Source organism: Campylobacter anatolicus (genome assembly GCF_018145655.1).
Lineage (GTDB): Bacteria > Campylobacterota > Campylobacteria > Campylobacterales > Campylobacteraceae > Campylobacter_A > Campylobacter_A anatolicus.
Genome location: NZ_JAGSSY010000003.1, coordinates 115343 through 173013, shown reverse-complemented (window position 1 = coordinate 173013; position 57671 = coordinate 115343). Strand labels below are relative to the sequence as shown.

The window sequence follows — 57671 nt, the reverse complement described above, 5'->3', positions numbered from 1 at the left end:
GTCTATGAAAAACGAGCAGATGAAGCGATAAATATTACAACCGAAGAGATAAAGTCGCAGTTTTTTAGTATGCTTACTATCGCGATCATTATACTTATAACTATCGCATTGACATTTTTTGCCAAATTTATAGCAAAACGAACGATAAGTGATAACGAGCGATTCTACACAGTTAATAAATTTTTAAATTTTTTAGATGTAACAATTATTATTTTGATACTACTTTTTGCATATATAGAAAATGTAACTTATGTTATAACCGTACTAGGCTTTGCCTCTGCTGGTATAGCTATTGCTATGAAAGATATGTTTATGAGTATACTTGGCTGGATGGTTATAATGTTTGGTGGATCGATACATGTCGGAGATCGCGTCAGAGTGCTGCATAATGGCTCTGAATTTGTAGGTGATGTTATAGATATATCAATGCTTAGAATGACTATATTTGAAGATGTTACTTATACAACATATAAGAGTAACAGGCGTGCAGGACGAATAGTTTTTGTTCCAAATAATTATATATTTACTAACCTTATTGCAAATTACTCACACTATGGTATGAAGACCGTATGGGACGGCATAGATGTTGTTATAAGCTTTGATAGCAATCATAAAAAGGCAGTCTATATAGCAAAAAACATAATCCGTAAATACTCAAAAGGCTACACCGATATTGCAAAGCGTCAGATGAATAAAATGCGAAGCCAATATAGTATAAAAAATCCAAATGTTGAGCCTAGAATTTTTACATTTTTTGAGCCTTATGGTATCAATATCTCAAGCTGGTATATGACAAATTCTTACGCAGCACTAATGCTTAGAAGCACTATAAGTGCAGAGCTTATAGATGCATTTAATGCCGAAGATGATATTAGGATAGCCTATCCAACGCAGACGATGTATCTTAGCAAAAAGCGTGATGCTGCAGAGCATAGTGAACACATTGAGATAAGCGAGAGTAGTAACTAGTGCAAAAAGTATTTTTTAAAACATTTGGTTGTCGCACAAATATCTACGACACCGAACTTATGAAACGTTATATCACAGATTATGAGATAACAAATGATGAAGAGAGTGCAGACATAGTCGTAATAAATTCCTGCACTGTTACAAATTCTGCCGATAGTGGGGTCAGAGCGTATATAAACGGTGTAAAAAAGCGTGGTGCAAGGGTTGTGCTTACTGGTTGCGGTGCAGTCAGTAAAGGCAGAGAGCTATTTAATAAAAGTGGGATATTTGGTGTATTGGGAGCTAGCCAGAAGGCAAATATTAATACGCTTTTAAACTCAAAAGAGCGGTTTTTTGAGCTTGGAAATTTAAATAGCATCGATAAGGATATCGTTACAAACTACGAAAATCACACAAAGGCTTTTATAAAAATTCAAGAGGGATGTAATTTTAATTGTAGTTATTGCATAATCCCATCTGTGCGTGGCAAAGCTCGCAGTATGAATGAGAATGCTATCATAAATGAAGCAAAAATTTTAGCCAGTAATGGCTATAACGAGCTTGTGCTAACTGGCACAAATATCGGTAGCTATGGCAAGGATAGCAATAGCTCACTTGGGCGACTTGTGGCAAATTTAGGTGCTATCTCTGGTATCCGTCGTATACGTCTTGGTAGCATCGAGCCAAGCCAGATAGATGAGAGCTTTCGTGAAATTTTAAAGGAGAGTTGGCTAGAACGACACCTACATATCGCACTTCAACATACAAGTGAGCGGATGTTACGCATTATGAGGCGACGAAACGAGGCGTATAAGGATATAGAGCTATTTAATGAGCTTAGTCAGATGGGCTTTGCACTTGGGACCGACTTTATCGTGGGACATCCGGGTGAGAGTAGCGAGATATGGGAGGAAGCATTAATAAATTTTAAAAAATTTCCACTTACGCATATACATGCATTTGTCTACTCGCCACGTCAAAATACTCACTCAGCCACACTAAAAGCTGATGTCAGCGGTAATGTAGCAAAAGCAAGATTGCATCAGATAAAAGAGATTGTCTCACAAAATAACTTTAAATTTAGAGAGAAAAATAGAGTTGAGCTAGAGATTTTAGTGGAGCAAAAACAAGGTGAGTACTACGAGGGATTTGATCAGTTTTATAATAAATTTAAGGTAAAATCAGCCCAAAATATAAGCAAAGAGTGGCTTAAGATAAGTGATTATGAGGTTAAATATGAAGGTAATTTTGCGAAAATTTAAATTTGATAAGAGAAATATCTTAATTATTGTAGCAGTTTTATTGATTTTAGTCGTTGGTTTTGCATTATCAAAAGAGCCAAAAAGTATCAGCTATGCAGAGTATGAGCAACTTTTAAATGGAAATTTTTTACAAAAGGCGGTAATAAATGAAGATGAGATCGTCTTTTACTCACAAAATAATCGCTATAAAATAATAAAAGATGTTGTAGATGTGAAAGAACTTATCAAAAAGATACCAGTTGAACGCACTCAAGGTTATGCCGCTATAAGCGATATAATGAGCTTTATCTTTATAATTTTTATGTTTGGCATACTTTTGTTTTTTGTAATTAAATTTAAAAAACGAGAGCAGGGTAGTAGCGAAAAAAATCCAGCCATTGATCTAGAGAGTATAGTTAGCTCATTTGCCACACCAGTTATATCAAATGTGCGATTTACAGATGTTGCAGGAATAGATGAAGTTAAGATAGAGCTTAGCGAGATAGTTGATTTTCTAAAAAATCCTATAAAATATAGAAATTTTGGTATAAAAATGCCAAAGGGTGTGCTGATGATAGGACCTCCAGGTGTTGGCAAGACACTTGTGGCAAAGGCGGTTGCCGGGGAGGCGAATGTGCCATTTTTTTACCAAAATGGTGCGAGTTTTGTTCAAATTTATGTCGGTGTGGGTGCAAAGCGTGTTCGTGAGCTATTTTCAAAAGCAAAAGCTTACGCTCCATCTATTATTTTTATTGATGAGATAGACGCCGTGGGTAAAAGTAGAGGTGGTGCACGAAATGATGAGCGAGAGGCGACTTTAAATCAACTACTGACCGAGATGGATGGCTTTGAAGATAATTCAGGTGTTATAGTTATCGCAGCCACTAATCGTATAGAGATGATAGATGAGGCATTGCTACGTTCTGGACGTTTTGATAGGCGGATATTTCTTTCTATGCCTGATTTTAAGGATAGAGTAGCGATACTAAAAACCTATCTAAGCGACAAAAAATGCAGTGCTGATGTAAATGATATAGCTAAGATGAGTGTTGGATTTTCAGGGGCAGCATTAAGCACGCTTGTTAACGAAGCGGCTATTAATGCACTAAGACGTGGAAGTGATATGCTTGATTTTAGCGATTTTGAAGATGTGTCAAATAAGGTCTTGCTTGGTAAGAAAAAAGTACTTAGCTACTCAGACGTTGAGCGAAAGATACAAGCAAAATATCAAGCCGCAAAGGCACTTTGTGCCTATTGGTTTGATGTAAAATTTGATAAAATTTCACTTGTTGAGGATCGCTTTGTAAGCGTTGAGCGTGAAATAGAGTCTAAGACGCAAATGATTTCACGCGTGAAGGTATTTTTAGCTGGTATGTGTATACTCGAACTTGAGCAAGGTGATATCTTTTCAAACTCAAGCGATGATCTAAACAGAGCTAAAGAGTTAGCTCAAAAGATGGTTTTTGAGTATACAATGGGCGACTCGTTTATCCCAAATCCAGTCGATGTGGAGCAAATTTTAGTACAAGCAAAAAATGAAATGATGAGCTTTTTAAAGGGTGTAAACGAGCAAATAAGCGTGATCGCTGAATATCTTTATGTCTATGAGAGTATTGATAAAGAGATGATAACAAATATCTTAAATAAATCTTACGAGTAGGAGCGACAATGAAGGCAAAGATAGGGATTTTAACACTTAGCGACAGAGCGAGTGATGGCACTTATGAAGATAAATCAGGCCCCGCGATAAAAGAGGTTTTAAATGAGTGGATAAAAAGCGAAGTTGAGTATTTTTATGAGGTTATACCTGATGAGTTTGAGCTGATAAAGCAACATTTGATACATATGAGTGATGTGCTAGAATGTGATCTTATACTCACAACTGGAGGCACTGGTCCAGCGGTGAGAGATGTAACACCAGAGGCTACTGAAGCGGTGTGTGAAAAGATGATGGCGGGATTTGGTGAGCTTATGCGAGCGGCAAGTTTAAAATACGTCCCAACAGCGATACTCTCACGTCAAACAGCAGGCATCCGCGGACACTCGCTTATTATAAATTTACCTGGTCAACCAAAGGCGATCAGAGAGTGTTTAGAGCCAGTTTTCCCAGCTGTGCCGTATTGTATTGACCTTATTGAAGGTGCTTTTATTGAGACTAATGAGAGCGTAATGAAAGTTTTTCGCCCAAAACAGAAGAAAATTTCATAAATTTTTATAAAGGTTGATATATGAAAGTTGCTTTAATTACCGGCATAACTGGGCAAGATGGTTCATATTTAGCAGAGTTATTATTAGAAAAAGGGTATGAAGTCCATGGAATAATAAGAAGAAGCTCTTCTTTTAATACAAAAAGGATAGAGCATTTGTATTTAGATGATTTTATACAAGATATGCATAATAACAAAAAAATTAATTTGCATTACGGTGATTTATGCGATTCTTTAAACTTAGTAAGGCTTATAAATGATATAAAGCCGATAGAAATTTATAACCTAGCCGCCCAATCTCACGTAAAGGTATCTTTTGAAGTTCCTGAATATACGGCAGATATAGATGCATTGGGAATTCTTAGGATATTAGAAGCGGTAAGATTTTTAGGTATGGAAAAAAGTTGCAAAATATATCAAGCTTCAACATCTGAACTATATGGAAAAGTGACAGAAGTGCCACAAAGTGAAACTACACCATTTTATCCAACATCACCTTACGCGATTGCCAAACAATATGGATATTGGATAACAAAAAATTACCGAGAGACATATGGTATATTTGCAATTAATGGAATTTTATTTAATCACGAATCAGAGAGACGTGGAGAAAGCTTTGTAACTCGTAAAATAACATTAGCTGCAGCCAGAATAGCAAAGGGATATCAAAAAAAATTATACTTAGGAAATTTAAATGCATTGCGAGATTGGGGATATGCTAAGGATTATGTCGAATGTATGTGGTTAATGATGCAGCAAGAAAAACCAGAAGATTATGTTATAGCTACTGGAGAGCAATATTCTGTAAGAGAATTTTGCGAGCTTGCATTTAAGGAGGTTGGAATAGATATAGAGTGGATGGGGGGGGGGTATAAGCGAAAAAGGAGTTGCTAAAAACAAAGATAGAGAAATTATAATTGAAGTAGATCCAAAATATTTTAGACCATCCGAAGTAGAAACATTGCTCGGTAACCCAGAAAAAGCCAAGACAAAATTGGGTTGGAATCCTAGAAAAACACCATTTGAAGAATTAGTAAAAATTATGATCAAACATGACTTAGAATATGTAGCAAAAAAGAATTAAAAATAAGAATTCAAAAATTTATATAGCTGGACATAATGGACTTGTAGGTTCTGCGATTTATAAAAATTTAAAGGATAAAGGTTATTTTAATTTTATATTAAAGTCTTCGAACGAGCTTGATTTGCGTAATCAACTTGATGTTTTTAATTTTTTTGAAAAAGAAAAACCAGAATATGTTTTTTTAGCTGCTGCTAAAGTAGGCGGTATTTATGCCAATAATACTTATAGGGCTGATTTTATATATGATAATCTAGCAATACAAAATAATATAATATATAGTGCTTATAAAAATAATATAAAAAAGATGTTATTTTTAGGTAGTACTTGCATATATCCTAAAAATGCAATACAGCCAATTAGCGAAAATGCTCTTCTTGCAAGTGAATTAGAATACACTAATGAGCCATATGCTATAGCCAAAATAGCTGGAATGAAAATGTGCGAAAGCTTTAATTTGCAATATGGAACAAATTTTATCTCCGTAATGCCAACAAATTTATATGGAGAAAATGATAATTTTGATCTAAATAACTCTCACGTGTTACCAGCTATGATAAGAAAAATGCATTTAGCTAAATTGGTAGAACAAGAGAGATTTAAAGATATTGTGAAAGATTTTAATAAAAATTCACAAAGTGATATAGTTAAAAATAAAACAAATGAAGAGATTATTTTTACATTGCAACAATATGGTATAGAGAAATATAAAAATGAAGTGGTTTTGAAGTTATGGGGATCTGGAGCTCCGATGAGAGAATTTTTATGGAGTGAAGATATGGCGGACGCTTGTGTGTTTATAATGGAAAATATTGATTTCAAAGATCTTATAGGTGATAAAAAAGAGATAAAAAATACACATATTAATATTGGAACTGGATTGGATATATCTATAAAAGATCTAGCATATATGATAAAAAAAGAGGTGGGTTTTAATGGAAAAATTTTATTTGATCGCACGAAACCAGATGGGACATTAAGAAAAAATATTGATATTTCTAAGTTAAGTAAGCTAGGTTGGAAGCATAAAGTCTCTTTAGATGAAGGAGTAGTAAAAATGTATAATATATATAAAAATATGACTGATAAATAAAATGAGAAAGATATTTAAAGAGATACGATATTTTCTATTTTGGATTATTAAAGAGGTAAGGCAAAATAATTATCACTCAGATATTAGTTATTGTAATTATTGGAAAATGAATAATCCTAAACAAGAGTGGTTTTATAAATTTTTAGAGCATAGGAATTTGCTAGGAAAAGGCAATAAAATAACATTTATCTCATCTTTTGGATATAGATTTGTGATACCTTTTTTATCTGATAAAAAAGTATTTTTTTCAGGTGAAAACTTAAGCAATAGCTGTATTGAGGATATACATAATAAATTTGCGGATTACTGTATTGATAAAGTTGATTTAGCTTTAGGATTTGATTTTATTGATGCCAAAAATTATTTAAGATTTCCTTTATGGATAAGATATCTCGTAAAACCACAAGATAGCTTTGAAGATATATCAGATAGAATAAAAAAGATAAATAGTTTTGAATACAGAAATAATAAAAGAGATAAATTTGCTGCCTTAGTAGCAAGCCATGACAAGGGAAATATTAGAAGAAAGATGTTAAATGAATTGCAAAAATTAGGTGCAATAGAATGTGCAGGAGCTTTTAATAAAAATACAAATTCTTTACAAGATGATTATTGCGATAATAAAATAGAGTACTTAAAACAATTTAAATTTAATATTTGTCCCGAAAATAGCGATAACAAAGGTTATGTTACCGAGAAAATATTTGAAAGTATAATGGCTGGATGTATACCACTGTATTGGGGTGGCGGTGGATATATAGAAAATGATATACTAAATCAAAAATGTTTTATATTATTTGATGAAAATAACTTAGAACAATTTAATCAAAGCGTAAATATGTTATTAAATAACGAAAGTTATTATTTGGATTTCATAAAACAATCACCATTTAAACCAGGGGCAGCAGAGTTAATATGGGATAAAATTACAAAACTAGAAAGTATGCTAAAAAGTTTAAAGCTAAATATTTGATTTATTGCATTTTACATAAACGATACTTATTAGAGCGACAGCTAGAAGTAGGGCAAACGTAATGTATGCGAGAAACTCTTTTGATGGATTTGAGCCCAAGAAATACCCAATAGTTAAAAGTATAGCCACCCAAATACTTGCACCAAACGTGGTGTAAAGACTAAATTTAAACAAATTCATCTTTGCTAAACCAGCTGGTAGGCTGATGTATTGACGGATACCAGGGATTAGCCGACAGTTAAAAGTTGAGATCTCTCCATGTTTATTGAAAAAGGCTTCAAATTTAGCCATCTTCTCTTCGTTTATGCCGACATATTTGCCATATTTTAAAATTATATTACGCCCTAAAAAGAAACATAGGTAATAGTTAAACACTGCCCCAGCCAAGCTTCCGCCAACACCAGCTAAAAATGCCACAACTAGGCTCATCTCACCCTTATGAGCTAAGTATCCAGCGGGTATCATTGCTACTTCGCTAGGAAAAGGAAAGAACGAGCTTTCTAAAAACATCATAATAAAAATGCCGAGATATCCCAACTCGCCAACGAGTGAAACGATCCAGTTTATAAAATCACTTAGCAAAAAATCTCTTTGTTTTAAATTTAAAAGCTGATTTTATAAAAATTACTCTTTAAATGTGCTTTTATATCGCTAAAAAATAGACAATAAGCTCGTAAAAAATGATAAGTGCAAACAAGCCAAATATCGCTGAGCAAATACCATCTAGTAAGTGCTGGTTGCTTAAAAATTTCTCTCTTGCTTTTTTAGTAGAAAAGAGCCAACCCATTGCGATAAAGATAAATACGCTTTCAATTGATATGACACTAACTAAAATCGTAACGTCCAAAAAGTTATTAGTTTTTTCAACGAAACGTGAGAAAATACTTGCAAAATACAAAATTGCTTTAGGATTTGAGAGATTTGTAAGTAGTCCGATGAGTAAAAATTGCTTTGCCGAAGTTGGACTTTTGTCGTTTTCATTTGTTTTGATTGCATTATTTGCTCTGTTTTTTGCAGATTTTGCAGACTTAAAGAGTAAAAAACTAAGATATGAAAGATAGCAAACACTAAATATCATCAGTATTATTTGTAATGATGGGAATAATGCAAAGAGTGTCTTTAATCCAAATGCAGTTAAGATGACCCAAAGGACTATACCTATACCAACACCAATACAGGCAAACACACTGTGTTTAAAGCCGTGTGCGAGTGATGTACGAAGCACTAAAAATACATCAGGACCGGGAGTGATGACTGCGACAAAATGTGTCGCCATAAGAATAAAGAGTGATGCCAAAGACATAAAATATCCATTACATAATATAAAAGTCGCAATTATATCAAAAAATATATTAAATTTGACAGGACAGGGCAGGAGTAGCTCCAAAAATGGAGCTAAATTTGATTAAAACGCTGGTATAGCAGCACCTTTGTATCTTGAGAGGATAAACTCTTTGACTTTTGAACTAAGTATGGCTTTATTCAAAGCTTGTATTTTTGGCAAGTTTTCATTGCCCTCCTTAACCGCAACATAATTTACATAGTTGCTTTCGCTACCTTCAAGCAGTAAAGAGTCGTTAGTAGGACTTAAGCCAACGTCGAGTGCGTAATTGACATTTATAAATGCTATCGTTACATCAGAGAGTGAACGTGGGGTTTGAGCTGATTCCATCTCTTTAAATTTAAGATTTTTTGGGTTTTCTATGATATCAAGTGGTGATTTGTATTCGCCATCTTTTGCCTTTACAAGACCAACCTTTTCAAGTAAATTTATAGATCGTGTTGAATCTGCTACGTTGTTTGAGATAGCTACTATATCGCCATTTTTAAGCTCATTAAGGCTCTTTATCTTTTTTGAGTAGATCCCAAGTGGCTCTATATGTACACCAACAGTTGGTACGATGTGTGTGCCTTTTTCTTTGTTAAAGGACTTCATATATGGTAGACCTTGAAAATAGTTTGCGTCTAGGTCGCCTTGTTCTACCGCTAAATTCGGTATAACGTAATCGTTAAATATTTTAATAATAAGTTTATAGCCATCTTCTGCAAGTAAAGGAGCGACTACTTCTTCTAAAATTTCAGCATGCGGAACAGGAGATGCACCTATTATTATGGTTTTCTCATCACCAGCGGCATTTAGCCAAAGTGTGAGTAAAGGTAGTAACAATACTTTTGAAATTTTCATTATTTTATCCTTTTTATCTTTAAATTTATTGATTAAAATGCTGGTATAACAGCACCTTTGTAACGATTTAGTATAAATTCTTTTACTTCCTGGCTAGTAACTGCTGCGTTAAGTGCCTTTATCTTTGGGCTGTTTTCATTTCCACTGCGAGTTACGATGATGTTTGCATATGGGCTTTGTGCGTCCTCAATGACTAAGGAGTCCTTTGCTGGATCAAGACCGATATCAAGGACAAAGTTTGTGCTGATTGCTGCTAGATCAACTTCATCAAGTGTGCGTGGGATTTGAGCACCTTCAAGCTCTATAAATTTTAGATTTTTCGGATTGCTTGTTATGTCGTGTGGAGTTGCGAATTTGACGTTTTTGTCAATGCTGATAAGCCCAGCTTTTTCAAGTATCCTAAGTCCTCTATTGCCATTTGATGGATCGTAAGCTATTGCCACTCTTGCCCCATCTTTAAGCTCATCTATACTTTTTACTTTTTTTGAGTAAAAACCAAGCGGTTCAACATGCACGGCTGTAGTTTTGACTAGAGTTAAATTTCTATTTTTGTTCTGCTCTTCAAGGTATGGCAGATGCTGAAAGAAATTCGCATCTAGATCGCCATTTTGCGTTGCGATATTGGGGATAGAGTAGTCATTTATCTCAGATATTATCAGCTCATAACCTTGTTCTTTTAGTTTTGGCTTTACAAACTCCAAGATCTCAGCGTGTGGGACAGGCGAGACGCCAACTATTATGGTTTTTTCATCACTTTTTGCATATAAATTTAAAGCTATAAAAATCCCCAATAAAATACTAGTAAATTTTTTCATAATAATTTTCCTTTTTAGTTAAAGATATGGATAAATTTAGCACAGAAGGGGAAAAGCCTTTGTGCTAAATGTGAATTAAGTGTTATTAAAACGCTGGGAGTATTGCACCTTCGTATTTTTTGTTGATAAACTCTTTCACTTCGTCTGAAGTTATAGCCTTGCTTAGTGCTTTTATTTTTGCACTATCTTCATTGCCAACTTTTACAACTACGTAATTGACATACGGACTGTCCTTACTCTCAAGAACGAGTGCATCTTTTGTTGGATTTAGACTAGCGTTTAATGCGTAATTTGTATTGATTATAGCGATAGTTACGTCATCAAGCGTTCTAGGAAGTTGAGCAGTTTCTATCTCGCTAAATTTTAAATTTTTTGAGTTTTCAACTATATCAAGTGGAGTTTTTAGTGGATTGTCGTTTAGCTTAATAAGTCCAGCGGTTGCCAAAACATCTAATGCACGGCTCTCGTTTGTAGGGTCGTTTGGTATCGCTACGCTATCGCCATTTTTAAGCTCATTTATACTCTTTATTTTCTTACTATAAACTCCCATTGGTTCAAGATGAACGCCGACTGATTTTATTAGCTTTGTGCCTTTATTTTTATTAAATTCATTTAGATACGGCAGGTGCTGAAAGAAATTCGCATCTAATTCACCATCGTCAGTAGCTAGGTTTGGTATAGAGTAGTCGTTAAACTCTTTTATCTCAAGTGTGTAACCATCTTTTGCAAGTATAGGCTTTATAACCTCTAAAATTTCAGCGTGTGGAACAGGGGTCGCACCGACAATGATAGTTTTTGATTTGTCAGCAGCATTTAAATTTAGTGATAGGCTTAGAGCAACTAATGAAGTTAGAAGTATGTTTTTCATTTTTTATCCTTTTTAAATTTAACTAACTCACCTAAAAAGGATAAATATCACATATGGTATTTAAATTTCTTTTTAAGTGTTTAGCAAACTAAGCACTTAAAAAGAAATTTTGTGCTTAGTAGTTAGTCCTTAGACAACTTAGAATTTAACCAACGACACATTTCGCACATATCTGATTTCATCTTTTTTCCTTTCAACTAAAATATTTGGACGCAATTGTAAAGAAAAAAAGATTAAAATCAGATTAAATTTCACTATTTTTTTGTGATTTTGTATAGATAATTACCAAAAATTTGAAAAATTTGTACCATAATTATCAAAATCACGACTGTATAAAACATAATATCAGGTCTAAAACGTTGGTAGCCATAGTTTATTGCAACTGCACCAAGCCCACCACCACCTACCGCTCCAGCCATCGCCGAAAAGCCTATATTTACGATAAGCGTGAGTGTAAAGGCTGCTATTATGCCAGGTAAAGCCTCAATAAACATTATGCGAAATATGATTTGAAAATTTGATGCTCCAAAGCTTTTTGCCGCTTCTATTATGCCACGGTCTATCTCTTTTAGTGAGTTTTCAATGAGTCTTGCGACAAATGGAGCAGCTCCTATAGTAAGTGGAACTATTGCAGCTGTCGTACCAATACTTGTGCCTACGATGAGTTTTGTGATAGGGAAAAGCACGATAATGAGTATGATAAATGGAAAACTTCTAAGCATATTTACCGCTACGTCAAGCACAAAGTAGCACTTTACATTTGGTTTTAGTCCATCTTTGCTCCAAAGTATGAGTAACACCGCAGGTATCATACCTATAACAAAAGCTAAGAATGTAGAAACTAAGCTCATATAAAGCGTCTCATTTATGGCTGGGAGCAGTATACGAGAAAAAATATCAGGAAATTTTGCCAAATCTATACCAAACATCACGCTACCTCCCATAAAACGCCACTTTTTGAGATAAAATCAATAATCTTTTCTCTATCGCTCTCATCTACGTTTATGACTAAATTTCCAAGTACATGCTCATTTAGTCGTTCCAGTTTTCCCCAAACGATGTTAAAATTTATATCAAGCTCCCTTGCCATCGTTGTTATTAGGCTATTTTGTGCGACCTCTTTTGGAAAATAAAGTCTTATATTTATGCCATTTTCAGGCAGAATCTCTTCTTCTCCTAAAAACTCTTTCATCTTTAAATCAGGCTTTAAAAATAGCTCTTCAATGCTACCACTACCAATTATCCTTCCGTGCTCTAGTAGTAAGGCACGAGAGGCGATGCTTTTAACTACGTCCATCTCGTGAGTAACTAAAACTACGCTTATACCAAGTTCTTTATTTATCTGTTTAAGTAGCTCTAAAATAGACTTTGTAGTATTTGGATCAAGTGCCGATGTTGCCTCGTCGCTAAGTAAAATTTTTGGACTTAATGCTAAGGCTCTAGCTATGGCTACACGCTGTTTTTGACCGCCACTTAGTGAGTTTGGATAGACATCTTTTTTGCTCTCAAGACCAACTAAATTTAAAAGCTCATTTACTCTTGATCGTATCTCGCTATCCTTTGCACCCCAAAATCTAAGCGGAGTAGCCACGTTTTCAAATACGCTTTTACGACTCATTAGTGCAAAATGCTGAAATATCATACCTATATTTTTACGAAAATGCCTAAGCTCATCGCCTTTTATATCTTTTATCTCCTTGCCAAAGACTTTAAGCGAACCATCTGAATAATCCTCCAAGCCGTTTATGCAACGAAGCAGAGTTGATTTGCCAGCACCACTGTGTCCGACTATGGCATAAATTTCACCACTACCTATCTCAAGGCTTACATTATCTATCGTAAGAACATCGCCGTAATATTTTTTTAAATTTGAAATTTTAATCATAATAAACTTGCCTTATTTAAGCTTTTTAAATCTGAAATTTTGTTTAAAATCATCTTTTTGTTTTTCCTTAACTCATCTATTCTTTTTAATGAAATCTCATAAAATTCTTGCTCTTTTTCAATCCCTACAAATTTTCTACCAAGTAAATTCGCAGCAATCCCAGTCGTGCTGCTACCACTAAAGGGGTCGCAAACTACACTATTTTCATTAGTTGTCATTAGGATTAGTCTAACTAAAAGTGATATAGGCTTTTGCGTTGGGTGTTTGCCGTTTAGCTTCTCCCAAGGGGCGATCGAATTAAATCGCCATACATCTTTCATCTGTTTGTTATTGTTTAGTTTTTTCATAAGTTCGTAGTTGAAAATATGCTTATATTTCTCACTTTTTCTAGCCCAGATGATTTGCTCTGTTGAGTGCGTTAGATATCTGCAGCTAAAATTTGGTGGCGGGTTTGTTTTTTCCAAAGTTATAATATTTAAAATTTTATAGCCTAAGTCCTGCAGCATTCGTCCGACTGAAAAGATGTTATGATAAGTTCCGCTAATCATAATGCTTCCAATATCAGTTGGGCTTCTTTTGTGATTTTTGGCCACTCATAATTAAAATTGTCAATCTTTTTAAAGTCAACACCCTTGTCCCATTCACCTTTATTTACACTTAAAATTTTGCCACTTTGTATGCTTAAGCCATCATTTGAGAGAAAATATGGAGGATCGGCAAATATAAGATCAAATTCTTTTTTAAATTTTGGTAGAATTTCAAAGCAATTACCGTTGATTAGTTTAAAATTCTCAATCATTTTTTATCTTTTCTATAAACTCGTTAATGTTGGTTAAATTATAAATTTCAACACTATTGTAAGCTTCTTTAAGCTTGTTTTTTGCTTCAAGCCAGCCACATCCATCTGTAATCCAAGCAAACTCAAATTCTTTAAAATATTTAATCTTATTAGAAATTTCTATATATGCTGTTGCTACTTCATTTAGTTTTGAGCCACCTGTGTTATAAAAATTTGTCTCTATTAGATAGGTTGTTGTGCGACTTTTTATCGTAAAATCAAATTTTTTCACATCCCTGCCAAGATCAATATGTAATTTTGAAGTTTTAACTTGCTCGGCAAAATCAATATTATTTTTTTTAAAAATTTCGGCGATATAACTCTCCATAATCTTGTCTCTACGATTTTTTCTAGCATTTGTATCAAGCCCAACTTCAATACCAAAAAAATAATCACATAAATTTCTTATCCTACCATTTTTAAAGAGTTGTTCGAGTCCAGTCTCTTTAAAAAAATAGTAAATTTTTTCTGGATCTTCAAAAAAAGTATCAAGCTCTGTGGAGCAAAAATTTTTATCTAAAACATTAGTTTTTTGATCTCTTACTGCAATCAATAAATTTAAAATACTAAAACACTTTTTATTTTCATTAAAAAGTGCCTCAATCGCACTTCTTAAATCTGATTTATTTAGTAAAAAATTTAATGAATTTAGCTTTATCTCAACTTCTTTTAAATTTTCACTACATTTTGCAAAATCACAAAAATAATCTAGCCCGGCATTTGTTTTTATTAAAGAATTTAAAAAATCAGTAAAACTTGTTTTATTTGGCACCATTGCTATCTAAAGACCTTTAGTTCTTTGCTCACTTTATCAAATTTCTCCTGTGCGTTTTGCAGTGCTTCGCGACTAGTTTGCACGACTTGCTGTGGTGCGGAGGCGATAAATTTTTCATTATTTAACATACCGCTCAGCTTTGCTATCTCTTTCTCAAGCTTTGTCTTTTGAGATTGCAAACGCGTTACCATCGCACTAGTATCTACTCCATCAAGCGGTATGAAGCTTTGAACGTTTTCGCTTACATCTGTTATGGCATTTGGTATTTTATCGCTACAAAGCTCTATATTTTCGCACTTTGCAAGGAGTTTGATAAATCCAGTAAAATCGTTTAAATTTATATTGCTGTTAGTTTGAATATATGCTTTTGAAATTTTTGAGTTACCAAGCTCTATGGTCGCCTTAGCGCGGCGTATGCTTACAATGCTTTCTATCACAAGCCCAAAAGTCTGCTCGCACGTTATATCTCGTTCATTAATCGTAGGGTAACTTTGTATCATAATAGATGATGAATTTTCTAAATTTGTACCACTGAGTTCATGGAAAAGATATTCGCTGATAAAAGGCATAAATGGGCTTAGTAGACGCATACTCTCTTTAAATATTGCTCCAAGCTCAGCCACACTTGCTTTATCGGCCTTGCTAAGTTCTATACCCCAGTCGCAAAACTCATCCCAAAGAAATTTATAAATTGCATTTGCAGCGTCATTAAAGCGATAAACATCTAAATTTTCACGCACCTCGCTCACGCATGCATTAAAGCGACTTTGTATATACTTACCAAGATTTGTTTGCACCTTTATGTCACTTAGATTATCAAATTTATCAGAATTTAATAATAAAAATTTAGATGCATTGTAAAGCTTATTTGTAAAGTTTCGCACAAGCACCATACTGTCTTCACTAAGCCTTATATCACGTCCAAGACCAGCTAAAAGTGTAAGCGTAAAACGTAATATATCAGCACTATATTCGTCTATTTTAGTAAGTGGATCTATAACATTGCCACTACTTTTACTCATCTTTTTGCCATCTTTATCTTTGACTAATGCGTGTAAGTATATATCTTTAAACGGTAGTTTTGCAAGGGCGTTTTCACTTTGAAACATCATCCTTGCAACCCAGAAAAATAGTATATCAAAGCCAGTTATTAGCATTGTATTTGGATAAAATTCTTTCAAATCACTCTCAAACCATTTTATGTTTTTAAGCTCTTCGCCATTACCCCAGCCTAGCGTTGATATAGGCCACAAACCACTTGAAAACCACGTATCAAGCACGTCAGGATCTTGTGTAAAATTTTTAGATCTGCATTTTGGACAGCACTGCGGCTCATCTGTCTCATCTGCCCACTCGTGTCCGCATTCGCAGTAAAATACCGGGATCTGATGTCCCCACCAAAGCTGACGTGAGATACACCAATCTTTTAGCTCTCTCATCCATGCGTTAAAGCTATTTATCCAATGGCTCGGATAAAACTCAGCTCCGCCATCATTTACTTTTTTGATAGCCTCATCAGCGATTGTGCTTTTGACAAACCACTGCTTTGAGATATACGGCTCAACTACATTTTTACAGCGGTAGCAGTAGCCGACTTGGTTGTTATAATCTTCTATCTTTTCAATATGGCCAAGTCTCTCAAGCTCTGCTACTACAATGTCTCGTGCTTCAAGGCGTTCAAGCCCAGCAAATTTATCGCAATGCTCGTTTAAAATGCCTTTTTCGTCAAATATTGTTATAAACTCAAGGTTGTGTCTTTTCCCAACCTCATAGTCATTCGTGTCGTGAGCAGGGGTTACCTTAACAAGACCTGTCCCAAACTCCATATCTACGTGTTCATCGGCAATTATCTTTATCTTTTTATTTATTATAGGTAACACTACGCTTTTACCTATCAAATTTTTATAACGCTCATCGTTTGGATTTACCATTACAGCGGTATCGCCGAAATATGTCTCAGGGCGAGTTGTCGCGACTACAATATAGCTAAGTCCATCGTGAGTACTTTTACAAGAGCTAGAATTTTGCAAATTCATCTCATGATAGTTTGTTTTGCTTTGGTCTGCTAGATAGTATCTGATGTGATAGAGTTTACCTTTATTTTCTTTATGCTCTACTTCTACATCGCTTAATGCACCATCGTGAGTGCACCAATTTACCATATAGTTACCTCTGACGATCAGTCCTTTTTTGTATAAATTTACAAATGCCTTTTTAACTGCCTTTTTTAACCCCTCGTCCATAGTGAAACGCTCTCTACTCCAGGCTGGAGTGATGCCGAGCCGTCTCATCTGATATACTATCGTGCCACCACTTTGTTCTTTCCACTGCCAGACTTTTTTGACAAACTCGTCTCTTCCGAGCTGCTCTTTTGTGATACCTTGTGCTAAAAGCTGTTTTTCTACGACATTTTGAGTAGCGATACCTGCGTGGTCAAGTCCAGGTTGCCAAAGCGTTTTAAAGCCATCCATACGCTTATAGCGTGTCATAATATCTTGAAGAGTAAAAGTTAGTGAATGTCCGATGTGAAGCACTCCAGTTACGTTTGGCGGAGGCATCATTATGCAGAAATTTTTGCCATTTTTTTGTATATCTTTGTTACCATCTATCTCAAAATACCCACGCTCTTCGCAGATCTTATAAAATTTTTGCTCTATCGCTTTTGCGTCGTAAAAATCAGCCACTCTTTATCCTTATTAAATTTAAAAAATGTTAGATTTTAACTAAAATTTGTTTAAATCTTTCTTTTTATGAGTATAGTAAGAGCGGTGAAGTTGTTGATTAAAAAAGTTGCAGATTGATATCTAAATAAGTAGAGAAATCGGCGTAAGTCTAAACTCACGCCGATTAAATTTATTTTACAATAAAGCTTTTTTGAACTAGGTCATAGTCATTTTGGCTATCGTTATACATATTTTCAGTTATAGTCGCTGGTAGCGTGCATTTGCCGGTTAATACGACACGATACGGCGTAAAGATCACTCCGGTTTTCTCATCTAAGTTGTAAAAACTTATCACGCGATCATCTTTTATGCTTTGATACTCTAAATTTAGAGTATTTTTAGTCATTTTACCTCTTAAATTTGGATTAAGATTTTCATTTACTGCTTCAAAACAAGAACTAATCATTTCATTTATCACACCATTTTTGATAGCCATTTTTGAGCTGAGTGAAATTTTTGAGTATATCAAATCGTTAATTTTAAGACTATTTATGTCTATCTCTTTGCCGTCTTTATCGACAAAAGTGCGGTATATGTCAAGCTCTTTTGACTCTATTTTATGCTTTGGTTCAAGTGGGATGTGTGCTGAGCTTGAAATACCTATAAACAATTTACTGCTATTAAGTGGTTCTATATTGAATTTGCCATCTTTTGCTTTCATATTTATATTTACCAATCCAGTAAATTCTTGCGATTTATTATCATTTATTATTTTAAATTTATTTATTGTATCGCTTAAATTTGGCTTAAAATAAGCATTTAATGCACGTAATACAAAGGCTTTTTCTTGTGTTGAAACTAGTTCATTTAAATTTGTTATTATAGTATTTGCAAGTGCGTCTGAATAGGCATTTGGCATAAAATGAGTGGCGTGAAGATATAGTACAAAAGCTCTGTCTCGCAGTTGTGAATGAAAGTCTGATGGATGTTTTTTATCATAAAATTTTAAACTTTCATCTATGCCTTTGATAACTGCATTTGCTTCGTCGTTAAGTCCTAAAATTTTAAGCGATGATGCCATTAGATAGCGATTTAGTACATTTGAGGTATAAATTTTAGCATCATATGTGCTATTTATCATGGCTCTATCGATAGCTCCAGCCTTTGTGGCGACATACATCGCATATAATCTTTCAAAATCACTATCATAATCTAACTCACTTAGACTTTTGACAGCTCTATTTTTAACATTTTTAGCCACACTAAATCCAGCTTTATCAAGTTCTAGTAGTACGTCTGTAGCATATATAGAAGCAAAAACATTTGTATATCCTAGCTCACTCCAGTAGCCAAAACTACCGTTTGTCTTTTGCATTTTTACGATATCATTCATGCCAAGTGTTATAAATCTCTGCCTATCATCAAGCTCGGATTTACTAGAAAACTTAGCATTTAAAAGAGCTAAAATACGACTACTGCGTTGTTCAACGCAGCCATAAGGGTAGGCAATGAGATCTTTTGAGATGCCACTTAATAAACTTATGATCGAATTTGACGCATCAATATTTACACTCTCAAAGCCTTTTGGAAGCTTTATGAGTTTTTTGCCGTCTATACTTATGCTTTTTGAGTATGTGCTTAGTGGATAGGGGTTTATAATATCAAGTTTTGCGATATAGCTAAATGAGCTATTGATATCACTTACTATAATATTATAATCCGCTGCTCCATCTTTGATAGCTTTCATTTTTAAATTTAAACTCACATTTTCTAATGGTTTTAAATTTACATTTTTATCAGTTTCTAACTCTAAATTTTGGCTAGATAGTATAGAAATAGTGAGATTTTTATCTAAATTTGTTGTATTTATCAGTCTTAATTTAGCGTCTATCTCATCTCCTTTTAGCAGATAGCTAAGCAGGCTTGGTTTGATGATAACGTCATCTTTTACGGTGATTTCGGTGCTAGTTGAGCCTATTTTGTCGCTATTTGTTGCGATAGCATCAAGACGAAGCTTTGAGTTAAATGCGTTTGGTGTTTTAAATTTAAATCTCACACTCCCGTTTTCGTCAGCTTTTAAGCGTATTAAATTTGCAAAAGTCTGGATATTTTTGCTATCAACAGGGCTTTCGTGCTTGTTTAGCTTTGCGGCTCTTAATAGGGCTATACCATCGCCACCAAAATTTAAAATTTTACCATTTACCACATAGCTTGCGATCTTGTCGTAAAAATCGTAATCAAATACGCTATCGGCTATTTTTTTATCAAAAAATTTAAAAGGACTTGATGGCATTTGTGAAGTTATATTTAACACTCCCATATCTGTATAAAATAGGCTCACATCGGCATTTGGCTCAGTCTTTATCGTTACATTTACATCAGCATTGCTCTTTGCTTGTTTATTGGCAATTAGCTCTAGTTTTATATTTTTTTCGCTTTTGTCAGCATTTGCGTAAGTTTTTGCGTAAGTTCTAAATGGCGTATTTCCACCATCTGTTAAGCGATATATTGATGCACCGACATAAAGCCCATTAAAGTCAAAATCAAGTTTAAATTTAACATTTGCTGAGTTATTTTTGACTTTTACGATCTTATACGCTTTTACTCCATTATCTTCGAGTGTAACGAGTGCCAAACCATCTTTGATAACCGAACTTATATCCGCACTTAGCTCATCGCCTTTTTTGTATGTTTTAGCATTTAGCTTTATCTGTGCTTTATTTAGCTCTTTAGTTGGAGCTAAAGTTGAATAGTCCCAGCCACTTACATCTACATCGATACTTGCACTTGCACCGTTAATTATATCCGTCGCAACGATCGTGTATGCACCACTTTGTGTGAATGTGTATTCAAACGTACCACTAGGTTTTACAAAGCTATCGACATCTTCGAGCTTTTTATGCCATCTTGTGACGTTATATGTATCGGTTGTGTGTTCCCAAGTTGTGCGTTTTATATCAAATTTTAGCTCTTTTTGTATTTGCGTCTCATCTATGGCTTTTAGCACAACGCTTTTTATATTTAGTTTTTCATTTGGCTCAACAAGGCTTTTATTTGTGCTTATGCCGACTAAATTTTCATATGGGTAAAGTGTGAAAATTTCACTTGTGCTTATATTTTTACCATCATCATTTATTGTAAAATTTAGCACGGCATCTATCACACTGGGGATAGAATTTGGGCTTGTTATATTTAGCACGATAGGCTCTTGGGTTTTACCGTTTTTATCTAGCTTTATCTGTTTTTCAAATACGTCATAGCCATTATTTTGTATAGTTTTATTGATAAATTTATATCCTTTAAAATTTTCATTTTTATACTCTTTGTCATAAAAATTCATCGCAAGCGTTCCGCTCATATCACTTGCTGCACCGCCAAAGAGATAATTACTTGATAACTTTGCCGTAATAATACCATCTGCTATAAATTTATTATCAGGTAGAGCGATTTGATTTTGTATGCGTGTAGGTGTAAAGCTTTCGACATAAAAGTTATTTTGTGAAAGCTTTTTATTTGCATATATTAGGCTTAACGCAAATCTTCCACTTAGTTCACTTGTGATATTTTCATCAAAGCTTATCACGCCCACATCGTTTGTTTTAATGGCAAATTCGGCTATATTTTTATCTTGCGGATCTGTTATTTTTAACTTTATAGGCATATTTGCAAGTGGTTTAAAATTTCTATCTCTTAGATAGCCTACGCCCTTTATGCTCTCATTTGGACGTATGATATCAGATGCAAAATGTATATATGCATCAATAGTTTCATTTGCATCTTTTAACTGGTGCTGGGCATTTTCGTTTAAATTTTCACTATTGTTAAGTATAAGGAAATTTTGCTCTTTTCCAAGACTAACTACGACAGATTTAGCGTCTTTGTATATATCTTTTTTACTAAGATTAAAAACACCCTCATCATTTGTCGCTCCAATGGCGATCTCTTCATTTTTCTTACCATAAATTTTAACATTTGCGTTTGCTAACATTGTATTTTCACCAAGGCGATTTGCAAAGACAAAAAGCTCATTTTTGCTTAGTTTTGCACTTATAGCAATATCACTGAAAAATACCTGCTTTGAGATGTATTTGTCTTTATCATAATAAACATTGACGGTATATATGCCATCGTTCATATCTGCAAAGTCAAGCTTTATCTTATTTAAAGAAATTTCATTTATCCCGCCTTCAAGCTGATAGGTTTTACTCGTTACCTCTTGGCTTAAGTCGTTTAAGACTATATCACTTTGATCAAAATTTAAAAAATATCTATAGTTTGCATCACTAAGTTTGTCAATCACAACCTTTATCTCAGGTACATTTATGCTTTTTATACCGATCTGGCCGACATTTGAAATATACGGTTTGTCATTTATAAACTCAACAAATGGAGCAAAATTTCCCATTTTTACGTTATAAGTTGTATCATCTTTTATCTGCTTTTCTTTATCACCAAATCCAGCTTTTAGTGTGATCTCATAGCTATTTTGTGGCTTAAACTCATCGCTTATTATATCTATATAATAATAGTAACTTTTATCATCTTCTTCACGTTCATTGTAAGTATATCCGATATCACTTAGGCTAAATCTATTAATACCACTTATACTTATAAAATTTTTAAGAGCATTATCATCATAAAGCCACTCTTTTATATAAATTCTCGCCGCTAATTTGCCATTATTTGTGCTAATCGCAGCTATATTTTCTATATTTAAAGTCTTTGCTTTTGGATTTAATTCAAATTTATCTTGCTCATTTTTTTTATCATTAGCAAAGTCAAATTCCCACTCTTTTGTTAGGTTTGCTCCAAATTTAGAGCTAAAATTTACTGGTAGAAAAAATTTAGGTGCGGTTAAATTTTTATCCAAATTTATAAAAAAGCTTTTGCTAGATGCGACTTGAGTTGTAAAATTTGCGTCTTTTATCTGTAAATTTGATGATATCTCTGTTTCATTTACATCATCATTAAAATTTATTAAATAACGTGCGTTATTTACCTTAAAAACATCACGTACTTTAAACTCACCACTATTAAAATTGACATTGCTATCGCCCATTTTGCAGGAGTATTGAAGTCCTTTATGTAGATCATTTGTGTATAACATTAGCCCATCATCAAGGTATTGTATAGCACCTTCAAGGCTTGGCAAACACTCAAAAATTTTCTTATGCGTTATCTTGCCAACTAACTCATTACTTACTTTTTCAGTGGTTTTAAATATCACTACCTTTGGTGTATCTATTTTGATATTTTTATCTTTATCAAATGTTAAAGCATTTAAGCTTACAAGTGATATAATCGTTAAAAAAAGCCCTTTTTTTAACATTTTATCTCCTTATTTCTATCATTATTTCATTTAAATTTGAGTTTTCATCCAAGCAACTTAAAGTGTGTTTGCCATTATCTAATAATACTTCATTTTCAATTGCATTTTTTGTCTTTATAAATTCGCCACCGTCTATTTTTAGATAGATCTCATCACCCAAATACGCATAACATTTTAGCATAACTTTTGTGCTATTATCATCAGTTATTAAAATTTCACCATTATATGGAGTGGCAAATATGGGTTTTTTACTTTTAAGGACATCTATGCAAGGACTTTTAGCAAGTTCTGATTTACTAAGATAGCCATTTTTATACATAAAATCAAGCTCTTCGCCACGTAAATTCCAACACTTATCCTTAAGCTCTACATTTAGTATAACTTCATCAAATTGAAGATTTTTACATTGCGTAAATTCATATGCATCAAGGCATGTTAGTCGTTTGATTATGCCATTTGGGGTTGTCAAAAATTGCAAATTTTGTCTTTGTGAAAGTAGCTTAAATATATCAAAAACAACCTTTGACGCGTCATTTAGTCCAGTTACACCATCCATCCTTTTACCGTCAAAGTTGCCTATCCATACAGCTATCGTGTAATTTTTATTTAACCCGACAGCATATATATCGCGATCTGCATAACTTGTGCCTGTTTTAAAAGCAATTTGCGGAGTATCTTTTGCAAATTGCCATGCATTTTTTAGATATGACCTACTAGCTTCGCTCATCATTTTTGCCGTTAAATAGGCACTTTGTGGGCTAATAAGTGTAATATTTTTGTCTTGATTATTTAGCATTTTACCAGCGAATTCAAGCGGACGCAAAACTCCATCGTTTGCATATATTGTATAAAGATGAGCTAAATTTAAAAGTCCCATTTCACTACTACCAAGTGCGATGGACGCTCCATAATACTCCTTGTCAAACTTGACTAAATTTGCACGTTTTAGCATCTCATAAAGTGAATTTGTCCCTAGCTTTTCGTTTAAATTTATAGCAGGAATATTTAGACTAAGCGTTAGAGCATCAGTTGCACTTATACGCCCTAAAAACCCACCGCTGTAGTTGCGTGGAGCGTATTCGTTTATATAAATTTCAGTGTCTATTAGCTCTGATTTTGGTGTGATTAATCCATCATCAAGAGCTAATGAAAATATAAATGGCTTTAGTGTAGAGCCGACATTTCGTCGCATATTTAGAGCAGAGTTTTGCCCATTTTTCGCACTTTGCTTGTGCGAACCAATAAAGGCTACCACGCTCATCTTTGCATTGTCTATTACAACTGCAGCTGCATTGTTTGCGTTGTATTGCGTCAGGTCATTCATCGCAGTTGTTAAAATTTTAAGTGTATCATTTTGCAGAGTAAGGTTTAAATTTGAGTGTGTTAAGCCATTTTTAAATGCAGCGTCTGAGTAGCTTGGTGCGTTTTGTGGCACAGCAAATCTAACATTTTTAAACGGCTCATCTTTGGCACGTTTAAATTCGCTTAAATTTATTATTCCAGCTTCATATAGTAGCTTTACAACCCTGTTTTTTAGAGCATTTATATTAGAGCGTTTATCAAGGCGATTTTTATTTGGATTTTTAGGTATGGTACTTAGAAGTGCCATCTGGGCATAGCTAAGTTTGTTTAAGCTTTTGTTGAAATAAAATCTAGCCGCAGCACTCACACCTTCTATGTTACCACCGTAAGGTGCAAGTGTGAAGTAAAGATTTAAAATTTCATCTTTGCTAAAGTGCCACTCAAGCTGAAATGCACGAAAAATTTCTCTGAATTTATTTGCATAAGACCGTTTGCCAGGGTTTAACATACGTGCCACTTGCATACTTATAGTGCTAGCTCCTATGCGATTTTTGTGCGTTAGGTTGTGAATAGCCGAGCGGATTATCGCAAATGGATTTACACCAAAATGATAATAAAAATAGCGGTCTTCAAAAAGTAAGACACTTTGCTTTAATACATTTGGTATCTCATCCACCTCAAATCTCCAAATGTCATCATTTGCTAGCTTCATACGCACTATATTTCCATTTATATCGTATAAAATTTGCGATTTATCTTTATTTAATGTATCTAAATTTAAAGGATAAATTCTGTCAAATATGGCAAATATCACAAATGCCATAAGTGAGAATGCAGTCATAAATTTGATAAGTTTTAATATATATTTTTTAATTTTCATCAACGTGATTATAGCGGAAATTTAAGCACATTTGGATATAATTTAAACTTTTTAAAGAGAGAAATATGCCACTATCACGATTAAACAAAGAACAATATACCGCCGCTACTGCCCCAGCTGGGCATAATCTAATCATCGCAAGTGCTGGCACGGGTAAAACTAGTACTATAGTCGCTCGTATCGCACATCTTCTAAATTTGGGTACAACACCTGAGCGGATATTACTACTTACCTTTACAAATAAAGCTGCAAGTGAGATGATAGCACGACTTGAGCGATATTTTGATAAAAAAATTACATCCAAGATCACAGCCGGGACATTTCACTCTGTCTCTTATACTTTGCTTAAAAGTCTTGATAAAAATATCACACTCAAACAACCCAGTGAGCTTAAAATTTTACTTAAAAGTCTGGTTGAAAGGCGTAAATTTCACCATTTAAGTGATGTTAAGCCTTACGGTGGTGCTTATCTTTACGACCTTTACTCACTCTATCAAAATAGTGCTGAAAATTCCAAAAAAAGCGAGAGCTTTGCTAAGTGGCTTAGCCTAAAAAACGACGAACAAAACATATATGCTGAAATTTATGAAGATGTTTTGGCTGAGTTTGAGGCACAAAAAGAGCTTTTTGGCTACGTAGATTTTAATGATCTGCTTATAAAAATGCGAGATGAGCTAAAAAATAGCGATACTGTGGCTTATGATGAGATATTAATAGATGAATATCAAGATACAAATATGCTTCAAGGCTCACTAATAGACGCATTTAAGACAAAGAGTCTATTTTGTGTAGGAGATTTTGATCAAAGTATTTATGCATTTAATGGGGCAAATATAGAGATAATCGGATCGTTTAAGCAACGTTTCACAGATGCAAATATCTATGCATTAAATATAAATTATCGCTCAAGCTCAAGCATCTTAGCTCTTGCAAACAAGGTCATCGCAAATAATCCACGCCTTTATGAAAAACACCTATCTGTAAGCCGTGAAGGTACTTTTAAACCACCGACTTTGCTTGTATATAATGAACTTTTTGAGCAATATAGTGCAATTGCTGATATCATCTCGCTTTCGCCGTTTGCTCGTGAAAATATCGCCATCATTTTTCGCAATAACTCAAGTGCGGACGGTATAGAGGTCGCACTAAAAGAGCGTGGGATAAGTTCAAAGCGAAAGGGCGGTGTGAGCTTTTTTGATAGTCGCGAGATAAAAGCACTCATTGACATTGTAGGCATTATGATAAATCCAAAGGATATAATGGCATTTATCCACATTTGCGAGTATGCAAAAGGCGTTGGTAGTGCAGCTAGTAAAGAGATTTTTGACGCACTTTCAAAGCTTGGACATGGTAGCGTTACACAAGGACTGCTAAATCCTGATAGTAATGTAAGTATCGCTTCAAACAAAAAGCGAAACTACCAACTTGGACTATTTGATGATATTGATGAATTCGTCGATGTTTCACGCTTTAAATCCCTTAAATTTAGTGATAAATTTTTATCAAATCCGATACTTAAAATGCAAAAGCTAAGTGAGGGCGGGGCGATATTTTTATATGAAATTTATAATCTTTTGCAAGTTTTAAAGCGTACAACTCACCCAACTTCACTTATAAACGAGATTAAGAGTAGCCGACTTTACGAGCTTATAGTGGATAATTTAGCCACAAAACGAGCCACGCTAAAAAACGGCAACGTGGATCTGGCACAAAAGACAGAGGCGATTGAACGCATTATGCGTAAGTCTGTTATTTTAAGTGAGCTTAGTAAAAACTACTCGAATATAGAGAAATTTTATAACTTTATAGCACTCGGTAGTAACGAGATGAGCGAGGGTGAGGGTGTCAGTCTGCTTAGCATCCACGCTAGCAAAGGGCTTGAGTTTGATCAAGTTTTTATCGTAGATCTCGCTCAAAATCGTTTTCCAAATTTAAAATTAATGAGTATGGGCGGTAGTTTAGAAGAGGAGCGACGACTTTTTTATGTGGCGGTTACTAGGGCAAGAGATGAGCTTTATCTAAGCTACGCCAAATTTGATAAGATAAAAAAGGTAAATTATCAACCAAGTTGCTTTTTGATAGAGGCTGGTATGGCAAAGACTGGGGTGGTGGTTTAAAGTAGGGTGTTTAGTAAATCATTAAAGCACCCAAATAATTTAAATTTATTTAGCCATTTTTATAGATACTTAAAATTTGACTTATAAATTTCATCAATCAAATATCAAAAATGGAGCCTCAAGTATATTTCGTATTATCTTAAATGGTGATAGAAACGCATCTTGAAGTACTTGTGTTGAGTATTCAGGTTTATCTATGGTTCCGCGTATTTTAATAAGTGTTGAGAGCGAGCGATCTTTGCCTAATATTATCTGATTTAAAAGTGGAATTTTATCGATTATATTACTTGCATCTTTGAGTATTTTTAGTTCAAGATCGATATTTATCTGCTTTGTTTTAAAGTCTATCGTTCCAACGCCACCAATGTCTGCACTTGTGCCTATGAGTTCAACTGCGATCAGATGAAGCACCTCGCCTTTTTTTTCAAATAAAATTTTACCAGTTTTAACACTAAAACCTTTATCGTTAAAATCTGGAGTTTTTAAGCTAATAAGTGATGGGATCGAGTTAAGAAAACTTAATAATTTTTGATAAAATATATAATCCTTCAAAAAAGTATCATGACATCTTGCCTCGCCTTTAAAATCATCTCTTACACCAACTAGTTTTAGTCTAAATTTACCACCTTCAAAGCTTTGTATATTAAATAGTTTATTGACAAAATCACCGGATATATCACGTGCATCAATATTTATATCTTTATCATTTTTTATAAGCTCAAAACGTCCATTCTCAGGCATTCCGCTTACTATGAGTGACTTACTATTTTGTTGGACTTCATAGTTTTTAAATGGTAAAGTTCGGTTTAAATCACTTAAAATAATATCTGAGTTTTTACCATGTAAATTTATCGCTTGTTTTGTGTCTTGTGAAGTTGAGTTTGTATCCACTACTAAGTCTAAATCTCGCACAGATATGTCCACGCTCTTATTGTTTGCAGTAAAATTTACTAAGCCATTTGCAGTCTTACCGCTTGTGCCATTTGGAGTTACTAATATGCTAAAATCATCAATATCGTAGGGTGTTTTGTCTTTTTTATAAAATGGTAGGTTAAACTCAACATTTTTTGCCTCAATGCTTAAATTTGCAAAATCCTTTGTTTTTATGCTTATATCTTGCACACTCTTTATGCCTATTTCGCTTAGTAAATGTGAGTGAGCAATCAAATTTTTTGCATTTAGTAAATGGATAAAATTTTCCTTACCAAAGCTTAAGTTTGTACCTAAATTTAATAGATCTAACTTTGTATCTTTACTACTAAAATCAAGCTTTGCATATATATCTTGGTTTTTTAAAGAGAGTAGCTTTTTATCATTAGTAATTAAATTTAGACTTTTGAGTGTGCCGTTTATATCGCCACTTTTTTTATCTAAATCAATCACTGCAATAGCGTCAGAATTGAAAAAGTCCATACCAAAATTTTTAGCATTTATACGCAATAAATTTGAGTTTATCAGCTTTATCTCCGCACTCTCTGTCTTAAATTTGGCACCAACTATCTCAAGCATAGCATCTCTTGGTAAAAACACTCCATTTGCCGTAACTAAAAATGGATCAAATTTTATATCAAGACTTAATGATGCGTCCATTTTACCGCTAGTTTGTGACACTGGCACTGATATATCATAAGCCTTTAGTATGTCATTTATCGCACCATCATAGATCGCACTAGTCTTTAAATTTAGTAACAATCCAGCGGTTTTTTCATTAAAAATATCATATATAACTAGGTTTGAACCATTTAGCTGACGACCTTTGTATGTGGGGTTTGTTAGTTTAAAGTATAGTTTGCCCTCTTTTAGCTCAATATTTGCCTGTTTAACATCGACAGCTTCAAGACTTGAGGCAAATTTCACTTTTAGATCTTTTGCTATCCCTGTGGCGTTTAGCTCATTTAAGAAAAAGTCTGCACTCTTTAAATTTACCTTACCATTTAGCTCATTTATGCTGTAATCTTGTGCGATAATGTATCCATAAACCCAGTTTTTAACATCTTTATTTATACCAAATTTATAATCTAGTTCGTCCATAAAATTTCGTAATGAATTTGCTCTTATATCGTAAGCTTTGTATCGTATCGTATCGTCAATAAGTGCTGCGTCAATATTACCATTTATCTCGTGTGAGCTAAATGTCCCAGAAAAGGCATACTTTTTTTGTTTTAAATTTGCACTAGCAAGTCCAGCTATACTGACGTTAAAATCCTTAAAAGAGATATTTTTTATCTCAAACACATCGGTATTATCTTCGCTATGTTTTTGCACCCTTATATCTGCTCCAAAAAATGCACTATCCACAAAGAATATATCATCTTTATAAAATACCTTAAGCTCGTTTTCTCCTATTATTACGCTTTTTAATGAAATTTCTTCAAAAAGTCTATCGAGCCACATAACACTATCTGTTATACTTAGCAGATATTTGCTTGATTTTTTCTCATTTTCATTTGGCTTTAAATTTGGAAGCTTGATCCTATCAGCTCTAAAAATTAACTTTTTATCTAGTTTTATGTATAATTGTTCTAAGTCAACACCACCAACATTAAAGTCGGCGATCTTGATACCAAATTTTAAAAGTATTATAAACGAAAGTATAAAAATGATAAAAAATTTTATAAAAAGTCCATATTTAGCTATTTTTTTTGACATTTTTATTATATTTTTCCTAAGTATTATTATCTATTTGTCGCGTCCTATCAGCACTAGTCAAGTTGTATTTATCCCAAAAGGTAGCGTGGGTGAAATTATATCTTATTTATCTAATCGAAACTTTAATCTAAGCAAAATAGACAAATATGCTCTTTATTTCATCGGTCGTCCGCAGTCTGGCTGGATAAATATGCAAGCTCGTGAGCTTAGTAGGTATGATTTTTTGCAAAGGTTAACGACTGCAAAAGCAGCCTTACAAGACATTACGCTAATCCCTGGCGAGACGACTATTGTATTCTTAAACAATATCGCAAGTGAGCTTGGATTAGATGCTAAGAAGTTAAATGCCGAATATAATGCACTTTCTCCACTACCAGATGGATTTTTGATACCAAATACCTATAAAATTCCAATCGGCATCAGCGAGCGACATCTAGCATACTACCTTGTAAATTCATCTAAAAAAGCACAATCGGATCTGAGTATGAAAATTTTTGGTGAGTATAATGAGAAAAAATGGTTTAAGATCCTAATCATTGCATCCGTCATACAAAAAGAGGCGGCAAGTAACGATGAGATGCCACTAGTCGCTTCTGTTGTTTATAATAGATTAAACAAAGGTATGCGACTACAAATGGACGGTACACTTAATTACGGACTACACTCGCACGAGACCATCACGCCTGAGCGTATCCGCACCGATACAAGTGGTTTTAATACCTACTTAAATGAAGGTTTACCGCCGACACCTGTTAGCTCAGTATCGATCGACGCTATAAAGGCTGCGATAAATCCTGCTAAGAGTGAGTTTTTATATTTTGTGCGTGATAAAAAGACTAAAAAACATAGATTTTCAAAAAGTTTAAGCGAACATAATCAAAATGTAAACAGTCAACGCTGAAATTTAAATTTTAATATACTTTTATATAACTACTTTTAATAAAAAAATGTTAAATTTTTAAAAATTTTTAAAGGAAGATTATGAGCGATGTGATTATTTGGACTAAAACGGACGAAGCACCGCTGTTTGCGAGCTACTCGCTACTGCCTATTTTGCGGACTTTTTTGGGCAAGGTAGATATTAATCTGCAAGTAAAAGATATTAGTCTCGCCGGACGAATTTTAGCAAATTTTAGTGATATTTTAGGGTTGGATATATGCGATGATCTTGAGTTTTTGGGGCAAATGACAGAAAATAAAAGTGCAAATATCATAAAGCTACCAAATATTTCAGCGACTATTCCACAGTTAAATTTAGCTATTTCTGAGCTTCAAAACAAGGGCTTTAAACTGCCTGAGTATCCAAATGAGATAAAAAATGAAATAGATAAAAATGTAATAGACAGATATGCTAAAGTGCTTGGCAGTGCGGTCAATCCTGTGCTAAGACAGGGTAATTCGGATCGTCGCTGTGTGAAAGCTGTTAAAGAGTATGCTAAAGCAAATCCACACAGTAATGGCGTATGGGACGAGAGTGTAAAAACACGAGTTGCTTATATGAATAGTGGCGATTTTTACTCAAATGAACGCTCTGTGATATGCGAGAAAGATGATACATTTTTTATAAATTTTATCTCAAAAGATGGCACAAATACAACTCTAAAAGAGCTAAAAGTACTAAAAGATGAGATTATAGACGCAACTTTTATGAGTGTAAATGAGCTTAATAAATTTTATAAAAATGCCTTTGAAAGTGCAAAGAAAGATGATTTGCTAGTTAGCTTACACTTAAAAGCTACGATGATGAAGGTGAGTGATCCTGTCATTTTCGGACATGCTCTTAGAGTATTTTTTGCCGAGGCTTTTGATGAGTTTAAAGACGTATTTAAAGAGCTAGAAGTGAATGAAAATAACGGATTAAAAGAAATTTATGCTAAAGTTGAGAGTCTTACGGATGAGAGCTTAAAGACAGAGATAAAAACTAAATTTAGTGAAATTTTATCCGCTAGTGCAGGACTTGCGATGGTAAATAGCACTGAGGGTATTACAAATTTACACGTTCCAAATGATGTCATCATAGACGCTTCACTACCTGCAATGCTACGAAACTCAGGTAGAATGTGGGATAAAGACGGCGAACTTAAACAAACATTAGCGATAATTCCTGATAAAACTTATGCTAAAGTTTATGAGAGTGTTATAGCAAATTTAAAACGCAAAGGAGCACTTGATCCACGCAATATAGGCAGTGTTTCAAACGTAGGATTAATGGCTAAAAAAGCCGAAGAATACGGTAGTCATGATAAGACATTTATCGCCAATGATGATGGCGAGTTTGTTGTTTTAAACGGCGAAAGTAGAGAAATTTTTAAATTTAAGGTGCAAAAGGGCGATATATTTCGTATGACACAGGCAAAGAACGACGCTATACATGCATGGATAAGCCTAGCCCTTGAGCGAGCCAAACTTAGTCACGAGCCACTTATTTTTTGGCTAGACAAGAAAAGGGCTCACGATAAAAACATTATAGCAAAGCTAGAAAAACGCCTTAATGAGTTTGCAGATGTGAGCTATGAGATACTAGACTATGCCACAGCTTGTGAAAAAACACTAAATTTAATACGTGAAGGCAAAAACGTCATTGGTGTAACTGGCAACGTTTTACGTGATTATCTAACAGACCTTTTTCCTATTTTAGAGCTTGGCTCTAGCTCAAAAATGCTCTCAGTAGTGCCTCTTTTAAATGGTGGAGCAATGTTTGAGACTGGAGCTGGTGGCACAGCACCGATTTTAGCACGTGAGCTGATAGCTAAAAATCACCTTGCTTGGGATAGCTTAGGCGAATACTTAGCTCTTATCGCCTCTCTTGAATTTTTAGGTTCAAAAAATGGTAATAAAAAGGCAAAAATTTTATCTACCACTCTTGATAGTGCTGTTAGCGAATATCTAAAGCAAAATCGTTCACCAAAGGCTGGAGTAGGCTCACCTGATACTCGTTCAAGCCACTTTTACTTAGCACTTTACTGGAGTAAGGCATTAGCACAGAGTGAAATTTCAGATATTTTTAAAGATTTAGCACAAAATTTAGCTCAAAATGAAGATAAAATTTTAAAAGAGTTGAGCTTAGCACAGGATGTAAGTGTGGATTTTGATGGATATTTTATGCCAAATGACGAGAGAGCAATGAAAATAATGCGACCAAGTGTTACGCTAAATGAGATAATAAAAGGATAAAAAATGAAAATAAGCATAATCGGAGCAGGAAATGTAGGTGCTAGTATAGCGTACGCATTGGCTATGCGTAATGTCTGCGACAATATAGCACTTGTAGATATTTTTGGCGATGTAGCACGTGCAAAGGCGATAGATATATCACAAAGTAGCTGCGTTTTTGACGGTGCAATTAGCGTTGTAGGTGGTGAGGATGCGATACTTTTAAGAGATAGCGATATAGTGATTATAACAGCCGGTAGCCCAAGAAAAGATGGACAAAGTCGTGATGATTTGCTTGTTAAAAATGCAGAAGTAGTAAAAATTGCCACACAAAATATAGCAAAATATGCACCAAATTCACTCATTATAGTAGTAACAAATCCACTTGATGTGATGGTCTGGGTCGCTTATAAATTTAGTGGTTTTAAGCGTGAGCGTGTGATGGGTATGGCTGGCGAGCTAGATAGTGCGAGATGTCGTTATGAGCTTTCTAAATTTAAAAATGTCAGTACAAGTAGCGTTAGTGCAAAGACGATAGGTGCTCACAATGATAAGATGATAGTCTCAAATGCAAATTTGAGTGAAAATTTAAATACTGATGAGCTAAAAGTAGTAGCATACGAGACCAAAACAGGCGGTGCAAAGATAGTTAAACTACTTGGCACGTCGGCATATTATGCACCTGCAGCGGCTGTGGTAAAGATGTGTGAAGCTATTAAATTTAATAAAGGTGAGAGTATAAGTGCTTGTGTGATCTTAGGCGATGAGCTAAGTTGTGGACGAGTTATAAAGCTTGGCAAAGATGGTGTTAATCAGATATTTGCACCAAATGGATTAAGTGCTGATGAGCTAAACGAACTGGCTCTTAGTGAAGAAGAGATAAGTAAAAATATCAAATTTTTAAGGCAAAATCTATGAATATCCACGAATATCAAGCAAAAGCCATTCTAAAGAGCTACGGTGTAAATGTCGCTCGTGGCGAGGTGGCAAGTAGTGCAGATGAGATAGATACTGCTTTAAGCCTACTTGACGGCGAGAAATTTGCTATAAAAGCTCAGATACACGCTGGAGGTAGAGGACTGGCTGGTGGTGTAAAAATCACAAAAAGTCGTGATGAGGCTGTAAAATTAGGCTTAGAACTGCTTGGTAAAAGGCTTGTAACACCGCAAACCTCAAAAAATGGCATAATAATAAATAAAATTTACATTGAAGAGGCAGTGGATGTAGCTAGTGAATTTTATCTAAGCCTTGCTTTTGATAGGGATAATGAAAATATTAGCCTCATCGTCTCAAAAGATGGTGGCACAAGCATAGAAGAGTTAGCTACACACTCACCACATCTTATAAAAAAAGTGCAGATAGACACACAGATAGGACTTTGTGAGTTTCACACGCAAATTCTTATAAATTTTTTAGATATTGATAAAACGATGTGGGAGAAGCTACATGAAATCATCACTAGGCTATATAAAATTTATATTGAAAAAGACGCAAATTTAATAGAGATAAATCCACTAGTTTTAACTACAAATAGCGAGTTTTATGCACTTGATGCAAAAATAAGCTTTGATGATAGTGCTTTATTTCGCCACGCTGATATTTTAGAGCTAACAGATGAGAGCCAAACAGATGCTAGTGAAAACGAGGCAAAAGCTCAAAATTTAAACTATATCAAGCTAGATGGCAACGTGGGCTGTGTGGTAAATGGTGCAGGTCTAGCAATGGCTACGATGGATATTATAAAGATGCTCGGTGGCGAAGCTGCAAATTTCTTAGACGTTGGTGGTGGAGCAACGAGTGGGCGTGTCGCAAGAGCTTTTCGACTTATATTAAACGATAAAAATGTGCGAGTAATATTTGTAAATATATTTGGTGGTATTGTGCGTTGCGACCGTATAGCCGATGGTATAATACAAGCCGCCGAGCAAGTTGGGCTAAGCGTCCCAGCCGTCATTAGACTAGATGGCACAAATGCAAAAGAAGCGTTGCAGATGTTAAAAAAATCAAATTTAAGAGATCTTTATACAAGTGATGATTTGCTTGAAGGTGCGAAGCTAGCGGTAAAACTAGCAAACGATAGTGAAGTTGGTAAAAATGAGTATATTAATAGATAAAAATACACGTGTCATCGTCCAAGGCATAACTGGCAAAGAGGGAAGCTTTCACACACAAAGCTGTTTAGAGTATGGCACTAAAATAGTAGCTGGAGTTACACCATTTAAGGGCGGTTCGCAGCATTTAGGTGTTAGAATTTATAATACAATGAGCGAAGCAGTGGCTGAGAGCGGGGCTGATACGAGTATGATCTTTGTCCCTGCAAAGTTTTGCAAAAACGCTATCATAGAAGCCGCTGACGCTGGGATAAAGCTCTGTGTCGTCATCACAGAGCATGTACCTATCCTTGATATGCTAAAAGCAAAAGATTATGCAAATAAACATGGTATGCGTATCATCGGACCAAACTGCCCTGGTATAATTAGTAGCGGTAAGTGTAAGCTAGGCATTATGCCAAGTAGCGTATTTGAACGTGATTGCATAAATATCGGCATAATATCCAAATCAGGCACACTCACATACGAAGCGGCAAATCAGATTCGCAAGGCTGGTTTTGGTATATCAACTGCCGTTGGTATTGGTGGAGATGCGGTTATAGGTATGGCGTATGATGAGCTTTTAACACTTTTTGCAAATGATGATGATACAAAGGCTATCGTAATGATAGGAGAGATAGGTGGTGAGCTTGAGAGTAGGGCAGCTGATGTGATAAGAAATTTAAACAAACCAGTGGTGGCATTTATCGCAGGAGCAAGTGCTCCCAAAGGGCGTAAAATGGGACATGCAGGGGCTATCATAAACTCAAAAAACTCAAGTGCAGACGCAAAGTTAGAGCTATTGGCAAATATAGGAGTATACACGACAAATAACCCTGCAAAGATAGGTGAGATAGTAAAAGAGATATTTAAGAAAGGAAAGTTATGATACTAAGAGATGATGTGAGTGTTTGGGTGGATGAGAGTAGGTGCAAAGCCTGTGATATCTGCGTGAGCTACTGCCCTGCTGGTGTGCTAGGTATGCGAGTGGAGCCTCACGCGGTACTTGGTAAGATGATAGAGGTCGTGCATCCTGAAGCCTGTATAGGATGTAGGGATTGTGAGGAACATTGCCCCGACTTTGCGATTTATGTGGCAGATAAAGGATATAAATTTGCCAAACTTACAAGCTATAGCAAAGATAGAGCAGCTGCTGTTAAACAGAATAAATTTTACAAGCTAAGGAGTGCGGTATGAGAGAGCTAGTAATGACTGGCAACGAGCTAGTCGCAAGAGCTGCGATAGAGTGTGGCTGCAACTTCTTTGGTGGCTATCCTATTACTCCAAGTAGTGAGATAGCACACGAGTTAAGTGTGCTACTTCCAAAAAATGGTGGTAAATTTATACAGATGGAAGACGAGATTGCTGGTATAAGCGTGGCTTTGGGAGCTGCTATGAGTGGTGCTAAGGCAATGACTGCTAGCTCAGGTCCTGGAATTTCATTAAAAGCGGAGCAAATAGGACTTGGATTTATCGCTGAAATTCCGCTCGTTATCGTAAATGTTATGCGTGGAGGTCCATCAACTGGACTACCTACACGTGTAGCACAAGGCGATATACTACAAGCTCGTAATCCAAGCCACGGCGATATGAATATGATAGTTCTAGCCCCATCAAATTTATATGAGTGTTACACACAAACAGTTAGGGCATTTAACCTTGCAGCACGCTTTATGACGCCTGTTATTTTACTTCTTGATGAGACGATAGGACATATGCAAGCAAAAGTTGAACTACCTGAGATAAGTGAACTTGAAATTTATAAAAGGGCTGAATTTAGCGGTAAAAAAAGCGAGTATAAGCCGTATGCCGCTACACTTGATGCACCAGCTGTGTTAAACCCATTTTTCAAAGGTTATCGCTATCACATCACTGGACTTCACCATGGTGAAACGGGCTTTCCAACAGAGGTCGGCGAAACGGTTGATTATAATATCAAAAGATTGTTTAATAAAATAAATGCTCATACGAATGAAATTGACGCAAGTGAGAGCTTTATGCTTGATGATGCCGATATTTGCATTATCGCTTATGGTAGTGTTGCACTTGCTGCAAAACAAGCGATATTAAATTTACGCTCACGTGGTATTAAAGTGGGGCTATTTAAGCCTATCACGCTATTTCCTATGGCGAGTAAAAAACTAAAAGAGATAGGTGCAAAATTTAGTAAAATTTTAATTTGTGAACTAAATTTAGGTCAGTATAGCGGTGAAATTTCAAAAGTTATGCTAAGAGATGATTTTAAGACACTTTTAAAAGCAAATGGCAGACCACTAAGCCCACGTGAAATAGAAACAAAGATAGGAGATTGCTATGGCATTTAATTATGATAAATATTTACGCATTGATAAGATGCCAACACTTTGGTGCTGGGGTTGTGGGGATGGTGTGATACTTAAAAGCTTTATCCGTGCCATAGATGCCCTTGAGTGGGATATGGACGATGTCTGTGTGGTCTCAGGAATTGGCTGTTCTGGGCGTTTTAGTAGCTACATCAACTGTAACACCGTCCATACTACGCACGGTAGAGCAGTAGCGTATGCGACTGGTATAAAACTTGCAAATCCAGATAAACACGTCATAGTCATAACAGGCGATGGCGATGGTTTGGCAATCGGTGGCAATCACACCATACATGGCTGTCGTAGAAACATAGGGCTAAACCATATCCTAATAAACAACTTTATATATGGCTTAACCAACTCGCAAACAAGCCCTACAACACCACGCGGACTATGGACAGTAACCGCACAATATGGCAACATAGATCCAAACTTTGACGCAACAAAACTTGCCATCGCAGCTGGAGCGACATTTGTTGCACGAGGTAGTGTGATAGAGCCTGATAAGCTTACGAAGCTGTTTGTAGATGGCTTTAAGCACGATGGATACAGCTTTTTTGATGTATTTTCAAACTGCCATATAAATTTAGGTCGTAAAAATAAGATGGGCGAGGCGGTTAAAAATCTAGAATGGATCAAAAATCGCACTATAAGCAAAACCAAATTTGATATGCTTAGTGACGAAGAGAGAGTCGAACGGTCGCTAAATGGTGAGCTTTATCCACTTGGAGTGCTTCATAAAGATGAGAGTAAAATAGAATATACCAAGGCTTATGAACAAGTTATTGCAGCTGCAAAGGACGGCGTAGCGATTGATTTTAAGGAGCTAAAATGAGAAATGAGCTTAGATTTGTTGGCGTTGGCGGACAGGGCGTTATTTTGGCTGGGGAGATTTTAGCTGCAGCAAAAATAGAAGAGGGTGGATACGGCGTGAAAGCATCTACCTATACATCGCAGGTGCGTGGAGGACCAACTAAGGTTGATATAATACTTGATGAGAGCGAGATATTATACCCTTACGCAAACGAAGGGGACATAGACTTTATGCTCGCAACTGCACAGAAAAGTTATGACCTTTTTAAAGATGGTGTCAAAGATGGTGGCGTCATAGTCGTAGAGCCAAATTTAGTAAAACCGAGCGAGAAAGATAGACAAAAGTGGCAAATTTATGAAATACCTATAATCACCATCGCAAAAGACGAAGTTGGTAACGTTATAACTCAAAGCGTCGTGGCTTTAGGTGTTGCAGTGCAGATGAGCAGTTGCTTGGATACTGAAATAGTTAAAAGAAGTATGCTATCACACGTGCCACCAAAAGTAGCAGAAGCAAATGCAAAGGCTTATGAGCTAGGGTTAAAATATGCAAAAGAGGCTTTACAAAGCTAAAATTAAATATAAAAGAGTAAAATACTCTTTTATTAAATTTAAAAGGATAAATATGAAAATAGGGATTTTTTATGCGACAGGTAAGGGCGATACACAAAAAGTTAGCGAGTATATCAGTTTAAAACTTGGTGGCGATGTGATAGCAGTTAAAGACGCAGTGAGTGAGGATTTTACTAAATTTGATGTACTGATCCTTGCTAGTTCAAGCTACGGTTACGCAGAGCTTCATGCAGACTGGGTAGATAAACTAGCTGAGCTTAAAAAAGCTGATCTAAAAGGTAAAAAGGTCGCACTCGTTGGCGTAGGCAATCAAGAACGCCACGCCGATAGTTTTTGCGGTGGTATAGTAGATTTTTTACCAGCTATCAAAAAGGCGACACTAATAGGTCATAGTGTGAATAATGATTACAAATTTAGCCATTCACCAGCTTTTATAAATGGTAAATTTATAGGTCTTGTTCTAGATACGAAGGGCGATAGTGGATATACAAGCAAGATAGATGCTTGGGTAGAGCAGCTAAAAACTGAGGTTTAAATTGCATAAATGACTTTGGCTCGATAGTCAAAGTCTTAATTTTTTGATTAAGTTTATGGTTACGTAATAACGCTAGACATATTTTAAAATTTATTTATTTACCATAATGTTTGCAACTGTTTTAGATGATTATAATTTATTACTATAATCCTAAATATTGATTATAAAAAATTTATGAAATAATACATAAAATTTTATGTATTATTCTATGTAATATTTAAATTTAGCCACTAGCTCATACTCATTTTCACATTGCATAGCAAGGCTCATTATGCAAACTCCGTCCGCTCCAGCTTCCAGCGTATCTTTAAAATTTAACTCATTTATGCCACCAAGTGCGTATATACTCTTATGACTCACAGCTTTTATATCTTTTATTAAATTTATCCCTTTTGGTGCTTCACTAGTTTTACAATCTGTATAAAATATATGTGAAGCTACCAAAATATCAGCGAACATACTTGCTAATTTAGCTTGTGATATGCTATGAGCTGGGGCATAGATATTTTGTTTGTAGCTGTTTTGAATGATAATATTTTTGTCGCAAGACTCTCTTTTAAACTGAATAAATTTATCCAAGCTCAGCCCATACTCATCACTTAAATCAGAACTACTCAATAAATTTAACTGCTTTGATGTCATCCAAAACGAGCTTTTAAGCTCACAAGCTACATCAAAATATTGATTTATTACAAACTCAACGTTAAACTCTGCACAAATTTCATTAACCAAATGAGCTAACTCTCTAAATTCAGCTACACAAAACTCTTTCTGGCGAAGTACTATTGCATCCACATTAGCAACACATAACTTTTGTATACGCAAGAAAAAGTCCCCCACACAAAGCGATGGTGAGGCGATAACGATAAGTTTAGACATAGATATATTCGCTCATTAGTGGCTCTAAGCCCTGAGCTTTTATGACTTTATAAATTTCATCAACTGTTCTAAGGTCGCTTATCTCAAACTGCTCATCACCGATCTTTTCGTTAGCATGAGCTCCGATACCGACATTTACACCGGCACTCATTTTATTTGCTGCTATTTTTATGGCATTATCACGAAATCTCGCACTCTCACGAGTAGAGATCGTTATAGACGCACTAGGCATAAAAATTCTATACGCCATAATCACTTGCAAAAGCTCACGCTCATGAACATCTCGTGGATTGATTTTAGCATTATTTATGATAGGGCGAAGCCTAGGACAAGAGAAAGCTATTTCGGCGTGTGGATACTTCTTTTGCACCAAAGATGCGTGAAGTCCAGTCGCAAATGCGTCTTTTCGAAAGTCATCAAGCCCTAAAAGTGCCGCAAAGCCAACACCACGCATACCGCCCATTATGGCACGTTCTTGTCCATTTAGACGATATGGAAATATCCGTTTATTGCCCTCAAGGTGGATCTTTTCATATTTTATAGGATTATAAGTCTCTTGAAATATCGTAACATAATCCACCCCACTCTCATGAAGCTTTGCATAGCTATCTGAGTTTAGTGGATAAATTTCAACGCCAACTACTTTAAAATACTCCTTTGCCAAGCGACAAATATTTGCAATGTAGCTCACATTTGAGTCTGTTTCACTTTCTCCTGTGAGTATCAAAATCTCTTGTAGTCCACTTTTTGCGATCTCTTCAAGTTCACGCCTAGCTCCATCATCATCAAGCCTTGCTCTCATTATCTTGTTTTTGGAGTTAAAGCCACAATAAACGCAGTGATTATCACAAAAATTTGATATATAAAGTGGAGTAAAAAGTGTGACATTTAAGCCAAAAAACTCACGTGTCTTTTTCGAACTAAGTTGTGCCATAGGTTCTAAAAATTTAATCGCCACAGGGCTAAGCAGAGCTTTAAAATGCTCTAATGAGCAAATTTTAGCATCAAGTGCAGCCAAGACATCAGTCTCTGTGTAGCTACTTGGCTCATATGCCTCACGCTCACGTAAAATTTCATTCATTATCTCATCGCCTATATCTTGCATATGTGGCTTTAAACGCATATGATCGGTTTTATTTCTCATCTTTTTTCTTTAACTTAACCTAAAAATCCAGTCAGTGGCGAACTAGCCTCACCATCTTTTCTAACACGCCCAAGACCAGCCAGATAAGCACTTCGTCCAGCACGAATAGCTTCACCAAAAGCTCTAGCCATCATAGCTACGTCTTTAGCCGTTGCAATAGCTGTATTTGCCATTATAGCAGTTGCACCCATCTGCATTGCCTCACATGCTTGAGCAGGGCTTCCGATACCTGCGTCAATGATAATAGCAGCATCTATCTCGTTTAATAAAATTTCAATTATCCCACGAAAAACTAGCCCTTGATTAGAGCCGATTGGAGCAGCAAGTGGCATCACGCACGCAGCTCCAGCTTTTAATAAGGCACGAGCGGCGTTAAGCTCTGGGAACATATATGGCATTACGATAAAGCCTTCAGCGGCTAAAATTTCAGTCGCTTTTATTGTTTCATTATTATCAGGAAACAGAAATTTACTATCGTTTATAACCTCCACTTTTACAAAATCTCCACACCCAAGCTCACGAGATAGACGTGCTATACGTACCGCCTCGTTGGCATTTCTAGCACCGCTTGTATTTGGTAAAAGTGTAATGTGCTTGGGGATAAAGTCAAGTATGTTTCGTTCACGACTCTCACCCACACGGCGAAGTGCTAAGGTAATGATCTGTGCCTTTGTTTCATTTATAGCTGCAGTTATTAGCTCGTGGCTATATTTGCCAGAGCCAAGGATAAAGCGACTAGAGAATTCCTTATTGCCTAGTTTAAAAGTATCTTGTTGCATATTGTGCCTTTTTAAATTTACATTATCGTAGTAAAATGGATCAAACATTTAGTAATTTTAATCAGCTTCAAGCCCCATAAGTAGTCGTATGGCTAGGTTTGCCTGATGGTTCGCACACAGAGCAACTCGTGGTGCCATAAGCCCTTGCTTAAGCTTTGCAGCATTTGTAAGGTCGCCACAAAGATAGACATTTTTAGCAAATTTAATAGACTTTATCAAATTTGAACTAAAATAACCAGCCATACCTGAGGCTGAAATGATCTTTTTATCGCTCAGACTTGCTCCTGCTTCATTTACCATCATCGCCTTACCTATAATATTATCAAACGCCTCACACACGATAGAGCATGGAGCAAAAACCTCTGCGACATTTGAGCTATCTAAAAAGATATCGTGCGTAACAACTTCTACGAATGGATTGACATCGGTAATTAGACTCTTTAATGCCTCAGTTTTTTTCATACCAATATGCTTAACGAAATACTGCTGACGGTTTAGATTGCTTGGCTCAACTATATCAAAATCAGCCAAAACTAGCCTTGATACACCAACACGTGCAAGCGATAGAGCGATATTTGAGCCTAGTCCGCCAAGACCAGCTACACCAATGGTTGCCTTTGAGAGTGCCTCATTTAGCTCAGGTGTATTTCGTGCCGCCATCATTGGTTTTAACACCTCATCGTTTGGCATCACACCACGCTTTATAAAAACTAAATTTGTCCCATCGCTTATAGTAGGATTATCCTTTGTTGCAAAGCCATCAACGATAAAAATATCAGGCTCATGTGCATTAAATTTTTCTAAAAATTTATAAATTTCTCCATTTTTATCGCCAAAAATTTCATCTTTTAGCGTAGCCAAATCGTCTGCTTTAACGCTAAAACTTGCACCATTTATTATCACATTTTTCATCATTTTCATATTAAATTTATTATCCACCACCGACAAACTCAACGACTTCGTAGCTCTTTCCTTCACTCATCATAGCAACTTGCCACTGCATTTTTGTAAGTATTTGCCCGTCTCTTTCAAGTGCGATAAATTTAAGCTCATAGCCTTGAGTGGACAAAAACTCGCTCACGCTAACATCATTCTCAAGCTCCACACTTTCGCCGTTTAGTCTGAAATTTATCATTAAATTTTATAATTTTTCACAAACTCACCGATACGAGCTATAGCCTCTTTTATGCTATCAATATCGGTTGCAAATGATATTCTAAAATATCCCTCCATACCAAAGCCAATGCCAGGTACGGTAGCAACTTTACCCTCTTCAAGTAATCTTTGACAAAATTTCATTGAATCACTATCCACATCTTTGCACTTAACAAATAGATAAAATGCACCGTCAGGCTTATTTACTTCTAGTCCATTTATGGCATTTATCATATCTATCGCTACATCACGGCGTCTTTGATACTCTTTTCTCATCATCTCTATATCAGCGTCTGTCTCACCTAATAGCGACGGTATCGCTCCTGCTTGGACTATTGAGCTTATGTTACTTGTGCTTTGGCTTTGTAGCTTTTTCATCGCCGCGTTTAACTCATTCATTGCACTTGCAGAGTAGCCAAATCTCCAGCCCGGCATCGCTCCGCACTTGCTTAGTCCATTTATCGTTACTGTTCTATTAAATAGATCTTCGCTGACTGCTGCAACCGATACAAACTCTTTATCATAGATAATTTTTTCATAAATTTCATCACTTGTTATAACGATGTTAGTGCCTTTTAACACCTCACCAAATGCTGCTATCTCATCACGAGTATAAACAGCACCCGTTGGATTTGTAGGGTGGTTTAGTGAAAAAACTCTTGTGCGTGGCGTGATAGCATTTTTTAGTTGCTTGGCTGTGATTTTAAAATTTGTGCTTTCATCAGCCTCTATAAATACAGGCACACCGCCACAGAGTTTAACTATCTCAGGGTAGCTCACCCAGTATGGACTAGGGATTATAACCTCGTCACCTTCGTTTATGAGTGCGTTAAAAACATTAAAAAGTGAGTGTTTTGCACCGACATTTGTTATGATTTGACTTGGCTCGTAGCTTAAACCGTTATCGCGTTTTAGTTTTGTTGCAATTGCACGTAATACATCAAGAGTGCCTGGGACCGGAGTGTATTTACTACTCCCTTTATCAAGAGCGGCTTTGACTGCATTTTTGATAATCACAGGCGTATCAAAGTCAGGCTCACCAGCTGAAAGACTAATAACATCTATACCAGCTGCCTTCATCTCTTTTGCCTTTGAGCTAATCGCTATCGTTATTGATTCACTTAAAACACTCATTCTATCTGCTAGTTTCATGTATTATCCTTTATAAATTTCTATTATTTTATAAAAATTTTGGCAAAACTTAGCTAAATTTAATATTTTTCTTAAGCTTTTACCACCTTTGTTTCAATACCTCTCAATTTATCGTTTTTAAATAACTATTGTCATTTAAAAATAGATAAAGCTCACCCAAAACCTGCTTCTTTTGCGTCTCATTTATAAGAGTTGATTTGTCAAGACGCTCGTTTAAAGTATCTTGAATTTCATAAATATCATAGTCCATGTCTTCCATTATATCAAGTATAGATTGGCTCTCAATGAGATCTTTTATCTTATATCCATCAGCAGTTAGCTCTATACTTGCCTCTGTCGGATGAGTAAAAAGATTGTGCTTCATTCCAAGCACTTCTTGATATGCACCAACCAAGAAAAATCCTAAAAAATAATCCTCCTTTTCCACATCAACATCGTGAAGCAAGAGCGGATTTGTCTCATCATTATAGCTTATCTCTCCATCGCTATCGCAGGTAATGTCCCAGATGGAAGCTGGTAGAGTAGGGCGTTCATCAAGCCTATCAAGTGGCATAATAGGGAAATTTTGTCTTAATCCCCAAAAATCAGGCATACTTTGAAAGATTGAGAAATTTACAAGGTAGCGTTCTTGCACCTCTTTTTGAATTTTGATAAGGTCGCTTGAGTTGCTCTTATTACCCAGCATCACAACCGCTTTTTTGCCGATTAGACGCAACAGCACTTCGGCATTTGATCTATCTTGCAGATCAACATAGCCAAGGTCAAATAGCGTCAGCACACTCTCTGTGTGATGTATCGCATCGTGCAGATACTCTAAGGCATTTGCCGGTTTTATAGAGTTGTATAGATCAACAAGTTCAGTTATTAAATTTGGATTATTTTTCTTTAAATTTAGTTTCTCTTCAGTATATTCTTGCGAAAATAGCTCAAGTACTGGAGCAACTAAGAGTGCATGAGAAGCAGATATAAATCGGCCAGACTCAATGAAAATATCAGGCTGAGTCTCCTTTTTTTGCTCGGTTATAGTTTTTAGCATATACACAACGTCGTTTGCATATTCGTTTAGCGTATAGTTTTTACTTGAGCTATCTTTAAATTGTGAATACTCAACTGCAAGACCGCCACCTAAATTTATAGCCTTTAGATTACTAGCTCCCATTTTACGTAGCTCTGCGTAGATATTGCCAGCCTCAATAAGTGCCTTTTTAAGTGGATGAATCTCGTCTATCTGTGAACCAAGGTGAAAGTGTATCATCGTGAAATGATCTAATAAATTTGCCTTTTTTAGCATATTTACAGCCTCTATTAGTTCAGTTGATGTCAGACCAAATTTTGAGTGCATACCGCCACTTTTCGCCCATACGCCAGAGCCAGTTGAGTGCAGACGTATGCGTAGTCCTATGTTTGGCTTTGGTTTAAAACGTTCCTTTGCGATAGCAATTATTGCTTCAAGCTCGTTTAATCCCTCGATCGTAAGCGTGATATTATGCCCCATTTCAGCAGCAATAAATCCAATGTTTATAAGCTCTCTATCCTTAAAGCCATTAACAGTTATTGGTGCACCATCGTTGTTATACGCCATGGTTAGTAGCAACTCTGCCTTACTACCAGCCTCAAGTCCATAGCTATATGGCTTACCAAGTCGTGTTAGATTTTTGACAAAGCCTGGATATTGATTGACTTTAAGTGGAAAAACAGCATTAAATTTACCGTTATACCCGAACTCTTTTTTAGCCTTAGCAAAGCTTGAGTGGATAAGCTCTATCTGTTTTTGTATAAGATGCGGAAAACGCAGAAGCAGTGGACCCCTATACCCATCATCTCTGATATCTTTTACTATGTCAATTATCGCTGGTTTACTAAGACTATTTATACATACTTTGCCGTTTTCTACTATAAAATTTGAATTCCCCCAAAGACTAAGACCAAAGTCATTCATCACCAAGCTCCTTTTGTAGCTCATTTAAATTTATCATTTTTTCACTCTTATTTTCTAAATTTTTATACCAAATTTGGCTATCTTTCATCTCATTTTCGCCAAGACAAAGCACAATTTTAGCATTCTTACTATCGGCTATTTGCAGATGTTTTTGTAGCTTTTTAGCCTCGTAGTTTATCTCTACTTTATGAGTTTGTCTCAAACTTATGCCAAGTTTGTAAATAAAATTTAAATTTTGTTCATCTAAAGCACACAGATAGATGCCTTCACGACTCTTTTGATGCTCTTTAAGTATCTCCATTATCCGTTCAATACCCATCGCAAAGCCCACACCGTAACTCGCCTTGCCGCCAAGATACTCAACCAAGCGGTCATATCTGCCACCGCCAGCGACTGCACTCTGCGAGCCTATCTCATTGCTTATAAACTCAAATGCTGTCTTGCAGTAATAATCCAACCCCCTAACAAGCTTTGGATCTATCTCATACTCAAGTCCATTTTCATTTAAAATTTGCTTTAATTTTTCAAAATCACTCGCTGCTTCAATGCTTAAGTGATCTATCATAAGCGGTGCATCTTTATAAATTTCTTGGCACTTCTCAACCTTGCAATCAAGTGTTCGAATAGGGTTTAACGTCTTTCTGCGTTTACAGTCTTCACATATCTGTCCCTCGTGCATATCAAGAAATTTGACGAGCTTTTCGCGGTAAATCGCCATTGAGTTTGTATCGCCTAAAGAGTTGATTTTAAGTTTAGTTTTTATGCCTAAACGGCGAAAAATTTCACTTATCATTAGTATTACACTTGTATCTTCATAGACGCTACTCTCGCCAAAGCACTCCACGCCGAATTGATGAAACTCACGCAAACGTCCTCTTTGTGGACGCTCATAGCGAAACATTGAACCATGGTAAAAATAACGTCTTACGCCACCAGCACGGTCTAGCTTTGCCTCTATATAGGCACGAACAACGCCAGCGGTGCCCTCTGGACGCAAACAGACATCATTTTCGCCTTTATCAATAAATTGATACATCTCCTTGCCGACTATATCACTACTCTCACCCACGCTTCGTCTAAAGAGCGTAGTCTCTTCAAGGTGTGGTGTTTTTATGAGCGTGTAGCCATAGTTTTTCGCTACATTTTCACAGGTTCTTATGACATATTCATATAATTCACTCCTCGGTGGGAGCATATCTTTCATACCACGAAGTGCTGTTATCATCATCTATCCTTTTAGCTTATTTTATTCTAAAAATTTATAAATTCAGTTATTTTTTTGTTTATTTGCTCTATATTTTCATCTGCTTTTATGAAAAGTGTTTGTAAATTTGTAGTCGCTACAACCATTTTCATACACTCTTGTACTCGTAAAAGATAGGTCACACCACGAGCTTCTATCGTATCTATACCGTTTAAATTATCACGAGATTTAAGGCGATTTTTTATTAAATTTTCATCAGCAAGAAATAGCACAACTCTATCAGGCAAAGCCTTATTTAGTGCAAATTTATTTAAATTTATTAGCTCATTTATGTCGGCATTTTCATCATTTGCTAAGGCATAAGCCACGCCAGAGACAAAGCCACGATCACTTAAAATAAGTTTATTTGAGTTTGGTGCGATCACTTTTGCATAATGCTCAGCTCTATCTGCTAAAAATAGCAACGCCTCAGCATGTGAGCTAAGAGCAAATTTGCCACTGAGCAAAATATCACGCATATATACGCCAAACTCGCTACCACCTGGCTCTTTGGTAACGACGACGTTTTTATATTTTTTAGCAAGCAACTCTATCTGTGTGCTTTTACCAACTCCATCAACCCCTTCAAACAGAACATACATTATCATTTAGCCTTTAAATTTGATAAAATTTCACTTGGCACAAGTGCACTAACATCACCGTGATGACGTAAAACTGAACGAACTATAGAGCTTGAGATAAAGGCATTTTTAAGACTTGGCATAAGATAAACTGTCTCAAACTCGCCCCAAAGTGAGGCATTTGCATAGCCAATTTGTAGCTCATACTCAAAGTCACTAACCGCACGAAGCCCACGTATGACGTTGTTTATGCCGTGATTTTTAGCAAAATCTACAAGCAAATTATCAAAACCCTCAGTGCTAACATTTTTTAAATTTTCAGTCGCTATTTGCACCATTTTTACACGCTCATCAAAGCTAAACATAGGATTTTTACTATCGCTTTTTGCAACCGCCACGATAACATGATCAAAAATTTTCATCGCACGTTTTATAACATCAAGATGTCCATTTGTAATCGGATCAAATGTGCCTGGATATATACAGTATTTACTCAACTTTGCCACCTTTTATAAATTTTATGATCTAATCCAAGGGCATCAAGCCACTTGCCAACTATAAATTTATGCACCTGTGTCAAATTCTCATCTCCAGCATAATGCCCTAAAACTGGCGGTGCTATGACCACTCCCATAGAGCTTAAATCACTCATTTGATGAAGCGAAATGCTAGAAAATGGCATCTCTCTAACGCCTAGCACTAATTTAAAACGCTCCTTTAAAGCAACCGCTGCCGCCCGTGTGATGAGCGTGTCAGACAGGCCATTTGCCACCTTGGCTAGGGTATTGATAGAGCAGGGGGCTATTATCATACCATCTGTTCTAAACGATCCAGATGCAATCTTTGATCCGATATTATCATTATCATAAAGTATGACATTTTTAAAATTTATATTAAATTTATTTTTTACTGTATCAGTAGACGGGTTGTCTACTTGTATCTCACGCAAATCATTGCAAGACCTAGCACCAATCAAAATCTCATCAAATTTAATCCCTTGCTCTAGCCACAAAGCCTTTTTGGCATTTTTGCTAATTATAAGGTGTGTTTGACAGACTTGACTTAGCTCCGAAAGTAACTCCAAACCAAGTAGTGTCCCACTAGCACCGGTTATGCCAAGTATTATCTCTTTCACCTAAGTATCACCTGAGTTTTTGATGCGACCGAAGCTTTAATGATTTTATTATCCTTTGTACGAATTTTTATGATATCACCCAAATTGCCGCTCTCTAAAGCACGAACTTCTATAATAATACTTAATCCACCATCGCTTAGCACAGCACTTAATAAGTCGCCTTTTTTTACAAGCGAGATAGGCTCAAAATGACGCTTCATCAGTATATCTCCTGCGTTTATCTTTGTTTTTGTAATGAGCGTGCCAGTTGGTAGTTTATTTAGACTATCTTTTTGAAATTTATTAAAGTCTATCATACTACTTTCAAAGTCAGTAAAACTTAAAATATGGGAATTGTCCATCTTATTAAGTGCTCTAAAAACGGGCATTTTCGCATTAAATTTAAATTTAAAAAATAGACTTTTTGATGTCAAATCTGGCATCTCAAAAGAGGCACGAAACACACCACTTGAGCTAACTTGTGGACTTAAAAATAAATTTTGGAGCCTAAAATCATTAAAATTTTCAGGAAGTTTATTTTGCGGTTCGATAATAAGATCTAAGACAGAAATTCCTTCATACTCATCACTTATGGCTCTTAAAAACTGCATTTGCAACATATCCATAAGCGAACACTCTCGTACAAATGCCACGTTTCCACCACTTTTGTCTTTGTAAGCTTTAAAATTTGCATTTAGAATTTTGTTTAGATTTTTTATGTCGATTTTTGCCGCACGATGTGAGTTTAAATTTAATATCTCATTATCTTCGCCATCAAATCCTAGCGTATGAAGTGTGATAGAATTGCTATTAATGCAATACATTGGATAGACGCTGATATCATTTGTTTTATTTATTTCTGCCGCAAAAAAATTAGTGGTAAAAATCATAACAAAGACAAGTAAGATAATGGAGCGGGAAACGAGATTCGAACTCGCGACCCCAACCTTGGCAAGGTTGTGCTCTACCCCTGAGCTATTCCCGCAACCAAATAAGAAAGCGTATTGTAGCTTATTTTTACTCATTTGTCAAGATATCCTTGTTACAAAAATTTCACTACCAACCAAAAGCTCATTTTCATCGGGATTTGAGATATATATAGCATTACTTTTTATAAGTGGTTTTATCATGCCTGAACCAAATTTATTATTATCAGTTATATAGAATTTACCATCTTTTATACTGCCTAATACGATATTTGATCTACCTGATTTTATATTTATACTCTCGTTTAACACTACTTTTTCTTGTATTAAACTCCCATTTTTAAGCACAGGAACGACAAAAAGTATCGCACAAAGATAGGCTGCCATAGGATTACCTGGCAGGACAAAAATCAGCTTATTGTCCTTTACATAAGCCTTACAAGGACCTCCTGGACGCATATTAATTTTATCGAAAAGCTCACGATAACCAAGCTCATTAAGAGCCATTTTCATAAAATCCGCCTCACCTTTACTAGCACCGCCAGAACATATCAATATATCAAAGTTGTAAGCATTTTTAAAGGCATTTTTAGTCGCTTCAAAGTCATCTTTTATAATACCAAGATACTCACTATCAAACCCAGCCGAACGGATAACTGATGCGATACCTAGGGCATTTGCATTATAAATTTGATCTTCGTTGGCCAACTGCCACGGTTCAACTATCTCATTTCCACTTGAATAAATTCCTATGCGAGATGTTGCAAAAACGCTAACGTAGCTTATACCTTGAGAAGCAAGCATCATTATCTCCTTTGCTCCAAGCCTAATCCCACGAGAAAGTAGCGTATCACCTACCTTAACCTCTTCACCAGCAAAACGATGAGCGTTTCCTCTTTTTAAATTTGTAGGAGCAATAAGTTTGTCATCTTCTATTACCGCATCTTCAAAACGCACGATCGTATCAGCTCCAAGTGGCATTTTCGCACCTGTCATTATCTTTATGCACTCATTTTTGCCTATACTTAAAACCGCCTTATCTCCAGCAAATGCCTCACCTATGATAGAATATGGTTTATCTTTATCATCAAATTTAACCGCATATCCATCAAGTGCTGAGTTGTCAAAGCAGGGCAGATTCTTAACTGCAATCACATCTGAGCTTAAAACTCTGTCAAAAGCACTGCCTATAGGCACATTTTGGCTTACATTATATATAGTAAAATTTTCTCTTATCGTTTTTATAACTTCATTGACCTGCATTATTATTCCTCAAGCCGAGTAATATCTGCACCGAGATTTTTAAATTTATGCTCTAAATTCTCATATCCACGATCCAAATGATAGATCCTATGCACTTTACTAGTACCACTTGCCACAAGTGCAGCTAAAATGAGAGCCGAACTAGCACGAAGATCAGTCGCCATCACGTCAGCTGCATTTAGCTGTATCCCACCATGGATACTAGCGATATGCCCGTTTAAGCGTATATCTGCACCCATTCGCAAAAGCTCACTAACGTGCATAAATCGATTTTCAAATAGCCGCTCATCTATCACGCTAACACCGTTTGCCACAAGTGAAAGAGCCATAAACTGTGCTTGCATGTCAGTTGGAAAGCCTGGATACTCAGTCGTTATTATCTCGCATGGTTTGATAATTTTAGCTGGAAGTATGGTGATTTTATCATTATCTATTTTTATACCAAATCCCATCTGCTCTAGCTTTGTAAGCACTGCTAACATGTGATTTGCATTTGAATTTGTGATAGTTATCTTTGAGTTTGTTATCGCTCCAGCACACAGATACGTTCCAGCCTCAATGCGATCAGGAATCACTACAATATCTTTTAAATTTAATAACTTACCGCCACTGCCAACGATGATTAGTTCATCTGTACCGATACCTTGTATATCCACGCCAGCATCCATAAGCACTTCACACACTTGTACTACCTCAGGCTCTTTTGCCACGTTTAATAGGTGTGTTGTGCCGTGAGCCAAAGCAGCTGCCATTATGATATTTTCACTGCCGGTAACAGTTATCTTGTCAAAGACTATCCTAGCACCCCTTAGACCATCAGGAGCAGTTGCTACGACATATCCTTGCTTTATCTCTATATTTGCCCCCATCTTTTCTAATGCACTTAGATGTAGATCAATAGGTCGCTGTCCGATAGCACAACCGCCTGGTAGACTAACTTCACAATGCCCAAAACGCGTTAAAAGAGGCCCAAGAGTAAGTATAGACGCTCGCATTTTACGCACGATATCGTAGTTTGCTATGGTTGAGTTTACTGTGATTGTATTGATTTTAAGCGAATTTTGACTCTCAAATTCACAACTTGCACCTAAATTTCTAAGCAGTTGTAATAAAGTTTTTATATCAGCCACGTTTGGAACATTTGTCAGTTTTATCTCATTTTGTGCCAACAAAGTAAGGGCTATAAGTGGTAATGCAGCATTTTTAGCGCCACTTATAGCGACTTCTCCACCCAACTTTGCCCCACCTTGAATACGTAAATAATGCATCATAATTTTACCTATTTTTTTAATTTAACCTACATTATAGTGATTTTTTGCTTAGAAAACATTTTTTATACACAAACCAAGTATTTACAATTAATTGTTAAAATGCTATATATTTTAAATTTTAGGTTTATTATGAATAAATTTATAATACTATTATCCTTTATTATGGCTCTATTTTTTAATGGATGTTTATTTATCTCACCAAAATCTGAAACTATTGAGCCACAGATACAAATCCAAACCACGCAAACAACAGAAAATGATAAAAAATACATAGAAAAAGAGATACTCAAAGAGAGTAGGGAGCATAAAAATTTTGGCACATTTTTTAAAAAATATATCAATACTAAAGCTGGTGGCGACTGTTCGGGCTTTGTTTCAATAGTCAATAAAAAACACTCAAATATGTATTTTACTGAAAAAGATGTGGCTAAATTTTACGACAAAAGTGGTAGAAAATCAAAAGCGATATTTAACTTATATAGTAGCAAAAATTTAATTATCCACAAAGATCCTCGGGTAGGCGATTTGATATTTTTCTCAAACACGCTTGGCAAAGGAGTTCAGAAAAATAAAGATAAAAGCAATATTACACACATTGGCATAGTAACGCAGATAGCTAAAGATGGGACAGTTCGTTTTGTGCATCATTTAAGCGGTAAAGTTACACACAGTTATATGAATTTAAATGAAAAAAACACACACTTAAAAGGAAAAAAAGAGCTAAATAGTTATATCGTTCGTTGCAAAAGCTCAAGCTGTTTAGCGGCAAATAGGTTTTCCGGATATGGAAAATTAATATAAATTTATGTAAAATGCCACTTTCAAAGGGGCAAAATGGACTTTTTTAATTATCTTTTTGAAATCATAAACGAGAGCAACATTAATGTAAAATTTGATAAATTTAAAAGTTTTTATGATGATTTTATGATGGATAAGTTTATAAATTTTACTCGCAAAACACCACCAATTGCATTAAGTGAACCTTGTTATGCTAAATTTTGCGAAGTTGTCGAGATGAAGCAAATTAATAAAAAATCAAAAAATAAACAACTAAATTTTATACACTCAATCGCACACATCGAGTTTAGTGCTATTGACATCGCACTAGACGCATGTTATCACTTTGACGCACTACCAAAAGAGTATTATTGCGACTGGCTAAAAGTAGCCGATGACGAGATAAGACATTTTTTAATGATAAATGCACTTTTAGAAAAAATGGGTGTAAAATATGGCGATATGCAGGTGCATAATGGACTTTTTATAGCTTTACAAAAGACGCAAAACTCACTTATTCAGCGTATGGCACTACTTCCTAGATATATGGAAGCAAACGGACTTGATGCAAATTTTTATATCATAAATAAGCTAAAAGAGCAGGGTGGAGACGCTGAATTGATCGCAGTTTTACAAGTCATATTAGACGAAGAGGTCTCACATGTTTCATGTGGCGATAAGTGGTTTAAATTCGCCTGCAAACGTGAAAACATCGATCCAAATGAGTATATAAATATCGTGCAACAACTATATCCAAATTCATTTAAAACAACTAGAAATTTAAATGAAGCCGATCGAATCAAGGCTGGATTTAGTGTAAATGAACTTGAAAAGATAAAGAGTTTTCAAAGGAATTTTAATGAGTAAAATTTATTTTATCCGCCACGCAAAAGCTGTCAAAGAGGATAAAGATGGCGAAAAGGATTTTATGCGAAAGCTTAGTGAACGTGGCAAAGATGACACTAAAGTTATGAGTAATGAACTTAAAAAACAAAATATAAAACCAGATATTATATATCAAGCGATGCAAAACGTTGCGAACAAACCGCAAAGATCTTGGCGGATGAGCTAAAATTTAAAGGGAAAATAACTTTTGCTCATGAATTATACGATATCGACTTTAATGATATGCTAAAATTTATCAAAAATATCGATGAAAAATATAATGAAATTTTTATCATCGGACATAATCCTGCAACGACACAAACAGCAGAGTTTATAAGCAATTCTAGCATAGACAACATCCCTACTGCTGGGGTGTTTTGTATCGACTTACAAGAGTGTAAACTAGCTGATATAGATGAGGGTTGTGGTAGGGTAGTGTTTTTTAAATATCCCAAAAAGTATAAAAAATAAAATTCGCGAAAATATCTTAAAATTTCAAACCATAACCTTAAACCATTTATTTTTATCAAATTCTTATTATACTTATAACTTTACAAATTTTTTGATATAAAATGTTACAATAAATTTAATGGATAAGTTTTTAAACTACAAAAATATAACTCATTAAAATGCCTAAAATAGGCAATAAAATAAACTTTGAAAGTATAGAAATAAAAAAAATAAATAATAGTTTGAAAATTATAGTTTTCAATACAAAATATAAAATATTTAACTATTTTACTTTTTATCATATTTTACAGCTATTTTATTTTAAATAAATATATTAGTTTTAAAACATTTAGAGGATATAAAATTTATTTAGCGTTAAATTTACCAGCAAGTGATTTATACACATTTATCTCATCTTGCAAGATTTTATATTTTGCGTTTAACAAATTTATTTTAGCGTCTATCTCACTATTTTTAGCTTCTAAGAAATCTTTTAGTTCTGACTTACCGTGGTTATATTTATCATTATAAATTTGTGAAATTTCAGTATAATTTTGAGTTTGTTTAATATAATTTTCATATAGTATTTTATCTTTTTGTAAGCTCTGATATGCCGTATCTATCTCATTTAAAGCCTTGTTTAATATGTCAAGATATGTAAGTTTTACATTTTCAAACTCAGCTTCAGAGATACGCAAGTTTGCTTTTAACTTTGAGTAATTTAAAAATGGTAAACTCAAAGCTACACTACCGCCTAAAATATTTAATCTTGTTATATCCCCTACTCTATCGCCACTGCCTTTTATACTAGCCCCTATTGTAATATTTGGGTAAAACTCCTTTTCGCTCACTCGCACATTTAACAAGCTCTCTTCTATCCTAGCGATCGCAGCTTGTAGGTCTGGGCGATTTGATACGGCTTGTATAGGCACATCAATATCAACGCCAATAGGGCTAACATCACTTAAAATTCCATTGATATTTAGTTCAAATTTGGGTTCAACAGCAAGCAACACTCTCATCGTCTGCTTTGCGACTATTAGCTCTTTTTGTGTATTTTTTATATTATTTTTGATAGATAAAACTGAACTTTTTATCTGTTTTAAGTTTAACTCCTCTTCTTTGCCAAGATTAAATTTAGTCTGAATTATTCTTTCAAGCTCGTTATAGTTTTGCAAAGAGTTGTTATAAAGCTTAAGACTCTCGTTTAGATATAATATATTAAAATATCCATCTATCACGCTATTTATCGCACTTAATCTAGTCGCAGCTAGGTCAAATTTAGTAGCTTCAGCTTCCCAAAGTGCAGCATCTTTGGTATTTGCAAGTTTTCGCCATAGATCAAGTTCATAACTCACATTAACACCACTTGTATAGCTCTTTGCAAAATTATCATTTGTATTTATCTTTCGGCTACCATCAATCCCCAAACTCGCACTAAAACTCGGTAATAAATTTGCATCTAGCACACCAGCCTGAGCTAATGCCTTGTTTATGGCTATGGCTGACTTTGCAAGGTCTATGTTGTTCTTAAGAACAAGTTCAACAAGTGAGTTTAGCCTCTCATTTTTATACTCGCCCCACCAATTCTCACTCACGCTAAATTTATCACTAGTATCGCTTTTTAGAACTATTTGTTGGTAGTTTTCATCTATATTTTTCACCGCACAACCACTCAATAATAGAGCTAAAGCCAAGCTTAAATTTCTCATTTTACTCCCTTGAAAGTGCCTCTATAGGATCTAGTCGTGAGGCATTACGTGCTGGCATATATCCAAAAACTATACCTATCATCATCGACGTAACAAGTGCAATAACGATTGACGTATTTGAAAATATCATAATAAAGCCACCAAAATTTCTAAATCCATATCCTATCGCATAAGATAACGCTATGCCTATGCTACCACCGATGACACAAAGTAGTACTGCCTCTATCAAAAACTGCTGTAAAATATTACTAGACCTTGCTCCAATAGCCATTTTGATGCCGATCTCCTTTGTACGTTCAGTTACAGAGACTAACATTATGTTCATCACACCGATACCGCCAACGATTAGTGATATAACAGCGATAGATGAGATGAGAATTCTCATCGTTGAGATCGTGCTTTCGACAGTTTGTTTGACGCTATCTGAGTTACGAGTGAAAAAATCTTGTTTACCATGCTTTATTGTCAGTAGCTCTATTATGCTTTTTTCAGCTACTTGGGCATTTACGCTCTCTTTAACTCTTGCGGTTATCGAGCTTATGTGTTTATCGCCTGTGATTTTATTTATCGCTGTTGTGTACGGTATATAAATTTTAAGTGTGCTAGCGTCACCAAATGTAAAGTCATCTTTTTGCAAAACTCCGATGATACGAAGAGGACGTTTGTTAAACATTACAATCTGTCCAATCGGATCTTTATAAGCAAATATCGATTTTTTGGTATTTTGATCTATTACCGCCACAGATGATGATGACGCAACCTCATCATCATCATAAATTCGTCCACTTTCTAGCTTTAAGCCATTAACATCAAATGTGCCAGATCCACCACCACGCAAACTAGCATTAAGCGATATATTTTCAAACGTCAATGTGCCTGTTGTGGAGGTATTTGGTGTAACAGAGTCTAAAAATGACTGACGTGCAAGCATATCAGCGTCGCTTATGACTAGTGTTTTTACACGTCCTGAACGCATATCACCAAAACCTTTGCCTGGCATTATATCAATCGTATTTGTACCTATTTTGCGGATACCGGCTAAAATT

49 protein-coding genes, 1 tRNA gene and 3 pseudogenes (2 of these 53 running past the window's edge) are annotated in these 57671 nt (G+C 35.4%); 23 read left to right on the top strand and 30 right to left on the bottom strand.

What is annotated here, in order from left to right; translation table 11 throughout:
• The 7 genes and pseudogenes from KDE13_RS06165 to KDE13_RS06135 all read left to right on the top strand — a co-directional run.
• On the top strand, positions 1–969 hold the 3' portion of the coding sequence (locus KDE13_RS06165; protein WP_212143130.1) for a mechanosensitive ion channel domain-containing protein. Its footprint begins 612 nt before the window's first position; 969 of the gene's 1581 nt are visible here — the last part of the coding sequence; the start codon falls outside the window, past its left edge; its stop codon occupies positions 967–969.
• On the top strand, positions 969–2210 hold the full coding sequence (mtaB, locus tag KDE13_RS06160; RefSeq protein WP_212143129.1) for a tRNA (N(6)-L-threonylcarbamoyladenosine(37)-C(2))-methylthiotransferase MtaB: 1242 nt from the start codon (positions 969–971) through the stop codon (positions 2208–2210). Before KDE13_RS06165 ends, mtaB begins: the two co-directional genes overlap by 1 nt.
• On the top strand, positions 2185–3849 hold the full coding sequence (locus tag KDE13_RS06155) for an ATP-dependent metallopeptidase FtsH/Yme1/Tma family protein (RefSeq protein WP_420838376.1): 1665 nt from the start codon (positions 2185–2187) through the stop codon (positions 3847–3849). Before mtaB ends, KDE13_RS06155 begins: the two co-directional genes overlap by 26 nt.
• A gap of 8 nt (positions 3850–3857) precedes the next feature.
• Complete coding sequence (gene mog, locus KDE13_RS06150) at positions 3858–4397, top strand: molybdopterin adenylyltransferase (RefSeq protein ID WP_212143128.1); 540 nt, start codon at positions 3858–3860, stop codon at positions 4395–4397.
• Positions 4398–4417: 20 nt separating this feature from the next.
• A pseudogene (gmd, locus tag KDE13_RS06145) lies at positions 4418–5480 on the top strand (GDP-mannose 4,6-dehydratase).
• The gene (locus KDE13_RS06140) at positions 5476–6570 is read left to right on the top strand and encodes a GDP-L-fucose synthase family protein (protein WP_212143204.1); all 1095 of its coding nucleotides are present in this window, start codon (positions 5476–5478) and stop codon (positions 6568–6570) included. The pseudogene gmd and the gene KDE13_RS06140 overlap by 5 nt, the downstream one beginning before the upstream one ends.
• A 1-nt stretch (position 6571) precedes the next feature.
• Positions 6572–7543 (top strand): glycosyltransferase family 10 domain-containing protein, encoded by a 972-nt coding sequence (locus KDE13_RS06135; RefSeq protein WP_212143127.1) that lies wholly within the window; start codon positions 6572–6574, stop codon positions 7541–7543.
• On the opposite strand, the gene KDE13_RS06130 is transcribed toward KDE13_RS06135, so the two are convergent.
• The 12 genes and pseudogenes from KDE13_RS06130 to pbpC form a co-directional block, all read right to left on the bottom strand.
• Positions 7532–8125 (bottom strand): DedA family protein, encoded by a 594-nt coding sequence (locus tag KDE13_RS06130; protein ID WP_212143126.1) that lies wholly within the window; start codon positions 8123–8125, stop codon positions 7532–7534. The two genes, KDE13_RS06135 and KDE13_RS06130, sit on opposite strands and share 12 nt — an antisense overlap.
• Positions 8126–8186: 61 nt before the next feature.
• Positions 8187–8846: a LysE family translocator gene (locus KDE13_RS06125; RefSeq protein WP_212143125.1), complete on the bottom strand. Its 660-nt coding sequence runs from the start codon at positions 8844–8846 to the stop codon at positions 8187–8189.
• Positions 8847–8948: 102 nt separating this feature from the next.
• Positions 8949–9728: a MetQ/NlpA family ABC transporter substrate-binding protein gene (locus KDE13_RS06120; protein WP_212143124.1), complete on the bottom strand. Its 780-nt coding sequence runs from the start codon at positions 9726–9728 to the stop codon at positions 8949–8951.
• Positions 9729–9760: 32 nt separating this feature from the next.
• The gene (locus tag KDE13_RS06115) at positions 9761–10543 is read right to left on the bottom strand and encodes a MetQ/NlpA family ABC transporter substrate-binding protein (protein WP_212141128.1); all 783 of its coding nucleotides are present in this window, start codon (positions 10541–10543) and stop codon (positions 9761–9763) included.
• Between the two features lie 85 nt (positions 10544–10628).
• A complete protein-coding gene (locus tag KDE13_RS06110) occupies positions 10629–11411 on the bottom strand; it encodes a MetQ/NlpA family ABC transporter substrate-binding protein (RefSeq protein ID WP_212143123.1) in 783 nt (260 codons plus the stop codon).
• 254 nt (positions 11412–11665) lie between these two features.
• Entirely contained in the window at positions 11666–12340 is a 675-nt protein-coding gene (locus KDE13_RS06105; protein ID WP_212143203.1) for a methionine ABC transporter permease, read from the bottom strand.
• Positions 12340–13296, bottom strand: a complete 957-nt coding sequence (locus KDE13_RS06100; RefSeq protein WP_212141131.1) for a methionine ABC transporter ATP-binding protein — start codon at positions 13294–13296, stop codon at positions 12340–12342. The genes KDE13_RS06105 and KDE13_RS06100 overlap by 1 nt, the downstream gene beginning before the upstream one ends.
• Positions 13293–14095: pseudogene (locus KDE13_RS06095) on the bottom strand (DNA-methyltransferase). Before KDE13_RS06095 ends, KDE13_RS06100 begins: the two are co-directional and overlap by 4 nt.
• Positions 14088–14906: a type II restriction endonuclease gene (locus KDE13_RS06090; protein ID WP_411508639.1), complete on the bottom strand. Its 819-nt coding sequence runs from the start codon at positions 14904–14906 to the stop codon at positions 14088–14090. Before KDE13_RS06090 ends, KDE13_RS06095 begins: the two are co-directional and overlap by 8 nt.
• Positions 14907–14911: 5 nt before the next feature.
• Complete coding sequence (locus tag KDE13_RS06085) at positions 14912–17593, bottom strand: valine--tRNA ligase (RefSeq protein ID WP_212141133.1); 2682 nt, start codon at positions 17591–17593, stop codon at positions 14912–14914.
• A gap of 169 nt (positions 17594–17762) precedes the next feature.
• Positions 17763–22901, bottom strand: coding sequence for an alpha-2-macroglobulin family protein (locus KDE13_RS06080; RefSeq protein WP_212143122.1), 5139 nt, complete (start codon positions 22899–22901; stop codon positions 17763–17765).
• 1 nt (position 22902) lies between these two features.
• A complete protein-coding gene (pbpC, locus tag KDE13_RS06075) occupies positions 22903–25083 on the bottom strand; it encodes a penicillin-binding protein 1C (protein WP_212143121.1) in 2181 nt (726 codons plus the stop codon).
• Positions 25084–25148: 65 nt separating this feature from the next.
• Here pbpC and KDE13_RS06070 point away from each other — a divergent pair, with 65 nt between their 5' ends.
• Positions 25149–27200 carry an ATP-dependent helicase gene (locus tag KDE13_RS06070; protein WP_212143120.1) on the top strand — a complete coding sequence of 684 codons (2052 nt, stop codon included), beginning with the start codon at positions 25149–25151 and terminating at the stop codon, positions 27198–27200.
• Between the two features lie 93 nt (positions 27201–27293).
• Here the strand turns inward: KDE13_RS06070 and KDE13_RS06065 are convergent, their stop codons facing one another.
• Entirely contained in the window at positions 27294–29849 is a 2556-nt protein-coding gene (locus tag KDE13_RS06065) for a YhdP family protein (RefSeq protein ID WP_212143119.1), read from the bottom strand.
• Here KDE13_RS06065 and mltG point away from each other — a divergent pair.
• The 10 genes from mltG (at position 29800) to KDE13_RS06015 (ending at position 39355) form a co-directional block, all read left to right on the top strand.
• Positions 29800–30750 carry an endolytic transglycosylase MltG gene (gene mltG, locus KDE13_RS06060; RefSeq protein WP_212143118.1) on the top strand — a complete coding sequence of 317 codons (951 nt, stop codon included), beginning with the start codon at positions 29800–29802 and terminating at the stop codon, positions 30748–30750. The two genes, KDE13_RS06065 and mltG, sit on opposite strands and share 50 nt — an antisense overlap.
• 80 nt (positions 30751–30830) lie before the next feature.
• Positions 30831–33023 carry an NADP-dependent isocitrate dehydrogenase gene (locus tag KDE13_RS06055; protein ID WP_212143117.1) on the top strand — a complete coding sequence of 731 codons (2193 nt, stop codon included), beginning with the start codon at positions 30831–30833 and terminating at the stop codon, positions 33021–33023.
• Between the two features lie 3 nt (positions 33024–33026).
• Entirely contained in the window at positions 33027–33920 is an 894-nt protein-coding gene (locus tag KDE13_RS06050) for a lactate/malate family dehydrogenase (protein ID WP_212143116.1), read from the top strand.
• Positions 33917–35116 (top strand): ADP-forming succinate--CoA ligase subunit beta, encoded by a 1200-nt coding sequence (gene sucC / locus KDE13_RS06045; protein WP_212143115.1) that lies wholly within the window; start codon positions 33917–33919, stop codon positions 35114–35116. The genes KDE13_RS06050 and sucC overlap by 4 nt, the downstream gene beginning before the upstream one ends.
• Positions 35097–35981, top strand: a complete 885-nt coding sequence (gene sucD / locus KDE13_RS06040) for a succinate--CoA ligase subunit alpha (protein WP_212143114.1) — start codon at positions 35097–35099, stop codon at positions 35979–35981. Before sucC ends, sucD begins: the two co-directional genes overlap by 20 nt.
• Positions 35978–36289, top strand: a complete 312-nt coding sequence (locus tag KDE13_RS06035) for a 4Fe-4S binding protein (protein ID WP_212141199.1) — start codon at positions 35978–35980, stop codon at positions 36287–36289. The genes sucD and KDE13_RS06035 overlap by 4 nt, the downstream gene beginning before the upstream one ends.
• Positions 36286–37416: a 2-oxoglutarate synthase subunit alpha gene (locus KDE13_RS06030; RefSeq protein ID WP_212141198.1), complete on the top strand. Its 1131-nt coding sequence runs from the start codon at positions 36286–36288 to the stop codon at positions 37414–37416. The genes KDE13_RS06035 and KDE13_RS06030 overlap by 4 nt, the downstream gene beginning before the upstream one ends.
• Complete coding sequence (locus KDE13_RS06025; RefSeq protein WP_212141197.1) at positions 37406–38269, top strand: 2-oxoglutarate ferredoxin oxidoreductase subunit beta; 864 nt, start codon at positions 37406–37408, stop codon at positions 38267–38269. Before KDE13_RS06030 ends, KDE13_RS06025 begins: the two co-directional genes overlap by 11 nt.
• A complete protein-coding gene (locus KDE13_RS06020; protein WP_212141196.1) occupies positions 38266–38820 on the top strand; it encodes a 2-oxoacid:acceptor oxidoreductase family protein in 555 nt (184 codons plus the stop codon). Before KDE13_RS06025 ends, KDE13_RS06020 begins: the two co-directional genes overlap by 4 nt.
• Before the next feature lie 52 nt (positions 38821–38872).
• Positions 38873–39355: a flavodoxin domain-containing protein gene (locus KDE13_RS06015; protein ID WP_212141195.1), complete on the top strand. Its 483-nt coding sequence runs from the start codon at positions 38873–38875 to the stop codon at positions 39353–39355.
• 201 nt (positions 39356–39556) lie between these two features.
• Here KDE13_RS06015 and KDE13_RS06010 read toward each other — a convergent pair whose 3' ends face one another.
• The 15 genes from KDE13_RS06010 to murA form a co-directional block, all read right to left on the bottom strand.
• Positions 39557–40234: a thiamine phosphate synthase gene (locus tag KDE13_RS06010; RefSeq protein WP_212141968.1), complete on the bottom strand. Its 678-nt coding sequence runs from the start codon at positions 40232–40234 to the stop codon at positions 39557–39559.
• Complete coding sequence (gene thiH, locus KDE13_RS06005) at positions 40227–41378, bottom strand: 2-iminoacetate synthase ThiH (protein ID WP_212143113.1); 1152 nt, start codon at positions 41376–41378, stop codon at positions 40227–40229. The genes KDE13_RS06010 and thiH overlap by 8 nt, the downstream gene beginning before the upstream one ends.
• A 14-nt stretch (positions 41379–41392) precedes the next feature.
• The gene (locus tag KDE13_RS06000; RefSeq protein WP_212143112.1) at positions 41393–42157 is read right to left on the bottom strand and encodes a thiazole synthase; all 765 of its coding nucleotides are present in this window, start codon (positions 42155–42157) and stop codon (positions 41393–41395) included.
• 57 nt (positions 42158–42214) lie between these two features.
• Positions 42215–43069 carry a sulfur carrier protein ThiS adenylyltransferase ThiF gene (gene thiF / locus KDE13_RS05995; protein WP_212143202.1) on the bottom strand — a complete coding sequence of 285 codons (855 nt, stop codon included), beginning with the start codon at positions 43067–43069 and terminating at the stop codon, positions 42215–42217.
• A gap of 19 nt (positions 43070–43088) precedes the next feature.
• Positions 43089–43262: a sulfur carrier protein ThiS gene (gene thiS / locus KDE13_RS05990; protein ID WP_338083718.1), complete on the bottom strand. Its 174-nt coding sequence runs from the start codon at positions 43260–43262 to the stop codon at positions 43089–43091.
• A gap of 29 nt (positions 43263–43291) precedes the next feature.
• Positions 43292–44464 (bottom strand): pyridoxal phosphate-dependent aminotransferase, encoded by a 1173-nt coding sequence (locus KDE13_RS05985; protein ID WP_212143111.1) that lies wholly within the window; start codon positions 44462–44464, stop codon positions 43292–43294.
• Positions 44465–44567: 103 nt separating this feature from the next.
• A complete protein-coding gene (speA, locus tag KDE13_RS05980) occupies positions 44568–46403 on the bottom strand; it encodes a biosynthetic arginine decarboxylase (protein ID WP_212143201.1) in 1836 nt (611 codons plus the stop codon).
• Positions 46396–47628, bottom strand: coding sequence for a histidine--tRNA ligase (gene hisS / locus KDE13_RS05975; RefSeq protein WP_212141188.1), 1233 nt, complete (start codon positions 47626–47628; stop codon positions 46396–46398). Before hisS ends, speA begins: the two co-directional genes overlap by 8 nt.
• 26 nt (positions 47629–47654) lie before the next feature.
• Positions 47655–48248 carry a dTMP kinase gene (gene tmk / locus KDE13_RS05970; protein WP_212142028.1) on the bottom strand — a complete coding sequence of 198 codons (594 nt, stop codon included), beginning with the start codon at positions 48246–48248 and terminating at the stop codon, positions 47655–47657.
• A gap of 2 nt (positions 48249–48250) precedes the next feature.
• Complete coding sequence (gene coaD, locus KDE13_RS05965) at positions 48251–48724, bottom strand: pantetheine-phosphate adenylyltransferase (RefSeq protein ID WP_212141186.1); 474 nt, start codon at positions 48722–48724, stop codon at positions 48251–48253.
• Positions 48721–49362 carry a UbiX family flavin prenyltransferase gene (locus KDE13_RS05960; RefSeq protein ID WP_212143110.1) on the bottom strand — a complete coding sequence of 214 codons (642 nt, stop codon included), beginning with the start codon at positions 49360–49362 and terminating at the stop codon, positions 48721–48723. Before KDE13_RS05960 ends, coaD begins: the two co-directional genes overlap by 4 nt.
• Positions 49359–50165: a flagellar basal body P-ring formation chaperone FlgA gene (flgA, locus tag KDE13_RS05955; RefSeq protein ID WP_212141961.1), complete on the bottom strand. Its 807-nt coding sequence runs from the start codon at positions 50163–50165 to the stop codon at positions 49359–49361. The genes KDE13_RS05960 and flgA overlap by 4 nt, the downstream gene beginning before the upstream one ends.
• An 86-nt stretch (positions 50166–50251) precedes the next feature.
• Positions 50252–50326, bottom strand: a tRNA-Gly gene (locus KDE13_RS05950).
• A 43-nt stretch (positions 50327–50369) separates the two neighbouring features.
• Positions 50370–51530: a molybdopterin molybdotransferase MoeA gene (locus tag KDE13_RS05945; protein WP_212141960.1), complete on the bottom strand. Its 1161-nt coding sequence runs from the start codon at positions 51528–51530 to the stop codon at positions 50370–50372.
• A gap of 2 nt (positions 51531–51532) precedes the next feature.
• On the bottom strand, positions 51533–52798 hold the full coding sequence (gene murA, locus KDE13_RS05940) for a UDP-N-acetylglucosamine 1-carboxyvinyltransferase (protein ID WP_212143200.1): 1266 nt from the start codon (positions 52796–52798) through the stop codon (positions 51533–51535).
• Positions 52799–52930: 132 nt separating this feature from the next.
• On the opposite strand from murA, the gene KDE13_RS05935 reads away from it, so the two are divergent.
• The 5 genes and pseudogenes from KDE13_RS05935 to KDE13_RS09570 all read left to right on the top strand — a co-directional run bounded on the left by KDE13_RS05935 (position 52931) and on the right by KDE13_RS09570 (position 54934).
• Positions 52931–53602 (top strand): NlpC/P60 family protein, encoded by a 672-nt coding sequence (locus KDE13_RS05935; protein ID WP_212143109.1) that lies wholly within the window; start codon positions 52931–52933, stop codon positions 53600–53602.
• A 33-nt stretch (positions 53603–53635) separates the two neighbouring features.
• Complete coding sequence (locus KDE13_RS05930; RefSeq protein ID WP_212141181.1) at positions 53636–54445, top strand: ferritin-like domain-containing protein; 810 nt, start codon at positions 53636–53638, stop codon at positions 54443–54445.
• Entirely contained in the window at positions 54438–54650 is a 213-nt protein-coding gene (locus KDE13_RS09580) for a hypothetical protein (RefSeq protein WP_229204376.1), read from the top strand. Before KDE13_RS05930 ends, KDE13_RS09580 begins: the two co-directional genes overlap by 8 nt.
• Positions 54635–54694: pseudogene (locus KDE13_RS09575) on the top strand (hypothetical protein); the annotation flags it as partial. The gene KDE13_RS09580 and the pseudogene KDE13_RS09575, both read left to right, overlap by 16 nt.
• A 12-nt stretch (positions 54695–54706) precedes the next feature.
• Positions 54707–54934 carry a hypothetical protein gene (locus KDE13_RS09570; protein WP_229204393.1) on the top strand — a complete coding sequence of 76 codons (228 nt, stop codon included), beginning with the start codon at positions 54707–54709 and terminating at the stop codon, positions 54932–54934.
• Between the two features lie 344 nt (positions 54935–55278).
• Here KDE13_RS09570 and KDE13_RS05920 read toward each other — a convergent pair whose 3' ends face one another.
• Positions 55279–56625 carry a TolC family protein gene (locus KDE13_RS05920; protein ID WP_212143108.1) on the bottom strand — a complete coding sequence of 449 codons (1347 nt, stop codon included), beginning with the start codon at positions 56623–56625 and terminating at the stop codon, positions 55279–55281.
• 1 nt (position 56626) lies between these two features.
• Positions 56627–57671, bottom strand: the 3' portion of a protein-coding gene (locus KDE13_RS05915; RefSeq protein WP_212143107.1) for a MacB family efflux pump subunit. Its footprint extends 881 nt past the window's final position; the window shows 1045 of its 1926 coding nt (coding positions 882–1926); the start codon falls outside the window, past its right edge; the stop codon is at positions 56627–56629.

Coding starts and splice junctions, on each gene's coding strand:
- KDE13_RS06010 (WP_212141968.1), bottom strand. CDS start 40,234: ATGTCTAAACTTATCGTTATCGCCTCACCATCGCTTTGTGTGGGGGAC.
- KDE13_RS06070 (WP_212143120.1), top strand. CDS start 25,149: ATGCCACTATCACGATTAAACAAAGAACAATATACCGCCGCTACTGCC.
- hisS (WP_212141188.1), bottom strand. CDS start 47,628: ATGATAACAGCACTTCGTGGTATGAAAGATATGCTCCCACCGAGGAGT.
- KDE13_RS09570 (WP_229204393.1), top strand. CDS start 54,707: ATGCTAAAATTTATCAAAAATATCGATGAAAAATATAATGAAATTTTT.
- KDE13_RS05920 (WP_212143108.1), bottom strand. CDS start 56,625: ATGAGAAATTTAAGCTTGGCTTTAGCTCTATTATTGAGTGGTTGTGCG.
- KDE13_RS06125 (WP_212143125.1), bottom strand. CDS start 8,846: ATGTCTTTGGCATCACTCTTTATTCTTATGGCGACACATTTTGTCGCA.
- pbpC (WP_212143121.1), bottom strand. CDS start 25,083: ATGAAAATTAAAAAATATATATTAAAACTTATCAAATTTATGACTGCA.
- KDE13_RS09580 (WP_229204376.1), top strand. CDS start 54,438: ATGAGTAAAATTTATTTTATCCGCCACGCAAAAGCTGTCAAAGAGGAT.
- KDE13_RS05945 (WP_212141960.1), bottom strand. CDS start 51,530: ATGCAGGTCAATGAAGTTATAAAAACGATAAGAGAAAATTTTACTATA.
- KDE13_RS06155 (WP_420838376.1), top strand. CDS start 2,185: ATGAAGGTAATTTTGCGAAAATTTAAATTTGATAAGAGAAATATCTTA.
- KDE13_RS06050 (WP_212143116.1), top strand. CDS start 33,027: ATGAAAATAAGCATAATCGGAGCAGGAAATGTAGGTGCTAGTATAGCG.
- KDE13_RS05930 (WP_212141181.1), top strand. CDS start 53,636: ATGGACTTTTTTAATTATCTTTTTGAAATCATAAACGAGAGCAACATT.
- KDE13_RS06105 (WP_212143203.1), bottom strand. CDS start 12,340: ATGTTTGGTATAGATTTGGCAAAATTTCCTGATATTTTTTCTCGTATA.
- KDE13_RS06065 (WP_212143119.1), bottom strand. CDS start 29,849: ATGTCAAAAAAAATAGCTAAATATGGACTTTTTATAAAATTTTTTATC.
- KDE13_RS06020 (WP_212141196.1), top strand. CDS start 38,266: ATGAGAAATGAGCTTAGATTTGTTGGCGTTGGCGGACAGGGCGTTATT.
- mltG (WP_212143118.1), top strand. CDS start 29,800: ATGATAAAAAATTTTATAAAAAGTCCATATTTAGCTATTTTTTTTGAC.
- KDE13_RS06030 (WP_212141198.1), top strand. CDS start 36,286: ATGAGAGAGCTAGTAATGACTGGCAACGAGCTAGTCGCAAGAGCTGCG.
- KDE13_RS06135 (WP_212143127.1), top strand. CDS start 6,572: ATGAGAAAGATATTTAAAGAGATACGATATTTTCTATTTTGGATTATT.
- KDE13_RS06055 (WP_212143117.1), top strand. CDS start 30,831: ATGAGCGATGTGATTATTTGGACTAAAACGGACGAAGCACCGCTGTTT.
- KDE13_RS05985 (WP_212143111.1), bottom strand. CDS start 44,464: ATGAAACTAGCAGATAGAATGAGTGTTTTAAGTGAATCAATAACGATA.
- KDE13_RS06000 (WP_212143112.1), bottom strand. CDS start 42,157: ATGCAACAAGATACTTTTAAACTAGGCAATAAGGAATTCTCTAGTCGC.
- thiH (WP_212143113.1), bottom strand. CDS start 41,378: ATGAGAAATAAAACCGATCATATGCGTTTAAAGCCACATATGCAAGAT.
- KDE13_RS05935 (WP_212143109.1), top strand. CDS start 52,931: ATGAATAAATTTATAATACTATTATCCTTTATTATGGCTCTATTTTTT.
- KDE13_RS06115 (WP_212141128.1), bottom strand. CDS start 10,543: ATGAAAAAATTTACTAGTATTTTATTGGGGATTTTTATAGCTTTAAAT.
- KDE13_RS06035 (WP_212141199.1), top strand. CDS start 35,978: ATGATACTAAGAGATGATGTGAGTGTTTGGGTGGATGAGAGTAGGTGC.
- mog (WP_212143128.1), top strand. CDS start 3,858: ATGAAGGCAAAGATAGGGATTTTAACACTTAGCGACAGAGCGAGTGAT.
- KDE13_RS06100 (WP_212141131.1), bottom strand. CDS start 13,296: ATGATTAAAATTTCAAATTTAAAAAAATATTACGGCGATGTTCTTACG.
- KDE13_RS06120 (WP_212143124.1), bottom strand. CDS start 9,728: ATGAAAATTTCAAAAGTATTGTTACTACCTTTACTCACACTTTGGCTA.
- KDE13_RS06015 (WP_212141195.1), top strand. CDS start 38,873: ATGAAAATAGGGATTTTTTATGCGACAGGTAAGGGCGATACACAAAAA.
- KDE13_RS06080 (WP_212143122.1), bottom strand. CDS start 22,901: ATGTTAAAAAAAGGGCTTTTTTTAACGATTATATCACTTGTAAGCTTA.
- speA (WP_212143201.1), bottom strand. CDS start 46,403: ATGAATGACTTTGGTCTTAGTCTTTGGGGGAATTCAAATTTTATAGTA.
- KDE13_RS06110 (WP_212143123.1), bottom strand. CDS start 11,411: ATGAAAAACATACTTCTAACTTCATTAGTTGCTCTAAGCCTATCACTA.
- thiF (WP_212143202.1), bottom strand. CDS start 43,069: ATGAAAAATGTGATAATAAATGGTGCAAGTTTTAGCGTTAAAGCAGAC.
- murA (WP_212143200.1), bottom strand. CDS start 52,798: ATGCATTATTTACGTATTCAAGGTGGGGCAAAGTTGGGTGGAGAAGTC.
- tmk (WP_212142028.1), bottom strand. CDS start 48,248: ATGTATGTTCTGTTTGAAGGGGTTGATGGAGTTGGTAAAAGCACACAG.
- sucC (WP_212143115.1), top strand. CDS start 33,917: ATGAATATCCACGAATATCAAGCAAAAGCCATTCTAAAGAGCTACGGT.
- flgA (WP_212141961.1), bottom strand. CDS start 50,165: ATGTATTGCATTAATAGCAATTCTATCACACTTCATACGCTAGGATTT.
- sucD (WP_212143114.1), top strand. CDS start 35,097: ATGAGTATATTAATAGATAAAAATACACGTGTCATCGTCCAAGGCATA.
- KDE13_RS06025 (WP_212141197.1), top strand. CDS start 37,406: ATGGCATTTAATTATGATAAATATTTACGCATTGATAAGATGCCAACA.